At 60.8% G+C, this 49,889-nt stretch carries 29 protein-coding genes (1 of these 29 cut by a window edge); 14 read left to right on the top strand and 15 right to left on the bottom strand.

Features of this window, described 5'->3' with window-relative positions; all coding sequences use genetic code 11:
• Positions 1-84 precede the first annotated feature (84 nt).
• The 3 genes from BGE01nite_RS05675 to BGE01nite_RS05665 all read right to left on the bottom strand — a co-directional run bounded on the left by BGE01nite_RS05675 (position 85) and on the right by BGE01nite_RS05665 (position 3,133).
• Positions 85-1,656, bottom strand: coding sequence for a sialate O-acetylesterase family protein (locus tag BGE01nite_RS05675; RefSeq protein ID WP_146849323.1), 1,572 nt, complete (start codon positions 1,654-1,656; stop codon positions 85-87).
• A gap of 326 nt (positions 1,657-1,982) precedes the next feature.
• Positions 1,983-2,864, bottom strand: coding sequence for a 23S rRNA (adenine(1618)-N(6))-methyltransferase RlmF (rlmF, locus tag BGE01nite_RS05670; protein ID WP_146849322.1), 882 nt, complete (start codon positions 2,862-2,864; stop codon positions 1,983-1,985).
• Complete coding sequence (locus tag BGE01nite_RS05665) at positions 2,861-3,133, bottom strand: Precorrin-3B methylase (protein WP_146849332.1); 273 nt, start codon at positions 3,131-3,133, stop codon at positions 2,861-2,863. Before BGE01nite_RS05665 ends, rlmF begins: the two co-directional genes overlap by 4 nt.
• Positions 3,134-3,285: 152 nt before the next feature.
• Here BGE01nite_RS05665 and BGE01nite_RS05660 point away from each other — a divergent pair, with 152 nt between their 5' ends.
• Positions 3,286-5,844, top strand: a complete 2,559-nt coding sequence (locus BGE01nite_RS05660; RefSeq protein WP_146849320.1) for a tetratricopeptide repeat protein — start codon at positions 3,286-3,288, stop codon at positions 5,842-5,844.
• A gap of 26 nt (positions 5,845-5,870) precedes the next feature.
• Positions 5,871-7,730, top strand: a complete 1,860-nt coding sequence (locus BGE01nite_RS05655; protein ID WP_170266619.1) for a M48 family metallopeptidase — start codon at positions 5,871-5,873, stop codon at positions 7,728-7,730.
• A gap of 8 nt (positions 7,731-7,738) precedes the next feature.
• Here the strand turns inward: BGE01nite_RS05655 and BGE01nite_RS05650 are convergent, their stop codons facing one another.
• The 3 genes from BGE01nite_RS05650 to BGE01nite_RS05640 form a co-directional block, all read right to left on the bottom strand.
• Positions 7,739-10,342 carry an alkaline phosphatase D family protein gene (locus BGE01nite_RS05650; RefSeq protein WP_146849317.1) on the bottom strand — a complete coding sequence of 868 codons (2,604 nt, stop codon included), beginning with the start codon at positions 10,340-10,342 and terminating at the stop codon, positions 7,739-7,741.
• A gap of 53 nt (positions 10,343-10,395) precedes the next feature.
• Positions 10,396-11,712 carry a CCA tRNA nucleotidyltransferase gene (locus BGE01nite_RS05645; protein ID WP_146849316.1) on the bottom strand — a complete coding sequence of 439 codons (1,317 nt, stop codon included), beginning with the start codon at positions 11,710-11,712 and terminating at the stop codon, positions 10,396-10,398.
• 205 nt (positions 11,713-11,917) lie between these two features.
• A complete protein-coding gene (locus tag BGE01nite_RS05640; protein ID WP_146849314.1) occupies positions 11,918-12,460 on the bottom strand; it encodes a glutathione peroxidase in 543 nt (180 codons plus the stop codon).
• Positions 12,461-12,580: 120 nt separating this feature from the next.
• On the opposite strand from BGE01nite_RS05640, the gene BGE01nite_RS05635 reads away from it, so the two are divergent.
• Together BGE01nite_RS05635 and BGE01nite_RS05630 are read left to right on the top strand one after the other, a co-directional pair.
• Positions 12,581-13,339: a class I SAM-dependent methyltransferase gene (locus tag BGE01nite_RS05635; RefSeq protein WP_146849313.1), complete on the top strand. Its 759-nt coding sequence runs from the start codon at positions 12,581-12,583 to the stop codon at positions 13,337-13,339.
• Positions 13,340-13,405: 66 nt separating this feature from the next.
• Positions 13,406-16,510: a DUF2339 domain-containing protein gene (locus BGE01nite_RS05630; RefSeq protein WP_146849311.1), complete on the top strand. Its 3,105-nt coding sequence runs from the start codon at positions 13,406-13,408 to the stop codon at positions 16,508-16,510.
• A gap of 142 nt (positions 16,511-16,652) precedes the next feature.
• Here BGE01nite_RS05630 and BGE01nite_RS05625 read toward each other — a convergent pair whose 3' ends face one another.
• From BGE01nite_RS05625 to hpt, 4 genes are all read right to left on the bottom strand, one after another.
• Positions 16,653-18,467: an alpha-amylase family glycosyl hydrolase gene (locus tag BGE01nite_RS05625; RefSeq protein WP_218032910.1), complete on the bottom strand. Its 1,815-nt coding sequence runs from the start codon at positions 18,465-18,467 to the stop codon at positions 16,653-16,655.
• A 246-nt stretch (positions 18,468-18,713) separates the two neighbouring features.
• Positions 18,714-18,881, bottom strand: a complete 168-nt coding sequence (locus BGE01nite_RS28900; RefSeq protein WP_170266618.1) for a hypothetical protein — start codon at positions 18,879-18,881, stop codon at positions 18,714-18,716.
• A gap of 300 nt (positions 18,882-19,181) precedes the next feature.
• Positions 19,182-19,415, bottom strand: coding sequence for a MoaD/ThiS family protein (locus BGE01nite_RS05620; RefSeq protein WP_170266617.1), 234 nt, complete (start codon positions 19,413-19,415; stop codon positions 19,182-19,184).
• Between the two features lie 14 nt (positions 19,416-19,429).
• Positions 19,430-19,972, bottom strand: coding sequence for a hypoxanthine phosphoribosyltransferase (gene hpt / locus BGE01nite_RS05615; RefSeq protein WP_170266616.1), 543 nt, complete (start codon positions 19,970-19,972; stop codon positions 19,430-19,432).
• A 79-nt stretch (positions 19,973-20,051) separates the two neighbouring features.
• Between hpt and pdxH the strand changes: the two genes are divergently transcribed.
• Positions 20,052-20,702, top strand: coding sequence for a pyridoxamine 5'-phosphate oxidase (gene pdxH, locus BGE01nite_RS05610; protein WP_146849329.1), 651 nt, complete (start codon positions 20,052-20,054; stop codon positions 20,700-20,702).
• Between the two features lie 7 nt (positions 20,703-20,709).
• Here pdxH and BGE01nite_RS05605 read toward each other — a convergent pair whose 3' ends face one another.
• Positions 20,710-21,801 carry a Kelch repeat-containing protein gene (locus tag BGE01nite_RS05605; RefSeq protein ID WP_170266615.1) on the bottom strand — a complete coding sequence of 364 codons (1,092 nt, stop codon included), beginning with the start codon at positions 21,799-21,801 and terminating at the stop codon, positions 20,710-20,712.
• A 339-nt stretch (positions 21,802-22,140) separates the two neighbouring features.
• Between BGE01nite_RS05605 and BGE01nite_RS05600 the strand changes: the two genes are divergently transcribed.
• The 3 genes from BGE01nite_RS05600 to vccA are packed head-to-tail and all read left to right on the top strand — an operon-like array spanning position 22,141 to position 34,601.
• On the top strand, positions 22,141-27,015 hold the full coding sequence (locus BGE01nite_RS05600; protein ID WP_146849305.1) for a beta strand repeat-containing protein: 4,875 nt from the start codon (positions 22,141-22,143) through the stop codon (positions 27,013-27,015).
• 24 nt (positions 27,016-27,039) lie between these two features.
• Complete coding sequence (locus BGE01nite_RS05595; protein ID WP_146849304.1) at positions 27,040-30,654, top strand: Ig domain-containing protein; 3,615 nt, start codon at positions 27,040-27,042, stop codon at positions 30,652-30,654.
• Positions 30,651-34,601, top strand: a complete 3,951-nt coding sequence (gene vccA / locus BGE01nite_RS05590) for a Verru_Chthon cassette protein A (RefSeq protein ID WP_146849302.1) — start codon at positions 30,651-30,653, stop codon at positions 34,599-34,601. Before BGE01nite_RS05595 ends, vccA begins: the two co-directional genes overlap by 4 nt.
• 94 nt (positions 34,602-34,695) lie before the next feature.
• On the opposite strand, the gene BGE01nite_RS05585 is transcribed toward vccA, so the two are convergent.
• On the bottom strand, positions 34,696-35,919 hold the full coding sequence (locus BGE01nite_RS05585) for a serine hydrolase domain-containing protein (RefSeq protein ID WP_146849300.1): 1,224 nt from the start codon (positions 35,917-35,919) through the stop codon (positions 34,696-34,698).
• Positions 35,920-35,996: 77 nt separating this feature from the next.
• On the opposite strand from BGE01nite_RS05585, the gene BGE01nite_RS05580 reads away from it, so the two are divergent.
• Positions 35,997-36,650: a gluconate 2-dehydrogenase subunit 3 family protein gene (locus BGE01nite_RS05580; protein WP_146849299.1), complete on the top strand. Its 654-nt coding sequence runs from the start codon at positions 35,997-35,999 to the stop codon at positions 36,648-36,650.
• 156 nt (positions 36,651-36,806) lie between these two features.
• Here BGE01nite_RS05580 and BGE01nite_RS05575 read toward each other — a convergent pair whose 3' ends face one another.
• Both BGE01nite_RS05575 and BGE01nite_RS05570 read right to left on the bottom strand, forming a co-directional pair.
• Positions 36,807-37,346 (bottom strand): PH domain-containing protein, encoded by a 540-nt coding sequence (locus tag BGE01nite_RS05575; RefSeq protein ID WP_146849298.1) that lies wholly within the window; start codon positions 37,344-37,346, stop codon positions 36,807-36,809.
• A gap of 103 nt (positions 37,347-37,449) precedes the next feature.
• Positions 37,450-38,550, bottom strand: a complete 1,101-nt coding sequence (locus BGE01nite_RS05570) for an NHL repeat-containing protein (protein ID WP_218032908.1) — start codon at positions 38,548-38,550, stop codon at positions 37,450-37,452.
• A 133-nt stretch (positions 38,551-38,683) separates the two neighbouring features.
• Here BGE01nite_RS05570 and BGE01nite_RS05565 point away from each other — a divergent pair, with 133 nt between their 5' ends.
• The 4 genes from BGE01nite_RS05565 (at position 38,684) to BGE01nite_RS05550 (ending at position 43,723) form a co-directional block, all read left to right on the top strand.
• Positions 38,684-39,136, top strand: coding sequence for a DUF5069 domain-containing protein (locus BGE01nite_RS05565; RefSeq protein ID WP_146849296.1), 453 nt, complete (start codon positions 38,684-38,686; stop codon positions 39,134-39,136).
• 234 nt (positions 39,137-39,370) lie between these two features.
• Positions 39,371-39,799 carry a cupin domain-containing protein gene (locus tag BGE01nite_RS05560; RefSeq protein ID WP_170266614.1) on the top strand — a complete coding sequence of 143 codons (429 nt, stop codon included), beginning with the start codon at positions 39,371-39,373 and terminating at the stop codon, positions 39,797-39,799.
• Positions 39,796-40,233 carry a DoxX family membrane protein gene (locus BGE01nite_RS05555; protein ID WP_146849293.1) on the top strand — a complete coding sequence of 146 codons (438 nt, stop codon included), beginning with the start codon at positions 39,796-39,798 and terminating at the stop codon, positions 40,231-40,233. The genes BGE01nite_RS05560 and BGE01nite_RS05555 overlap by 4 nt, the downstream gene beginning before the upstream one ends.
• 64 nt (positions 40,234-40,297) lie before the next feature.
• Positions 40,298-43,723 (top strand): PVC-type heme-binding CxxCH protein, encoded by a 3,426-nt coding sequence (locus BGE01nite_RS05550; RefSeq protein ID WP_146849291.1) that lies wholly within the window; start codon positions 40,298-40,300, stop codon positions 43,721-43,723.
• Between the two features lie 133 nt (positions 43,724-43,856).
• On the opposite strand, the gene BGE01nite_RS05545 is transcribed toward BGE01nite_RS05550, so the two are convergent.
• Entirely contained in the window at positions 43,857-44,939 is a 1,083-nt protein-coding gene (locus tag BGE01nite_RS05545) for a substrate-binding domain-containing protein (RefSeq protein ID WP_146849290.1), read from the bottom strand.
• Positions 44,940-45,206: 267 nt separating this feature from the next.
• Here BGE01nite_RS05545 and BGE01nite_RS05540 point away from each other — a divergent pair, with 267 nt between their 5' ends.
• A protein-coding gene (locus tag BGE01nite_RS05540; RefSeq protein ID WP_170266613.1) for a PQQ-dependent sugar dehydrogenase crosses the window boundary here: on the top strand, positions 45,207-49,889 show its 5' portion. 2,706 nt of this gene lie beyond the right edge of the window; 4,683 of the gene's 7,389 nt are visible here — the first part of the coding sequence; its start codon is at positions 45,207-45,209; its stop codon lies off the right edge, out of view.

Here is a 49,889-nt window from a genome sequence, read left to right as displayed (position 1 = left end):
CGTGCGCACATGCCACAGCGTATTTCGAAGACATCCTCTGCGCACACGTTGCATCAAATGCGCGCCGATGTCAAAGCGCGCAACCTACCACACATCCGTCCGAAACGGCTGCGCCGGCAAACCATCCTGATTAAACAGGTTCGCCCACTGGAACGCATTGCTCCACGCATAACGCACAGCCGCAGCCTGCGGCACATCCTTGCTGGAAACAACCACTGTATCCCCCTCGATCACAGCGTCCGCCCAAACAAACTTTTGGTCAGCGCCTGCGATGGAGAAGCCCTGAAGCTTGTCACCATTCTTAAACGCCAGCCCCTTGCCAGTGTGCTTGAACTTCAGCGTGATCTTGCCACCAGAAACGGAGTGGGAAGCAAGCTGCGGACCGAGGTATTCATTCCCTTTCTCATAAGCCACGGCCAGCGCCACCTGCACGGCACGTGCACCATAACCCGACTTGTTCGGCGGATGGATGCCATTGCCCAGATCACTGCTGATGGCCATGTGCGTGTTCGGATACTTCATGATCTGCTCAAAGGCCACGTGTGAGTACTCGCGATCCGGATGATTCGGGATCGTCGCCGGCAGCGGCGCGAATTTCTCCGCGCGCGAATTCATCGGCTGGGTATAATCAAAAGCGCAACCACCACCGCTGGGCTTCTGCACATAGATCCAGGGGAACTCACCCTGGCCCCAGGCCTTGCGCCAGCCACCGATCAGCGCGCCCATGAGCGTCACCTGATCCACCCCCACAATGTTCGTGCGGCTCTCGCCCTGGTCCCAGAGCACCCCCTTGATGCCATAGCCCACATACGGACGAATGTAAGCCTCAAAGAGCTGCCCCACCTTGCCCGAATTCGTCTCGCCCGGTTTGCCCACACCCTGGGGAGGGCGCGGACCGCGCGGCACTTCCTTGCCCTCTTTCTTCGCGGCCTCAGCAGCCACCTTCCACTTCGCCAGCTCCACCTCATAGGCGGCCTTGGCCACGGCGAGCTTGGCCACAAGCTCATCATAATTATAGGTCGGCGCGAACTTCTTCACCGCCTCGGCGGAAGCTGCGTCACTGCGATACATCTCCTCGCTCAACCAAAACCCCGAAGGCGTGCCACCGACCGCACCGACCATGAGGCCGACCGGCACATCGATCTCCTTCTGCAACGCAAAGCCAAAGGAGAACAGCAGCGCGCTGAACTTCGGATTCGTCTCAGGGGTCGACTGCTCCCAGGTCGCGTTCCCCTCTTTGCGCATCAGCCTGAGTTTTGGATAGCTCTGCTTCGCCGCCTCTGCCAGCACGGGGTCATTCGCCACATAGCTGGAGACCACCATGTCCATGTTCGACTGCCCAGAGCCAATCCACACATCACCCACCAGCACGTCATCGATCTTCTGACTGCCGATGCTCAGCACACGAGGTTCCGCGCTGGCCTTCAGCGCATCCAGCTTCACACGCCACGCGCCTTTGTCATCCGCGGTCGCCGACTTCGTCTGCCCGGCAAAGGCAACCTCCACCTTCTCACCCGGAGCCGCCGTGCCCCAGACCGGCACCGGCATATCACGCTGCAGCACCATGTGCGGCGTAAAAACCTTGGAAAGCTTCACCTCAGCCGACAGCGAGGAAGCCAGGACGAGGAACGAAAAGAGCGCGAGCGATGGTTTCATGAATGAGTTGGCCTTATACGGACTCCCTCGCACGATCTTCCGTGATTCACACCTAGACCAGCTCTCGGACAGCAGCGGCTAGTGCCAACAGGGATGGAAGGCACTCAGGATGCGGCGCTGCCAATAGCTCCACGGAGCGCGGATCTCCGAATCCGCAGCCGGGTAACATGCACTCGCAGGGTGAACGTCGCCTGTCAGTGCGTTCAACTTGGAGGGTGCACTGGCGTCGAACAACACACATGCAGCGTCATCATGCCAGATGCGCGTTCCAGCTTGCTGCGGATTCGGAGATCCGCGCTCCCTATGACCTCATAGCCATCCCCCCCTCATGCCACAAACGTCCACGCCAGCACCCGGCTCTTCTTCTGTCCCTGCGTCATGTCGATGATCTTCACTTCCGAGGCACCCACCTGCCGCAAAGCCTGCTCAAACTTCGGCAGATGCGCGCTCTTCGAAACCAGCGTCGTGAACCAGCCGCACTGCTTTGCATAGACCTCGCTCTCCTGAATCATGCGCCGCACAAAAGCCAGCTCGCCACCTTCACACCAAAGTTCGTTAGCCCGTCCGCCAAAGTTCAGCGCCGGCTTTTTCACCCGCAAATTCCTCAGCTTCCTCTCCGTGCCTTCCGCAGCCTCCGCCGCAGAACCATGAAACGGAGGATTGCACATCGTCAGATCAAACCGCTCGCCAGGACGAATGACACCGCGAAAACATTGCCTCGCCGAAGCCTGCAATCGACACTCAATGAGACCCGCCACACTCGCATTCGACGTCACCATCTTCTGCGCCCAACGATGCGCCACAGGATCAATCTCCGCCCCCACAAAGCTCCAGCCATACTCGCTGGCACCGATCAGCGGATAAATGCAATTCGCGCCTGTACCGATGTCCAGCACACGCACCGATGGTCCGCGCTTCACGGAGATCAGATCCGCCAGATAATGCACATGGTCACTGCGACCCGGAATCGGCGGGCAGAGATACCCCGGCGGAATGTCCCACTCTTCCAAACCATACGCATCCTTCAGCAACGCCTGGTTTAAAGCCTTCACTGCCTTCGGATCTGCATAGTCGACGGACTCATTTCCATGCGCGTTCACCTTCACAAAAGCGCCCAGCGCCGGACTCGTCGCGATCAACCTCGCAAAATCATACCGTTCGCGAAAGCGATTCCTCGGATGCATTCCCTCCTTCGTGCTGGCGCTCATCGCTTCCCACCTCCTGGCGGCGTGCGGTCATCGCCAAAATACTTCTCACTGCGATAGCGCAGCCACACGCGCAGTTCCTGCGGCACCTTCTCGCGCTCGGCTTCACTCAAAGTCTCATAGAGCGCCATCGCCTTCTCCCGCTCACCTCGGCACGCGCGGTTGTTATGCGCATCCCAATAACTCCGCGCCACACGAATCCGCCGGCAGACCTCTTTGATGAGGTCCGCACCGGCAAGCGGCTTGGCATTCGGCTTCTTCTTCGCGGGCATGATGGATGGATGCCTGTTATAGCCAGTCGTGGCCTGCTCCGCCACGTCCATCTCATCGACCCGGGTGCGATCGGACATTTTACAAGATGGCTAGGTTTGTGACTTGCCAGCCTGCCGCTGTTTTCCCAGGATGCGCCGACACCCCGCCCATCATGCCCTCGACCGTCAACGGAATCGGAACTCATTACTACGGAAAAGCCAACCGGTCATCGCGTCAGGGGGCCTGCCAGTCCTGTGGAAGGACGGGCAATCTCGAAAGCTATGACACCCGCCTGTGGTTTGTGATTGTCTTCATCCCGATCATTCCACTGGGGCGGAAACGCATCATGGACATGTGTCCCTCCTGCCACCGGCACTATGTGTCGGCCTTGGGTAAATGGGAAGACCAGCGGCAGATGACCAACTCGGGCACGAAGGCCGAGTTTGTGGCCCAGCCCACCCCTGAGAATGCCGAGAGGCATCACCGCGGCCTGCTGGCGTTTCATCAGCATCAGGAGGCCGCTTCCTTCATGAAGGAAGCTCTGGAGCATTTCAGCACTGACGCGCCTCTGCATGCCTACTTTGCCGCAGTGCAGCATCACCTGGGCCATCCGGCAGACGCAGGCCGCCTCTATGAACGAGCCCTGGAACTGAACCGGGAGCTGCCAGCCGCACGCCATGGCATGGCGCTGCTGCACATGAATGCAGGCAATCTCGAAGCCGCCACCGAGCTTCTCGAGCATCTGCGCGCACCCGGTGCAGCGCAGTTGCATGACATCAGTCCGCTGGAAAATCTGGCCCTGGCTTACCAGAAGCGCAGTGACCACGCGGAGGCCCTGGAGCAGTTCAACATCCTGCTCAGAGAGTTGCCATCACTGGGAGACCACACCGGCTTCCGCAAAATGGTGGCCGTGTCTGAAAAAGCTCTCAAACAGACCAAGGCGCAGTCCTTCCTCCCCGAGAGAAAGTTCTCCTGGAAGAGGCTGTGGCTGGAGCACCGTCGGGCGAGCATCGTCTGCGTGCTGGTCGTGCTGGGCACGGCCGGCTCCATCTGGCACAATTTCTATCTCGCCAAGAGTGCTCCTCTGCATGTCGCAAATGGGTATCCCACTGCTCTCCGCCTGAAAATTGATGGAGGTCCCGAGCAAGTGATCCATCCTGGTTATACCAAGATCACCCTGCCGGAAGGGCCGCATGAGCTGACGATGGATGGAGCCGTGAAGGAGACGCTCCGTGTGGACATCCGGCGTGGCTTTTTTGACCGTTGGGCCAACGATAACGCATGGCTGCTGAATCCGGGCGGCCGGGCCATCATTATTGAGCAGCCCATCTACTATGTGAAGGATGGTCATGAAGTCCCGGACAGCATTCCAGAGGTCTTCACGGGCGCTCGCTTGCTGACACGCTATGGCATCAACTACTTCTTCACGGAGCCGCCCAAACAGATGACCCTCTCTGACGGCACAACCTACCTGATGCACAGGCAGCTCCGCCTGCATCCTGGCAGCATCCAGGAGGTCGTGGACTACTATGCGGGCATCAAGCTGGCACCGCAGGCCATGCAGCTCTGCGAGGAGGGCATCGTCAACGGCACAGCCACAGATGACATGATCATGGCCTATGGAAACCTGGCTGTGGACGAGACCAGCAAGGCACGCATCGCGCGTGTGCTGAAGGTGCAGGTCGCGAAGCGCCCTGTCCAGGTGGCCCTCCACCGTGTGTGGCAGGACCTCCAGACAGACATGGGGAAAAGCGAGAGCGATGTGGTGGCAGAGTACATCGCTCTTTCAGACGCGGCCCCCGCCGATGCCGCGCTGCTCTACCTGCGTGCACGCAAAGAGCCTGACACTGCCCTGCAATCATCCTTGCTGAAAAAGTGCACGGAGATGCAGGGTGCGCCCTCATGGTGCTGGTATGCGCGTGCCTATGATCACGCCGCAGCCGGTGAGTGGCAGACAGCGCTGCCGATGATCGAAAAAGCGGTGTCCATGGATGGCGAGAACAGCCGCTTCGCCGACATGCTGCAGGATGCCCGGCGAGTCCTCGGCGAATGGAAGCCGCTCATCGAGACGCTCCAGACCAAGGCACGCTTGAACCCGCAGAGCATGGTCGCGCATCTGTCCCTGGTGGAAGCTCATATGATGCAGGGAGATGCCAATGCCGCCCAGGCAGTCTCTTCCAATTACTTCAAGCGCATCCAGGTGCGGGAGGATGGACGTGAGACAGCTGCTGAGTTTGCCCTGCTGACCGCAGATCTGCTGGGCAATGACGAGTTCATCCTGCAGCAGACTCCGCGCGCAGGACTGGACTCGCTGGCCGGGAACCTCCGTGAGCCAGCCCTGGTCATGGCCAGGCGCTGGAGCGATCTGGAGGCCGGGCTCCAGCAATCTCCTCACCTCGAAGATCCTCTCTTCCATCTGGCTGCCGCGCTTGCTGCAAAGATGGATGGCAGCGCTGAAAAGGCCGGTGTCTGGCTCGACCGGGCTCTCAGCCACCTCAAGCCCATCGACGACTCAGGCAGCATCGCCGCAGCCTTGAAAAGCAGCACCCCGCCAGCACCAGCCACCATTGATCTGTCCAGCATCGCGCTCCATCAGCGGGCCGTGGTGTGGGCATGGCTGGCGGTGAGCCATCCGGCTCCCATGAAACAAACCTATGCCGGCCTGGCACGCAGCTTCAACATGCACCGCTACTTCCCCGCCAGGCTCGTCATCCAGGCGTCAACCAACTGAACCACCGAGAAGAACATCCCATCATCATGAGGCAGGAAAAGTTTGATGATCTTGTGGGCAGGCTGGATGCGGCGGCCGCTCGATCGCCCTTCCTCTTTCGTGTGCGCACCGCCCTGTGGCTGCTGGTCGGTTACTTCGGGATCGCGCTGGCCTTCATCATCGTGCTCTCCTGCGCGGCAGGCATGTTTCTGGCAGCGGTGCTTGGCCAGGAGCAGGGGGTGATCTTCATCTGGCTCGGGCTCGCAGTGCTGGTCTTTGGACTCTGGATGATCGGACGCGTCACGTGGAGCATCTCCATTCCGCCCAAAGAGGTGCAGGTGACTGCCGGGCAGGTCCCGCAACTTTTCGCTGTGCTCCGGGAACTCGCCGCCAAAGCCTCCGCCCCGATGTTTCACTGCGTGCATGTTTCGGAGGAGATGAATGCCTCCGTTTTCGAGATGCCCCGCTTCGGCCTGCCGTTCTGGCGGCGGCGTCATCTCGTCATCGGCCTGCCCTTGATGAGCGCTCTGACCGAGGATGAGTTTCGGGCGGTGCTCGCGCATGAGTTCGGTCATCTGTCCCCGCAGCACCGGCGGTTCTCCGGCATGATCTACCGGCTCAGACGCTCCTGGGAGCGGATCTTTGAGAAGATGGAGGAGATGACGGCAGGGTTCTTTCTCGGTTTCCTCAGACATTTTGTCCGCTGGTTCTGGCCGCGCTTCAACGCGCATGCCTTTGTCCTCTCACGCACCTGTGAATATGAGGCGGATGCAGCGGCAGCAAGGCACGTGGGACCTGCGGCCATGAGCCAGGCTCTGACACGTTTCCGCGCCGTGAGCCGGACGCTGGACGAGTCGTTCTGGGCACCCCTCTGGCGGGAGGCATCCACGCTGGGCGCGCCTCCCGCTGCCGCACTGCAGGGCATGATGCAGATTCTGGAGCGCAACCTCGACAGTCCGCCTGCCCTGCAGGCATTCGAAGAGTCCAAACGCGTCCACACCACGAACGCCGACACCCATCCCTGCCTGCGTGACCGCCTCACACGGCTCGGCACATGGAACACTTTTGAAAAGTTGGATAGGCCGTTGCCACTGCCTCAGGCCTCGGACAGCGCAGCCTCGCGGCTGCTGGGGCCAGCTCTGCCCGAGCTCTGGAACGCCGTGGGCAGCCAGTGGGCGGAGTGTGTGAAATCACACTGGGAGAAGCGCCATGCGCGTGCCCGGCTGCTGCGGCCGTTTGCCGAGGCAGGCCCTTCCCCAAGACGCGAGGAAGAATGGCAGCGTGTGAGTGCAGTGTGCGAGTTGCAAGGAGATGAAGCTGCTGAACCGCTCCTCACAGACCTTCTCCTCAAACATGCTGACCACGGCGCAGCCCGGCTTGTGCTAGGACGCCTGCTGCTCAGGCGCAATGACTCTGCAGGGCTGGATCATCTCAAGCGCGCCGTGAAGGCCGACCGCAGTCTTTATCAGACAGCTTCAGACATCGTCCATGACTACTACTGGCGTCTCGGAGACGCGCAGGAGACGCGGAAGGTTCTGCTGGCGCTCGATCAGCAGGATCACTCCGGCGCATCCGGCGGCACCAGCTCCATCCTCCCGCATTCACTCGGACAGGACGACCTTGTCGTGCTTTTGGATAGGCTCCGCGGTGAGGGCGGCATCGCTGCCGCGCATCTGGGCATGGTGCCGGCCGCAGACGGCCACTCGCTGCCCATGCTTTACCTCTGCCTCTCACCGAGACGTCCGTGGTGGCGCTTCTGGATCAGCTCCGACGAGGAATCCCAGATCCGCCGTCTGTCCATGCAGGTCAATCTGCCAGGACGCACCCTGGTCTTTGCCCCTGCAGGCAGGCATCGCAAAACCGCGCGGGAAATGATGCTGGTTCCTGGAACGCGACTCGATCTTTGAGCTGAAGCCTATCCCAGCTTCACCTCGATGACTTCCTTGTTATCCACAGATGCCTTGATGCCGGTGAGTTCCTTCACAGCACCAGCCTCGGGTTCGGTGATGCGGAGGTTGTAGTCACCTTCGGCGAAAACGTGCGGTTGCCATTCGGAGCGGTTCAGGCGGATGCTGTAGACGAGCTCGGTGGTGCGACCATCAATGACCTCCACGACGGCGCTTTCGCTGTCAGTGATCTTCAAAGTCGGCAGATGGGCTTTCGCCGCACGACCATACTGGTCGCGCTCCGTGGAGACGACAGGCCAGGTGTCAAACTGCGCGCCGCCAACGTTGTCAAAAGGCCAGCACTCACAGGTGATCGTGCGCTGCTTTTTGTTAAACCTCACCATGCCGAAGCCGGAGGCTTTGTCGGTCATGTTCTCCACGGTCGGGGTGCGCGGCTGATGTGAACCATTCTTCACGGCGAGCACATTCATCGGATGGCCGAAGTGGTCGATGAAGTCACCCGTGAGACCCTGGCCGGGCTTGAGCTTGTTCACCTTCTCGGTCGGTTCCCACCAGCGCGGGTAGCCCACATTCACCGCCGGTCCGGCGAAGGCCACGCCGGCATCACGCGGTTCATCGATGCCGTAGTGAACCACAGCAGGCAGATGCTGGTCTCCCGCGACGTGGAAGGCGTGAGCCTTGCGAATGATGCGCAGGGCGGCATTGCGCGCTTTCTGCGGCCAGCCGTTTTGATCGTAATCCATGCGCAGCACCTGGCGCTCGCCGCCATGCGTCGTGGCCATGCCGGTGAAGATGGTCTGGGAGATGACGGCCTTCATCTGCACGCCTCGCCAGTCACGCACCCACTTCTCCAGGAACTGCATTTGATTACCGCCGAGCAGCTCGAGACCTTCGATGTCCGAGAGCTTCGGATCCGCATCCGGATTGATCATGTGATCCGGGCGTTCATCGGTCGGCGGCACATTGCCCTCGGGCGCAGATTTGAACTGACGATCCGCCAGGATGGCAAAGCTGATGCCGCCATACGTCATCGCTCCATAATAGTTCGTGATGCCCTGTTTGCAGGGCTTCGAATCATAAGGGTCGGGATGATGCGAGGTCTGCGTACGATGCACCACATTCACCCATTCCGCCATCATCTGATAACCACCAGCCTCCTGGGTCGTCTTCTGTGCCTCACCGCCGACACCCCAGAGGTTTCCTTGATACACGTCATGATCATCCGGCAGGGAGACGCTTGGACGATCCTTGGTTAGGTCACGCCACGTCCAGCCGTGGAAGAACCACTTCCGCAGGTAGTCGAGGATGGCAGGCTCCAGCGGATCACGCTGCACGCCATACCCAGCGGTGCTTTCATAAAACTGATCCCCCACAAAGGCCATCAGGTCCGGATTCATCCTCGCCACGGCAGCGACATACGGCGCATTCGGAAACGCGGTATGAATATTGCACGAGACATCCGCCACGCTGAATCCATCGAGTGCCACAGGATCACGACGAATCTTGCCTTCCAGGTGATGCGTGGTCTTGCCTTCGCGGCTCTTGAGTACGTAGGTGAGCCTGTACTTGATGTCCTGGCTTGGGTCCCAGTCGCTGATACGGAAACTGGCGGTGCGTGCCTGCGCATGGATGAGCGCGGTGCTGATGACCTTCCAGGCATCTCCATCCTCCACTTCAAAGCGCACCTCACGTGTGTCCTCCGCACCCAGCGGTGGCATCTGCGCGGTCATCTTCATGACACCGTCACTCAGCGTGTAATGATTGAAAAGAAGCGGCCCGAAGCGATGCGATTCCTCTGCCACCACCTTGCTGCCGCTGATCTCCCAGTCGCTGAACCAGAAGAGGCCATTGCCCACGTTGGCGCCGGCATCGCCTTCCGCCGCGGCCTTTTTCTTCTTGTTGGCTCCGCCCTTCGCGCCTGCACGCGGCCCCTCGGGACCGAAGTTGCAGCCGACGGCGATATTGCCAATCAATTGATTAGGCCGCACATCGTCCTTCTCGAGCTCACCGAGCACCTTGTCATCCTTGGCATCATGCACAGTGAGCTTCAGCGCATACACAGCTCCTTTCGGCTCCACGCTGAGCTTCAGCTTCACACTCTCCGCCCCGCCCAGTTCAAGCTTGGACTGAGGCTGGCGCGCATCGCCAAAGAACAAGCCACCACCGGCGGTGAGGCCGACATCCCATCCGGAGCTGAAGGCGAGGTTGTTTCGATAGTCACGCAGTTCGGGATAGTCACGCAAGGTGCCGAGGATGCCGATCTTGAAACCCGCGCTGCCTTTGCCATCACCCGTGATCTTGCCACCACCGACCCGGCCGATGGTCACACTCATGCTCAGATCGCCTTTGCGATCCGCCAGCTCGCGTGTGAGCACGTGAATGTTGCGGTTCGGCTTCGCGGCGATGCACTCCGCACGGCCTTCGCGCACCTGCCAGTCTTGCAGCGGATTGGCCCAGAAGGATTCGCCGAGCCAGGTGCGGTCGAGATCATTCTGCCAGGTGCTTTTGAAGACAGGAGAGGCGGATTGAGCCTGCGCAGGCACAGTCAGCAGCGTGCTGGCGGCCAGGGCGGAGGATTCGGCAATGAACTGACGGCGGGTGGTGGGCATCATTTGCCATGGAACAGAGCACGCAGTCCCGCTCTTGCACCTGATCTCATGGCTTCTCAGGCTTCGGGCATGAGCTTGCTGGCCTTCAGCCACTCCACCGCTTCCTCGGAAGTGGTGATCACGCCATCGAGCTGCGCATCCTGCACCTTCGTCAGGACATCGCCCAGATGCTTTCCAGGCTGCCAGCCAAGCTCGATGAGATCACGGCCATTGAGCAGCGGCTTGGGAATCAAAGGCTGCTGGGAAAACTCCTCCGCCTTCGCCTTCATGAAGTCATAATTGTCCAGCAGACCGTTCGAGCCCAGGCAGTCGACACGATGCAGCGCGAGCTCGTCCGGCCATGTGGGACGCGCCATCATGCGCTTCAGCGTGCTCTTCTTCATCTTCTTCACGTCCTTGAAGGCCATGTGATGCTCCACCGCGACCTGCGTGGGCTCGATCACATCATTGGGAAACTTCAGGCGGCGCATGATGTCACCCGTCATGTCAGCGCCGAGCTTGTCGTGACCGTTGAAGCGGATGCGGCCTGTCTCATCCACCGTGAAGGTGGCAGGCTTGGCGATGTCATGCAGCAGCACGCTCATCACCAGCGGCAGCGAGACATGCTCCGGCAGCAGGCTGAGCATGAGACGTGTGTGGATGAAGACATCTCCCTCCGGATGCCACTGCGGCGGCTGCTCCACGCCTTTCAGCACCAGGATCTCCGGCAGCACCTGCTGCATCAAGCCGCTGTCCATGAGCAGATCAAAACCGCGCAGCCTGTTCGGATGCAGGAAGATCTTGATCAGCTCATCGCGGATGCGCTCTGCACTCACAGACTGGAGCAGCGGCGCGAACTCGCAGATGGCCTTCCAGGTTTCAGCTTCGATCTCAAAGCCGAGCACCGTGGCAAAGCGCACCGCGCGCAGCAGGCGCAGCTTGTCCTCATCAAAACGGCGCACCGGCTCGCCGATGGCACGCAGCACACGCTTCTCGAGGTCTGCAACACCACCGACATAATCAATGATGCGATCAGCAACCGGATCGCGGAACAGGCCGTTGATGGTGAAGTCGCGGCGCTGCGCATCTTCCTCCGCTGTGGAAAAAGTGACGCTCTCGGGACGACGTCCGTCTTTGTAACTGCCGTCCGTGCGGAAGGTGGCCACCTCCACATGCACGTCATGCAGCTTCACAATGACCACGCCAAAGTGCGCGCCCACCATCTGCGTGCAGGCAAAGAGCGCCTCCACCTGCTCCGGCGTGGCACTGGTAGCGACATCAAAGTCCTTGGGCTCGCGTCCCAGGAGATGATCCCGCACACAACCTCCCGCGAGCAGGGCCTCATGACCTGCGCGGCGGAGCTTCTGAATGATCTGGATGGCGGTTTCGAGCATGAGAAAAGAGATGGCGGCGTGGAGGCCAGAATTTTTAACCACTAATGGACACTAATTTACACGAATGACCAAACCATAGAAGGCTTCGTCATAAGTGCTTATCAGTGTCCATGAGTGGTAAAAAGGCTTTGTCTTCCGTCCAAGCATGAAAAGGCCGGGAAGGTGTGAACCCTCCCGGCCTTGTTGGATTCAAAAATGAGGACGCTTATTTGGCAGCGATGGCCTTCTCGATGGCGGCAGTGACAGCGGCATCGTCAGGAGTGGTCTTCGGCTCGAAGCGCTGGAGGGGCTTGCCGTCCTTGCCGATCAGGAACTTGCCGAAGTTCCACTTCACATCACCCGGGAAGGCACCTTCCTTGCCGGTCAGGGCGGTGTAGAGCTCATGGCGCTCCGGGCCTTTGACGTGCAACTTGTCAAACATGGGGAAGCTCACGTTGTACTTCTCGGTGCAGAAGATTTTGATCTCCTCGTTCGTGCCGGGCTCCTGCGCGCCGAAATCATTGCAGGGGAAACCAACGACGGTGAAACCCTGGTCCTTGTACTTCTCATGCAGCGCCTGGAGCTCCTTGTACTGCTTGGTCAGACCGCACTTGGAGGCCACGTTCACGACCAGCAGCACCTTGCCCTGATAAGCTTTGAGGGAGGTGTCTTTGCCGTCGATGTCCTTGAGAGGGATATCGAGCACGGACTTTTCAGCGGCGCTGGCGATGCCGGCGACCAGCAGGAGGGAAAGAAGGAACTTTTTCATGGATGTTTGAAGTGGGACGGAGGAGACGCTCCATGCGCCGCAAACTTTCAGTTCGTTGCCACGACAGAACTGGATTCACAGTTTCCAAGCAGTGTCGACTCTGGCAGGATGCTCACCACCATGACCAGCCTTGCTCCGACCCAGCGTTTCTCTGACCGTGTCGAAAACTACGTGCGGTTTCGACCTGGCTATCCCCAGGAGATTGTGACCTTGCTGAGGGAGAACTATGGCCTAACCGGCGATGCCGTGATCGCAGACCTGGGGTCAGGCACAGGCATTTCGACGGCCCTTTTCCTGGAGGCGGGCTGCACGGTGCATGCGGTGGAGCCGAACCGTGAGATGCGGGAGGCGGCGGAGAGGCTGCTCCATCATCATGCGAAGTTTCATAGTGTGGCAGGCAGTGCCGAGGCCACGACCTTGCCAGATCACTGCGCAGACTTCGTCGTCGCGGCGCAGGCGTTTCACTGGTTTGATGCCAAAGCCGTGCGCCAGGAGTGTGACCGCATCCTGAAGCCTGGCGGATGGGTGGTGCTGATCTGGAATGAGCGGCAGCTCGATGCCACGCCCTTTCTGCGCGCCTATGAGACGCTGCTGCTCCAGTTCAGCTCCGACTACGCCACGGTGCGGCATGAAAACATCGACACCACCAAGCTGGCGCAGTTTTTCAAAGGGCCGCATGTGACCCACACCTTTGCCAATGCCCAGCATTTCGATTTTGCGGGCCTGAAAGGGCGGCTGCTTTCCAGCTCCTATGCGCCTGCTGCAGGTGATCTCCGCCATGAGCCGATGCTCGCGGAGCTGCAGCAGATCTTTGATGATCACCATGAGGATGGTCGCGTAACCTTCAGTTATGACACGAAGGTGCATGTGGGGCATTGAGTAGCTCAATCTCTTCATTGAGAGATTCGATTTTCCATTTCCGCGCCACTCTGCCATGGTGAGATCATGGAAGTGCTCTTCATTCTCCTGGCGATCGGTTTCATCATCGCGCCGATCGCGGCGCTCGTCATCGCCCAGGACGCCAAGTCCAAGGTGCGCAGCCTGGAGACGCAGCTCAACCAACTGCGTGTGATGGTCACCAACCAGGCCGAGACGCTGCTGCGCCTTTCCAGCCCCAGCCGTACGAAGCCGGAGCGTGATGCATCGGTGTCCTCCGCACCGCAGACTTCATGGTCGCCACCCCAGGAGACAGCGGCCGCCAAGGCACCGGAGAAATCGATTGAGCCCGAGAAGCCTGCCGCGACCAACCTTGGTGAATTGATGGCTCAGGCCAGCGTGGACGCTGCCAAGCCTGCTGCTGCAGTGCCGCCGCCCCTGCCAGTTCCGGCGAAGTTCGAACTCGAGAAGTTTGCCCCACCTCCCACGCTGGCCCCCTCCAAGCCCGTGGCAACGCCACCACCTGCCCTGCCGAAGATCAATCTCGAGCAGTTCATGGGCGCCAAGATGTTCGCCTGGATCGGCGGACTGGCGATGTTCCTGGGCATCCTGTTCTTTGTGAAGCTCAGCTTCGAGCGTGGCTGGATCTCGCCCTCCATGCGCATCGTGATCGGTTACATCATTGGTTTGGCATTGATGGTCGTGGGCGTCTTCACCAGCCGGAGCAGGCTGCACGCCGTGCTCGGGCAGACACTCTGCGCCACGGGGATCGTGGTGGCCTATGGAGTCACCTTTGCCGCACATTCGCTGTATCATCTGGCACCGCTGAACAGCCCCACCGTGACCTTCTTGGTCATGTCCCTCATCACCGTCACCGTCACCGCCTTCATCCTGGCCGTGCGGATGAATGCCATGGTCGTGGCGGTGCTCGGCATGCTGGGTGGCTTCCTCACACCGCCGCTGTGCTCGACCGGGCAGGACCAGCCCTTTGCGCTCTTCAGCTACATCGCACTGCTGGACATCGGCGTGCTGGCGGTGGTCCGGCACAAGCGCTGGATGTATCTCACCCTCCTCGCCGCAGGCGGCACGCTGCTGATGCAGGCGGGATGGCTGATCAAGTTCTACAAAGCCTCTGGTTACGCTTATGGTTCGGCCACATGGGTGCCCATCGGCGTGTTCCTCTTCTTCGGCCTCATCTTCACCCTGGCTGTGGCCTGGATCCGGGAGCGCGATGATGAGCCCCATACCACGCCTGATGCCGCGCTGCTGGTCAGTGCGGGAGCGCTCATCACTGCGTTCTTCTTCCTCTCCTCCGAGAGCATCTCCATCCGCCCGCTGGTGCTGTACAGTTTTGTGCTGGGCATCAATGCGCTGGTGATGGGGATCTTCTGGCTAAAGCCGCGCGTGGCCTGGGCACATCCGATCGTTCTCGGTCTCACCTTCCTGCATCTCACGCTCTGGACGAGTGCGAACCTGACGCAGGAACTGCTCACCAAGACACTCGGTATCTACCTGGCCTTTGGAGTGCTGCATACAGCGTTTTCGGTGCTGTGGACACGTCGCGGTGAGAAGCTGGTGCTGCCTGCGGGCTGGTCGCCGCTCTTTGCGTTGGTGCTCATGATGCTGCCGGTGCTGACGCTGGAGACCGTGGGTCTCACGCTCTGGCCAGCGGTGCTGCTGGTGGATATTCTGGTCATCGTGCTCGCCGCCATCAGCCGCGCGGTGCTGCCGCTGCTGGCCTCGCTGGTGCTGACTTTGATCATGGCGGGCATCTGGCTTTTCCATCTGCCGGGAGGTCGTGATGCGGACATCGGTCCCTTCCTCATCATCGTGGGCGGCTTTGCCATGCTCTTCAGCGGTGTGGGCGCGTGGATGGAGCGGAAGATGCCGAAGACGGAGCATGTCTCGCTGGTGCCGGTGAGCTCGGCCGTGCTGCCCTTTGCCCTGCTGACGATGGCCACCCAGGTCATCCCGGTTCCAAATCCGTCCTCCATGTTCGGGCTGGCCTTGATCCTCGCGCTGTTCCTCCTCGGCATCGTGAAGGTCAGCGGGATCACGCAGCTCGCGCTGACGGCGCTGATGTGTGTAGGTGCCCTGGAGTGGGTCTGGCATGTGGGGCACTTCAGTGCGGAGAAGCCCACGCTGCCACTGCTGTGGTATCTGGGCTTCTATCTGCTGTTCGTTCTCTTCCCCTTTATCTTCCGCGCACAGTTTGCCGAGACCAAGCTGCCATGGATCACGTCAGCGGCCTCCGGCCTCGTCGCTTTTGGTTTGGTGTATCGCGTGGTGAAGCTGGCCTGGCCCAATGATTTCATGGGCCTGGTGCCCGCCGCCTTCATCCTCGCACCGGCGCTGGGGCTGGCCTACGTGATCAAGCAGCACAGCCGGGACAATCCGGCGCGCATGGACCAGCTCGCCTGGTTTGGCGGCGTGGCGCTGCTCTTCTTCACGCTGATTTTCCCGATCCAGTATGAGAAGCAGTGGATCACCCTCGGCTGGGCCCTGGAAGGCGCGGCGCTCTGCTGGCTCTTCCGTCGTGTGCCGCATCCGGGCCTGCGCGCCACCGGCACCGCGCTTCTCACCGCATCTTTCGTTAGGCTTTCTCTGAACCTGGAGACGCTGAGCTACCATGTGCGTGGTGAGACAATGATCCTGAACTGGCAGCTCTACACCTATAGCATCGCCGCGCTGGCGATGTTTGCCGCGGCCCGCTGGCTGCAGGCTCCGAATCATCGCTGGGGTGAGGTAAACCTGCGCGGCCTGTTTTGCACCTATGGCGGCATCCTCCTCTTCCTGCTGGTGAACATCGAGATCGCGGATGCCTTCACGGAACCCGGTAGCAGCGCACTGGTGTTCAAGTTCAGCGGCAACTTTGCCCGCGACATGAGCTACACCATCGCCTGGGCCTTGTTTGCGCTCATCCTCATCATCCTGGGTCTGTGGAAACGTGCCGCTCCGGCGCGCTATGCGGGCATCGGTCTGCTTGGCATCACCGTGCTGAAACTCTTCCTCCATGATCTGGCCCGCATCGACAGCGTGTATCGCATCGGCGCGTTGATCGTGGTCTCGCTGATCGCGCTGGCGGCGTCATTCTTGTATCAGCGGTTCCTCGGAGATGAGAAGGGTGAGTTGGCTGAAGAGAAGGCCCAGGGGCCGGAAGGCGAGGAAAAGTAGTCTTTCCTTTTCAGACCTCTGTGCCCCTTTATGCCTCCGTGGTAAACGCAATCGGCATCCCGCCCGCAAGTCTGATCACCTTTTCCTAACAAAAAGGTGAAACATAACGACTATTCCGGGATGCCTCAGCGTCGCAGCCCGGCTAGGCCGGGGCCAGCGTATAGATGTTCAGTGAATAGGGTCCTACAGCCACGGTGGCGGACGCTGGCTGGCCATCGCGGGGTTCAGAGACGGCCTCCACATCATGCACGGGGAAGTTACCCAGATCTTCACGGTAACCATTCCAGTCACTGTTAAACCGGGCGATCCACTTTCCAGCAGCAGGAGCGCCGATGTCATAACTCTCCAGACCCACCGCGGAGAAGTTCGCCACGATCAAAGTATGGTCATCCGGCCCGCCTTCCTTGTGGCGATGGAAAGCAATGACCTTTGCATCATTGTTCACGTGATGCACATACAAATGCTGGCCGGTGAGGCCCGCCGAAACTCCGTCCAGATTCCGGCGCAGTCTCACCAGGTCCCGGTAAAGCTTGCCCACGCCTGGAAACTTGCGCCGGTTGTCCCAGTCCAGCGCCTCAGTGTCCTGGAACCAGCCGTCCTCCAGGATCGTCTGACCCTGGAAAAGCATGGGAATACCTGGTGAGGTGAGAACGAGCCCGGCTCCCAGCGTGGAGCGCTTCAGCGCATACCATCCTTCAGGATCCGAAGGATCAATCTCAGAAGTCACACGCGCCTTGCCATTCGCCACCTCATCATGAGACTCGGTATACACCACACGCTTGAAGACATCCCCGCCAAAGCAGTGCAGCAAGGCATCGCGCACAGAGTTCATGTCCCGGTGCGCATCATCGGAGGCGATCACCGCCGCGCGGATCGGATGCACAAACCCGTCATCCCATTGCGAGCCGAAATTCGCTCCGCCCTGGTCTTCATGCAGGGTGATCGCCTCATTGCTGCGCAGATCTTCCGCGATGGTGATCTTGCCTGGAAAACGCTCCCCTACATCACGGTTGATCCACTGCGCCAGCGTCCAGCCTTCGTGGATGTCGTCGCCATTGCCTGAGATGCTGCGGATGTACAGCGTCATGTCATAGCGCAGACCATCACAGCGAAATTCGCCCAGCCACATCATGGCATTGTCATGAATGAAGGCACGCACCTCGCCCCGGCCATAGTCGGGACGCGTGTCACCCCAGGGCGTGGACGAGCGCTCGTCATTGTAAAAATAAATGCCACCCTTGTCGTTCTCGCTCCAGCCATCAAAACGCCAGAGGTCCAGGTCAGAGGGGCCGAAGTGATTGTAGACCACGTCCAGAATCACCGCGATCCCCAGGGCGTGGGCTGCCTTCACGAAACGCTTGAATCCGTCCGGGCCGCCGTAGGCCGTCTCCACCGAAAAAATGTGCGCCGGGTTGTAGCCCCAGGAGAGATCCCCGGCAAACTCAGCGATGGGCATCACCTCCACCGCGTTGATGCCTAGAGCCTTCAGGTATCGCAGGCGTTTGATGGCGTCGTCAAAGGAGCCCGGCTTGCCTTCCTCGCTCCGCGCAAATGTGCCGATGTGCAGCTCATAAATCACCAGCTCATTCCAGGGCGGCATCTGAAACTCATCTCCTGACCAGTCGAACTCATCACGGTAGATCACCCCGTTGCCCACCGAGTTCGTCACCTCACGGGCATAGGGATCGATCCGACTCAAAGTTTGTTCGCCGTTTTTGATCTCAAAGCGGTATTCATCCCCAGGTTTGGCCTCGCTGATCTCGCCATACCAGTTGCCATTGCCCTCGGACTTCAGCGCGTGCTTGGATCCATCAAAGCTGTTGAACGAACCGATCACACTCACCGCCTCCGCGTGTGGAGCCCATACTCGGAAGGCAGATCCTTTGGGGAGAGGCAGTGCGCCCATGCCACCAGCGGCGGGCTTGGGAGAGGCGGGGGGAGATTTCTTGGAGGGCATGAGGCAGCGGTAAGATAAGGTGGATGTGTGAGTTGCAGAGAAGATCTCTTCCCTGCGTCTCGTGAGTTTCGCGCTGAACTTCGTTTCCACGGCTGAAAGCGGATGCCCTCAAAGGGCCGATTCTTGAGGCAATTCCAGACGCATGATCTGAGGCTTCACGATATGTTCATGGCAATGAAAAGCCCGTTATCGCGGGCGAGCGATAACGGGCTTGGAGAAGGACGCGAGATGTCGTCCTAAAACGCATTATTTGTTCGTCACGTCTTCGACCGCGTCGCGGATGCCCTCACCAGGCCGTTGATCCAGAGCGTCGTCGATTTTGTTCCCAATTTTCTCGCCAGGACCCTTTTCCCGGCAACTTGGAAGGGACACGGCGGTGAACAGTGCAAATGAGAGAATGAGGAGAGATTTCATAGAGGTTGATGAGGTGGGTTAATCGGGGCTGAGCTTGGTTACGATTTTCCCTTCGCATCATGAACCCTTTCTGGATGTGTCGTACTATTGAGGCTGCCAGACATGACCAGCTGTGCGTGTATGCCTGCCGCTCCGGGGCTCGCCAGTTTGACCGCCTCGTCGCTTTGCTATCGTTGGAAGACGACCCGAACGATTAGCCTGCCTTCACCGCTCTAGCTCCAGACATAGATGGTGAATGTGACTTCATTTCAGTTAGACTTCCGTGTCCACAGCTCATCACATGGGATGTGATGGCTGCTATCAGCCGCCTTGAACGGGGGGCATGAGGGCGACTTCACAGCCTTCATGAAGCAGCCCATCACGCTTCACGTAGGCGCAGTCGATGGCGAGGAGCAGACTGGTGTCCCAGGCGCGGAGCTTGGGCCAGCGGGTGTAGAGTTCCTCGAGCAGGACGGAGACCGCGGCACCTGGAGGGCAGGTCCACTCGAGCTCGGCGGCGCCGGTGATGTCCCGCAGGACGGAAAAGAAAAGCACGCGCACCTTCATGATCAGGGTCTCAGAATGCCGATGCAGGGCAGGTTGCGGAAGCGGCCCTGGTAGTCCATGCCGTAGCCCACGACGAACTCGTCAGCGATCTCGAATCCGCAATAGTCGAGCTGGCAGTCCTGGGTGCGCTGGCGCTTTTTGTTCAAGAGCACGCCGGTGCGCAATGAGGCGGGCTTCTCGGCCTGCAGGCGCTGATGAAGGGCAGCAAGGGTGAGGCCGGTATCGAGGATGTCATCCAGCAGGAGGATGTCCTGGTCCGCCAAGGTCACGCCAGTGGGCCACTGCAGTTTCACCTGGCCGGTGGAGTGTGTGCCGCCGTGGTAGCTGCTGGCGCCGAGGGTGACGAGACGGATCGGCAGATCAATCTGCCGCAGGAGGTCTGCGACGAAGAACAAGGCGCCGTCCATGAGCGCCACGACGGTGATCAGCTTGCCTGCGTAATCGCGCTCGATCTGCGCCGCCATGGACGAGATGCGGGCGCGGATGTCCTCCGCGCTGAGCAGCACGCGGTCGAGGTCGCTTAAAACTCCAGTGAGGGCATTCATGGCTTGATTCAGGCACATGAAGGCGCAAACCCGGGATTGCCGCAATGCCCTGGCTCGCGTTTCTTCAGGCAGAACCATGATGGATTTTCCGCCCCACACGCTCCGCGACCTCCGGGTCAGCTACGATCTCGACAGCCTGACCGAGGAAAAGCTGCCTGCGGACCCCTTTGAGCTCTTCAATGCCTGGATGCAGGACGCGCTGGCCCATCAGCTGCCGGAGCCGAATGCCATGCAACTGGCCACGATCGGCCTGGATGGCTCCCCTAGCGCGCGCACCGTGCTGCTGAAGGGGCTGGATGCGCAGGGTTTCCACTTCTTCACGAACTATGACAGCCGGAAGGGGCATGAGATCAGCGCGGATCCACGTGGCTGTGCCGTGTTTCTCTGGGTGCAAAGGCATCATCAGGTCACGGTGCGTGGCCGGATCGAAAAACTGCCGCGCGCGGAGGCGGAGAGCTATTTTGCGTCTCGTCCGCGTGGGAACCAGCTCGGGGCCTGGGTGTCTGAACAGAGCCGGGTCATTCCGGGTCGTGAATGGCTGGAAGCCCGCCGCGCGGAACTCGAAGCACGCTTTGGTGAAGGTGAGATCCCCTGCCCTCCCGACTGGGGTGGCTACACACTGATGCCGCGTGAGATCGAGTTCTGGCAGGGACGCACCAGCCGTTTACACGATCGCCTTCGCTATGTCCGCGAAGGCGATGGGTGGAAGATCGAAAGATTGAGCCCGTGAGGCCCCGTCAGGACTTGGTCGCGGCAGCAGCCTCAGGCTTGGCGTGGGGATTGCCGCCTTTCGCGTGAGGGCTGCCACCTTTGGAGTGAGGATGACCACCAGCGGCGGCTTCCTTGGAGGCAGGCTCCTCGGGGAGAGGCTTCGAATCCACGGCCGGCAGATCAATCACTTCCGGCGTGGACTTCTTGCCTTCGCGGTTCTCACCGCCGAGGGCGATGAGCTTGCCCGCGCCACCGCTGACGAGGCGATGGAAGTAGCGAGGCTGCTGCAACTTCACGATGGGCACCCACACATCCTTGCGCAGCTCGACCAGCGTGCCTGCGGCCCCGCTGCCAAAGAGGCGGCCCTCGTGAGCGACAGCGGCGAAACCAAAACCGCCGAGCTTGGCCTTGGGCAGCTCAGGACCATCACTCCACTTGCCAGTGGTGGTATCCAGCACGGACACTACGTTCGTGATGCTCTCATCACTGTCCATGCCGCCGATGGCGTAAAGTTTGTTACCCAGGCCATACACGGCCAGCGCGCGGCGCTCGAAGGGCTGCTCGTGGGACTCCCAGTTGGCGTCAGTCTTGGAGAGATCCAGTGTGAGGTAGGTCTTGTGCCACTTGGTGTCAGAACCACCGAGAAGAGCCCAACCACCAATGACGTACAGTGTGTCACCAATGACGATGCTGTCATGGCTGGAGCGGCGCTCAGGGAGCTTTGGCAGAGGATGCCACGTCTTGTCGGCCGCATCATAGCGGGCGGCGGTCTCACTGGACCAGAGATCCTGTTTTTCACCCTTGGCATTCTTTGCGGCCATGCCGCCGACACGGATCACGCCTTTGTCCGTGGCCAGGAGAGAGGCTCCCTGCGCAGGCTCATCCTTGGCCAGGGCTTCCCATTCCTTCAGACCGCTCTGCCAGTGGTAGAAGTCACCATGCACTTCATCACGGTTGTACTTATGACGCACACCGCTGTGACCTCCGTAGATATAGACACTGCCGGATTCAGTGGCTGCGGCTCCGAAACTGGCGACAGGCAGCGGAAGGTCCGGAGGAGCATCGGCAAGCGCGATGACAGTCAGCGAGCCGAGGAGGAGGGCGATGAGACGTTTCATGGGGGACAGTAAAGGAGACGGCAATAATACGTCTGCTGGCGGCCGTTTGCGCTGAACTGTCGTCATCGTGACATCTGCTCGATTCGATTCAAGAAGTCAGCGCAACGGGCTTTGCTGCCATCGATGAGATGCAATGCTTTGGAAGACAATCATCGGTAATGACGAGCTGCCGATGTTGTTTCATCGACACCCGGCACCTCTGACAAAACCATTACACATCGTTGGTTTGCGAATTTTTGTCGGTCAAATGACCTTCTGATTCCGGGCCGCTATTTCACCGTCAATTCACATCAAACGGCCCGCAGCGACAGGGGGCGCGCTTGGCGAAGTAGCGTGCCCATGAAATATCGACGTTTCGCTCCCCTCGTCGCTCTACTACTCGCTGCGGCGGGTGGTTTAAGCGCCTCTGCAGCCACCTTCACTCTAGATCAACAAACCAACGTGGTGGCACCCAGCACACGCGGCGGAGCCAACACGACTTATTTCGGCTGGGATAACTTCAACGATGCAGGCAACCGCGCCGTGCCGATCGATGACAGCACTCCTGACATGGGAGACACCGCGATCCTTGGCGTGAACGTCAAGACGCTGAACAACGAGGACCACGTCCTCGACAGCGGCAACATCTATATCAGCGCCGCAGATCACACGCTTTATGAGCAGGTTACCGTGGCGACGAACATCCCAGTCGGAACACCTGTCTCCGGCAACGGCTCCGGCAACACGACGGTGATCGCCCAGTTTCTCACCGCATTCGGTCCCTTTCCTGGCAACATCTCCGTGAGCTCCATCAATGGCGTGCTGCCCACGGTCATCCGTGGCACGAACGCCGCCGGCGCCGAGCAGGTGTTTGCCAAATGGGTGGTCCCAGGCAATGCGCCCAGCTACGTCTTCACCATCAACGGTAATCCAAACGTGGCGAACTACAGCATCACCCGCATCGTGATCGACACGCATTGGGATGCCGCCCTGCCGCAGCCTGACATCGTGATCGCTGCGTCGCAACCCACCTTCAAGATCGACCAGGTTGCGGGCATCATCGCTCCGACGACACGTGGCGCTGCCAACACCACTTGGTTTGGCTGGGACACCTTCTGCGATCCAGGCTTCGACAATGTGCCGATCAATGACAGCACACCGGACATCGGCACCACGACCACGGGCGTGAGCTTTGTCACCACGAACGCGCAGGACCACATCAGCAGCACGCGCAATCTGTATGTGGCCGCCGGCACGCTGGCGGAAGAAGTCACCGTCGTCACCAGCGGTGTCCCTCATGCCACCGAAGGTTTCACCACCATCATCGCCCAGGCAGTCACCGCGTTTGGCGGCTTCCCGAGCAGCAGCCTGAGCTTCGGCAGCATCGAAGGAATCGCCCCGCAGGTCGTTGTGGCCAACAACATCAACGGCAGCGGCCAAGCCTGGGCCAAATGGAAGATCCCTGGCAACAAGGCCAGCTACACCTTCACGGTGACCGGCCCGGCCAACCAGAGTGGTTGGAGCTTTGACAAGTTCGTGGTCGACACACATTTCAGCCCGACTGCCTATCAGCCTGACACCATCACCACAGGCAACCCTGCGCTGAACGTTGTCCTGGAACAGGTGATTGACGTGCTGGCTCCCAGCTCCCGTGGTAATATCAACACCACTCATTTTGGCTGGGAAGTCTTCTCGAATCCTGCGGCCAACGCCGTGGATCCGATCAACGACACGACTCCTGACATTGGCAACACCGCCATCGCAGGTGTCAGCATCATCGGCCAGACGGCTGAAGACCATCTCGCCAGCTCAAACAACGTGTATGTCGGCACCGCAGGCCAGAAGCTGAACGAACGCGTGACCGTGGTGACGAACGCCCCTCCCGGCACTCCAGCCAGCGGCACCGGCAGCGGCTCCACCACCATCATCGCTCAGGCGGTGGCTCAGGCAGGTGCCATCCGCACCCCGATCTACTTCAGCTCCATCAACGGCATCGCCCCGACCTACATCACCGCCACGAATGCCGCTGGCAAAGGCCAGATCTGGGCGCTCTGGAACATCCCTGGCAATCCCTCCAGCAGCTACACCTTTGACATCACCTCGGACACCGTCACGGGTCCTGCGGTCAGCATCAGCATCGACCGTCTCGTGGTGGACACCGTCTGGCGTCCTGCCGGCGCGCAGCCTGACAAGGTTATCGTCACCACGCCTCCCCTCGCCTCGGCACTGGGCAGCGTCGCAGGTGTGATCAAGCCAAGCACTCGCGGCAATGTCAGGACGACCCACTTCGGTTGGGAAACCTTCAATGACATCGGCAACCGCACCTTCATGACGTCTGTCATCGACGACAGCACGCCTGACGTCGGCTACACCACCACCGCTGGTGCCCGCTTCCGCACCACGAATGGCCAGGGTCATACCAACGGTAACCTCTACTTCATCGGCGGCACCCTGGCCGAAGAAATCACCGTTCCTACCACTGGTACGGTTCATGCCACCAATGGTTTTACCTCGATCATTCTCCAGATTTCCTCCGCCGCTGCTCCTCCCATCGAAGGCGCCAACAGCGCCTTCGCCGACGTCATCACCGCGACCATTGACGGAGTTCCTCCGACCTCGGTTGTACAGGGCGTGAACAGCACCTCCACAGGCCAGTACTGGGCCAAGTGGAACATTCCTGGCAACAAAGCCACCTACACGATCGTCATCTCCGGCCCGAGTGGCCAGGCCCACTACAGCTTTGACCGCGTCACGGTGGACACCGCCTTCAGTGCCACCGCCTTCCAGGGTGACAGCATGGCTGAGCTTCCAGTCAGCATCTCCTCCACCTCGCCTCTGGCCGTGGGTGGTCTCAACGCTGCTTATTCCGTTCAGATCGCTGCGGCGGGCGGCACCGCTCCTCTCGCCTTCACGGTCTCCACGGGCACTCTGCCTGCCGGTCTGACCCTGAGCACCACCGGTCTCCTCAGCGGCACGCCGACTGCTCTCGGAACCTCGAACTTCACGGTTCTGGTCACGGATTCGAACGGCCTCACTGCCAGCAAGGCCTTTGCCACCACGATCACCACCACACCTTCCATCACCACGGATTCACCGCTGCTGACGAGCCTCGTGAAGGTTCCCTTCGCTGCCACTCAGTTCGCAGCCACGGCAGGCACCGCTCCTTACTCCTGGACCGTCAGTGCGGGCACCTTGCCAGCCGGCCTGACCCTGAGCGCCACAGGTGAACTCACCGGGACCCCGACCGCCACGGCCAGCAGCACCTTCACCGTGCAGGTCACCGATGCGAACAGCCTCACCGCTAACAAAGAGTTCAGCGTACTGATCACCGCCAGCCCGACGATCACCACTATCTCACCGCTGCCACTCGGCATCGTTGGTTCGGCCTACACCACCACCCTGGCGACTGAAAACGGCACCGCTCCCTTCACCTGGAGCCTTACCGCTGGCACTCTGCCTGCGGGTCTGAGCCTCAGCGCCGCTGGTGTCCTTGACGGCACTCCGACGACCGCTGGGAACAGCACCTTCACCGTTCTGGTCACGGATGCGAACAGCTTCACCGCCACGAAGGAATTCAGCCTCACTGTTCAGAATCTTGCCATCACCGGCAACGTGACGGTTCTCCCGGGCGCGGTCAGAGGTTTCCCCTACTCGTATAGCTTCACCGGCAGCGGTGGTATTGGCGACAGCACCTGGAGCCTTGTGGGCGCTCTGCCCGCCGGCCTGAGCTTTACCGCAGGCACGGCCACCATCAGCGGCACACCTTCAGCCACGGCTGCTGAAGGCAGCACCAGCCTCACCATTGAGCTCACGGACTCGACCAACTTCAAGATCACCAAGGCGGTCCAGCTTCCCGTGTTCGCCAAGCTTCAGAAGCCTGTCGTCAACCCTGTCAGCCCGCTCGTCACCACCATCGGCACCGAGATCACTCCGGTTGTCCTCACGGCCACCAACTATCCGAGCGCCTTCACGGTCACGGGTCTGCCCAAGGGTCTGACCGTCAAGGTCAACACAGACAAGGTGACCAAGATCACCACAGCCACCATCAGCGGACGGACTGCCGCCACCGGCATCTTCAATGCCCAGGTGGTCGCGAAAAACAGCGGCGGCACCAGCAGCACCGTCATCGCCCGGATCACGGTGAAGGCGGTCTCCGGTGATCTGATCGGCACCTATGCCGGCATCATCTCCCGTGACACCACGGCCAACACCAAGCTGGGCAGCAAGCTCTCTCTCACCACCACGACTCTGGGCACCTTCTCCCTGAAGCTCACCACGGGTGCGAAGACCACCACGACCACGGGCTTCCTGGCTGCCACAGCTCCTCATGTCAGCATCCCGAACTTCGCGGGTGGTGCCCTGAACCTCACCCTGGGCAGCGAACTGCTCACCGGCACTCACGGTGCTGCGGAAGCCAATGGCTGGCGCTCCACCTGGAATGCCCTGAGCAATCCCGCCAGCACGCGTGAAGGCTACTACAGCATCGCCATCGACCCGACGGGCGAGCCCAATGACGCCATCCCTCAGGGCAGCGGCTTTGCCACCTTCACGGTGAGCAGCGCGGGTGTGGTCACCCTCGCCGGACTGACGGCGGATGGTCAGAAGATCACCAGCAGTGATGTGCTGGGACCCGACGGCCAGTTCGGCATCTATACCTCTCTGTATGCCGCCAAGGGTTCCATCTTCGGCGAACTGCTGCTCAATGAAGATGAGTATGGTGAGTTCTTCGGCAACACAGTCGAGGGCACGCTGAACTGGGACAAGGCTGCCACCACGGGCAAGGTCTATGCAGCTGCATTCGCCGCGCCTCTGATCCTGACCGCGGAAGGCAACTACCTCGCCGCCTCGGCGAAGGAAGCGGCCATCCTCGGCCTGCCAAGCACGCAGGTGACGAACCAGCTGGTCTTCCTCAATGGTGGCATCTCCAGCTTTGCCGCCACCCAGCCTAACTTCTCCTTCACGTTCTCGGACGACAACAAGGTGATCGCTGGCGCAAACAACCCCGGCAAGGTCACGCTGAGCATCAATGCAGTCACCGGCGCGGTGAGCGGCAAGTTCACTCTCACGGAAGCCACCGCGGCAAACACCCGCAAGGATGTGCCCTTCGTGGGCCAGATCGTCCGCCTCACGGACGGCAGCACCAAGGCCGTGGGTTACTTCCTCCTGCCACAGCTCGCACCTAGCACCGCGACGCTGTCCGGCGGCATCGAGATCCGCCACTCCATCGCGCACTAACCAACTCTTCGACTGACCGATCTGATGACGACCTCACTCAAGCTCCTCGGAGTCACTCTGGCGCGCTGCCGGTGCTGGCTGTTCATCCTCGGTTACACTGCCGCTCTGGGCGTTTCACACGCCCAGAGCGGCAGCTTTATTATTCCCGGTCTTCGTGGCGAAGCGGCCTCCGACTTTGCCTACTGGGACCTGTTCAAGAACGAACCTGGCAAAACCACCAACCACAACTACGACAACCCGGTCGCGCTGCTCGACGGCCTGGGTGAGGATGATCTTGGCAATCTGAGCAGCGTCACAGCCAAAACCCGCATCTTCCTCAAGGAGACAGCCACAACTAGCAGCTTTGTCACCTCCTCCGGTGCCATTTACAGCTTCGCGGCACCGACCGCCTTCGAGGTGAAGTACACGCCACCCGCCACCAGCGTGGGAGCGGTGACCAATGTCATCTTTCAGACACAAACCGGCGGCACACGCATGGACGTGAACAACATCCGCCTGCTCTACATCGGCACCACGCCCACCGGCCCCATGACATTTGAGCTGGCGCCGAATTTCAAAGGCCTGGACGATCCGCAAACAGGCGGCTTCAGCGAGCGCCTCGTCTCCGCCTTCCAATGGGACCTCACCGGCCGGAATGTGCGTGACTTCAAGATCGTCTTCACCTCTCCCGCCGCCTCCATGCCGCTCTGGCAGGCGCAGATTGATGCCGTTATTGGCGCCCCCTTCGTGCAGGAGCTCGGCTTCCTGCTCAGCACCCGCAGCCGCCCCGTCACACGCTTTGGCCGCGTGGGCAGCATTGACAAAAATTTGCCTCCGACAGCGGACGGACGCTTCTTCTATCAAGGGGAAGAGCTGAACCTCCTCGCCGATGCTGAAAGCGGCTGGATACCCACCGGCTGGTACTACAATGGCGCTTCCTCCACCGGCGCCTCTCTGCCTCTCACCTTTCCAGGGCAGGACATCCTCGTCATCGCGCTCTTCGCACCGCAGAACTACACGGCCTGGCGCGAGGCGATGTTCAATCACGTGAACTCACTCCTCGGCACTCAAGACGACTACAACAACGATGCCATCTCCGCGAAGACCGTGGACTCTGACAATGATGGCCTCAACAATGCCGGCGAGTATGCCTTCAGCGGTGATGTCTACTCCAACGATCCAGTGCGCTGGAGCCCGCAGGTGCTGCGCGTGGATGTGAGCGGCGTGCCTCACCTGGCCATCCGCTACCGCACCAATGGTGCTCCAGCCAACCATGCCGACACCGTTTTCAAAGCCCAGCTCTCCATCAATGGAGGCGGCACCTGGACTGACAACAGCACGGTCTCAACGACCATCGAACACAGCCGTGTGCTGCAGAGTGACGGCTCTGCCCTCGTGACCGCGCGCACAGTTCTGCCGCTTGCCGAACTGCCCGCCGATGCCGCGATGCGGATCGACTGGACAGCCTCGGGCGTGCATGGTGATCCGCTCGCTCCACTTCCGCTCGGCATAACAACGAATGCTCTCGCCAATGCACGTGTCGGCGTGAGCTACTCGGCCAGCATCATCGCTGCCGGTGGCGTCGCTCCTTATGTCTGGGAGTTGACCTCCGGCAGCCTGCCAGCGGGCCTGACCTTCAACACTAGCACCGGTCAGATCAGCGGCCTGCCTTCCGCTGCCGTCAATGCCGCATTCACCGTGCAGATCACCGATGCCAACAACCTGACGTCCACGAAGGCCTTGCAGTTGAACGTGAATCCGTTCATCATCACCACGGCCTCACCGCTGCCGGGCAGCCTTGTGAATGTGCCGTATGAAGTGGACTTCGCCGCCACGGGCGGCACGGGACCTTTCACCTGGACCGTCATCAATGGCACCCTGCCTGCGGGGTTGACCTTCAGCAATGTAGGCGTGCTCAGCGGGTTAGTATCCCCGGCGGCCGCAGGTACCCGGACCTTCACCGTGCAGATCACGGATGCGAACCAGTTCACCGCCACGAAGGAGATGACTGTCTCCTTCTTCAACCTGGTTGTCACCACCCCCACCAGCCTGCCGGGTGCCGTCACAAACATTCCTTACTCGTTCGCCCTCACCGGCAGCGGAGGAACGCCTGCTTATGCGTGGGCGAGACTATCTGGCAGCCTTCCAGCGGGTTTGAGCATCGATGCCGCAGGCCTGATCTCCGGAGTGCCGACGGCAGCCGTGAACTCCGCCTTCACCGTGCGCATCACGGATGCCAATAACTTCAGCGTGACCAAGGCGTTCACCCTCGTTTCGACGACGAATCTTGTTCGGCCTGTGGTGAATCCCATCACCTTCCCCAACGCCACCATCGGTGCGGGTTACAATGCCACGCTGACGGGGTACAACTATCCCAAAACCTTCACGCTCGTTGGGCTGCCCAAAGGTCTAACCTACAAGTCGGTCACGGACACCGTCACCTTCATCACCACCTGTGAAATCAGCGGCAATGCCTCTGTCAGCGGTGTCTTCAATGTGCAGGTGCGGGCCACGAATGACGGCGGCACGAGCAGCATCGTCACAGCTCCTCTGGTGGTCAAAGCGCTGCCTTCGAATCTTGTCGGCACCTTCAGTGGCATCATCGACCGGAACACGGCAGCCAATACCGGACTTGGCAGCAAGTTCTCCCTCGTTACCACGACGAATGGAACCTTCTCATTCAAGCTCACCACCGGAGCGAAGACCACCACTACCGCCGGGTTCCTGGCCGCTGCGGCTCCTCATGTCAAGATCACCAACTTCCCTGGTGGTGCCCTGGAATTGGACCTGAGCAATGACCTGGTCGACGGCACTCATGGAGCCGCCGAGGTGAATGGCTGGCGCTCCACCTGGCACGCGGTGAACAAGCCTGCCAGCACGCGTGACGGTTACTACAGCCTCTCCATGAAGCTGGCGAGCGAAGTCGATGATGGCGTGGCTGGCATTCCTCAGGGCCATGGCTATGCGACCTTCACCGTCAGCCTTGCCGGTGCGGTGACCGTGGCAGGGATGACGGCGGACGGGCAGAAGATCACCAGCTCCGATGTGATGGGACCGCAAGGCCAGGTAGGCGTGCATGCGCTGCTTTATGCGGGCAAAGGCACGCTGCTCGGTGACTTCGCCATCAGTGAAGACGCCGACGGAGGGTTCCTGGGCAATCTCGTGGAAGGTGCTGTGACCTGGTCCAAGCCAGCAACGACCGGCAAGGTCTACGCGGCTACTTTTACCGCGCCAGTCGCGCTAGATCTGGAAGGTGGCTACCTCGCCGCAGCGGCGAAGGGTGGCATTGTGCTCGGCCTGCCTGAGGAAGGTGCCGCGCAGCTTCTTTTCACGGATGGTGGTCTGGCGGACTCCGACACCGAGCCGAATGTGGGCTTCACCTACACTCATGACAACAAGGTGGCCTTCTCCAGCAATCCGAACAGGGTCAGCCTAACTATCAATGCCGTCACCGGCGCAGTGAGCGGCAAGTTCACCCTCACGGAGAACACCACACCTCCGCTGGTGCGCAAAGATGTTCCATTCCTGGGCCAGATCGTTCGCGGTGCGGACGGCAGCCTCAAGGCCGCAGGTTACTTCCTGCTGCCGCAGATCCCACCCTCTGGCCAGAAGGTCAGCGCTCTCACCCTCTCGGGCGGGATCTCCATCCAGCAACAGTGACACGACATCTCTCCAGACTCTCTTCACGTCCTCGCCAGCGCGCTTTCGCACTGGTGCTGGTGCTCGCGTTCCTGGCGCTGATGATGATCACTCTGGTGGCGCTGCTGAACACGACCACCTCGGAGAGCCGGACGACGAACTCCGCCGCTGAAGTCGCGCGCGCACGCCGCATGGCCAGCAGCACGGTGGCGATGGCGGTGGCCCAGCTCCGCCAGGCGATCGAGCCTGCGGCCAATGCCACGACTTCCAAAGTCTGGACCAGCCAGCCCGGCGCCATCCGCGTGCATCGCGCCACGGGTGATCTGCAGACCATCTACAAGCTCTACTCCGCCTCCAGCCTGACGGCAGACACGGAGGCTGAGCTCGCCGCGGATGCACCGCCTGTGGACTGGAGCACACGCGGCAGTGAGTTTGTGGATCTCAACGCACCGGAGCCACGGATTGACGGGCTGCACTTTCCCATCATCGACCCGCGCGCGATGAGTGAGACCGGAGGAAAACCTGTCGAAGGTTTTAGTTATACCACCGCCGCCGCGCCCGCAGGCACGGTGGACAGCCTTGAGAAACCCGATGAGATGCGCCTGCCCATGCCCGTGCGCTGGATCTATATGCTGCAGGATGGCACGCTCGGCACCCTGAATGCGGAACGGCGCTTCATCGCCACACGTCCGTCAAGCACACCTGGAGGTGATCCTGAACCGGTGAAACCCACGGCGAAAAACCCGATCGTGGCGAGGTTTGCCTACTGGGTGGATGACGAGAGCTGCAAGATCAACGTGAACACAGCCTCCGAAGGCGTCTTCTGGGACACGCCACGTGTGGACACACCGCAGGACCGACAGCTCGCGCTGAACCAGCCGACCCGGCTGGAGTACCATCGCCAGCCTGGACATCCGGCAGGCGTATGCTTGAGCAGCTTTTTGTTAGCCGGAGAGCGCTTTCATCCGAAGGGGTTTGACTCGCTGATGAGATCCATGAGCCAGGAGAACGTGGAGAACCTCTGGCACCTCGGCAGGCTCTGGATCTCCGAGCAGGACGCAGGCACCTCTGAAGGTGGCATGGTGGCTCCCACCCTGCTGACGAACAACAGCGCCGTGCTGCAACCACGCACGCGCCGTCAGCGCTATTCAGAAGTGAATGAGATGATCTTTGACAGTGCGCCGCCATCGAATGACGCGCCCGCGAAGCGCTGGCAGCAGCCTCTCTTCGCCAGCCAGCCTGCGAGGGTCACACGCCTGCGGCAGGCCGGTGGCTTCCTCACAGCCCACAGTGCCGCGCCCGAGACCACGCTCTACGGCACGCCGCGCATCACGCTCTGGCCGGTGCATCAAAACACGCCCTCTCCCGGAGCCACTCCTGAAGGCGAGAACGAGTTCAAGAAATACACCGCCTATGACAGCGTGGCCGTGCTGGCCAGCACGCTGAAGAACCAGCGCTACATCGTCCAGCGCGCGGAGCCAGGAAACGGGGCCATGGACATGGACATCCACTCGGGCGGGCAGAACAAAAAGCTGCTCAACTATCTGCGCTACCTCACAGACAAGCCGGTGCCCGGATTTGTGGGCGGTGGCAACAACACCTTTGCTGCCAAGTATGGCGCGGATCCCATCACAGGAGACCGCGACTCCATCCTGATCTCGATGATGGACTACGTGCGCAGCACGAACTTCGCCGATGGCCAGCTCCAGCCTAACACACAGTTCTCCATCCTCTGTCCCGGCCCGGGCCAGGAGTATCACGGCTTCGGTCAGGTCTCGCCTTTGCAGAATCGAGTCACGGGTCAAAACATGGCACTGAGTGATCACGCTCGCGGTCCTGGACGAGTGATGACGGTGAGCGAGGTGGCGCTGGTGATCATCTGTCGCGCCGAAGCCTATCTCGATAGCGAAGGCAGGCTGGCCATCCGTGGCGATCCCACGCCCGATGGTCTGGCAACCATGCAACAGCCCGGAGATCGTGAGTATGAGGCAGGCTTCATCGTCGAAGGGTTCCTGCCCACGCAGGGATGGACAGACTATCGTCCCTTCACCAGCATCGCGCTTGTGGGCGGTGCTCCCGATACGAAGCCGGATGCGAAGGCTGCCTTCCCTGCGATGCGAGTGAATGGCAAACCGCTGGTCCGCGCCAAACAAACACCAACGGTGATGGAAGCAATCGATGATGTCCCCGCCAAATGGCGCGGCTGGGGTGGCACGCTGGGTGCCCGCGCGCTGAGCAAGGGCGCGCTCTCACTCGGCACCGTGGTTTTGCCAGCGGCATCTCCAGCGCCGGAACTGGAGCCGCCGAATCTGAGCTTTGAAGGAGCCGGCACGGATCAGAGCCTGGAACTGAAGCTCTGTGTGTATGACAGCCCGAGCAGTGCCGCGGCCGTTTCCAGCAGCGCCGCAGATTTGCTGCACATCATCCCGATCCGCCTGCCGGACATCGTGGTGGCACCGGATGCAGATCAGGCGGAGCTCAGGCTTTCCCGCCTGCCGAGTGTCACTGCGGATGCGTATTCACTCTCCGCACGTCAGTATAAGGCGAGCCTCGGCACGCAGTCCCTGCTCATGCCGGAGGACATCGTGCAGTCGCTCATTCCCGTGCATGCCGACTATCGCCTGCTGAGCGCTCGACGCTGGTTGCAGAGCCGGGATGGCAGCGCTGTGCGGCCGCTCTTTGTGGCGCATCCGAAATGGGGCCTGCGCCGCCATGCGCATTCGCTGCGTGATCCGCTGCTGTTCCCGCAGGGAGTGATGCCAAACCCGCCGCTGACGGGGCATTTCATCTCCAATCTCCTGGTGCCCGCCGAGCTGCAGCCTGACTTCACTCACAGCGCCGGGCAGTTGGTGAATACCTTCACGGGCCTTGGCTGGAGCCTGCTCTCTCCCCGCGATGCCAGCAATCTGCTGCGTCTCGACAACATGTCTCGCGGACCTGCCTGGCCCGACGTCACGGGCGACTTCGACAATGGTGTGGGCAACTGCCCCGATGGTGCCTACACCGCGCGTCCGGATGACGGCAACTGGGCGGCCACGCTGAATCCCGGCAACTCCAACAGCGTGCCTTACTTCGATCCAGATGCCTTCAGCCAGACAGGTCACACGGTGCCGCCGGTGACAGGTGCCGGATTCTCCGCGCAGCGTATGATTCCATCTCCCGTGGCCTTTGGCAGCCTGCCGACCGGTGTGCGCGCGCATGTGCCCTGGCAGACGCTGCTCTTCCGTCCGCAGCCAGGTCACTATGGAGCCACGAATCCCCCGGATCATCTAATGCTGGACCTCTTCTGGAGCCCGGTGATCGAGCCTGAGCCGGTGAGCCATCCTTTTGAAACCTCCGGCAAGATCAATCTCAACCATCACATCCTGCCCTTCACCCACATCCATCGCGCCACGGCGCTGCATGCGATGATGAAGGCCGAGACACTGATGGCCATTCCAGACAGTGCCGCGGGCACCTACAAGACACCCGATGCCGATGGCGGTGTGAGCGGCTTCCGCCACTACCTGGATGCCGCAGGCACGCTGAGGCTATGGCAAAAGGAGGTCTTTGATAAGGAGAAGTCCTTCCTCACGCCAGGACAGATCTGTGAGTATCCGCTGGTGCCCGAAGGTGTGAGTGCCAACCTCACCGCGCTGCAGACTTTCTGGTCCCATCATCGCCTCACCGGTGACAACACCAAGGAGCGCCCGTATGCGCATCTCTACTCACGACTCACCACGCGCTCGAACGTGTATCGCGTGCATTTCGTGGTCGAGACCTTGAAGAAGGTCCGCCATACGAATCCTGAAGTGTTTGATCCCGCAGAGGATCAGGTCACCGCACGCACGCAGGGCACACGTCTGATCCGCCGCTATCTGGATCCGAAGAATCCAGACCTGCCTGAGTATCTGCCCGCAGACCTCACCAGCGCTCCGGCTCCGGCGAAGCCGCTCGATCTGTTCTACGAGTGGATCGTGGAGCCGTGAGACTTGTGCCCAGGTGTACGTTGTTCACGCTTCAGCGTGTCAATGAAGGCACGCTGAAGCACACGACCTAACGAAAAGGATAATATTATATCGACTACTCGATGCGCACAGAAGCGCAGACGATCTCGAGCACGCGCCAGAGTCCGTTGTTTCCCTGCATGCTGCCCTCGCTGAAGGAGGCGCCGGGGATGGGCTGCCAGTTTGCGCGGTCGCTGGTGGGTGCTGGCTGCGGGATGCGGGTGAGCTTCTCATCATACTGGCCGTCCTTGCCGCCGAGCTTGTAAATCACGAGATCGAGTGATGGCACGACATAGAGGCAGAAGCCGCCTGCGCCGCTTTTCCAAAAGGCATCCTTCGGTGCGCCAGCCACGTGGCCATCCGCATTATGCTCCCACTGCAGGCTGAACGGGCAGTGCGGATTGTAGGGCAGCCAGGACTGGCATTTTTTGAGGTACTCCGCCGGCACAAGCTGCTGGTCCTTCCAGCGACCGTTTTGTGCGAGGCAATAACCGAAGCGCATGACGTCCGTGGCATGCAGCGCGGTGCTGCCAGCGCCGTTCGCGTGCTTCATGACCACATCACCGCGATAGAGGCAGTAGTTCCACGCACCCCAGCCCTGCGGCTTCGCGAGGCGCTCATCAATGTAGTCCTTCAACTCCATGCCGCTGACATTGCGCAGCACGATGCTGGCGATGTGCGGTGAGGGCGATGAATACGAATAACCCGCACCTGGATCACACCACAGCGGCACGCGCAGGGAGGATTCATCAATCTCGCGCACGTCCTGGCCTTTCACGGGTTGGAGAATCTTCGTCTGGCCCTTCACAATGCCGCTCGGGGTCTGCCCCTCACCCCAATAGCCACCCGTCATGCTGAGAAGCTGGCCGAGCGTGATGTTCGCCTTGCGCGGATCATCCAGCGGCAGGGCCTGCGGCAGATATTTTTCCGTGAAGACCTTGGTGTCGAGGCCTTCGGGGATCTTGTCCTTGAACTCATTCAGCATGATGCCGCAGGCGATGCTGCAAAAGCCTTTGCCGGTGGAAGCCATGTCCGGGTTCGCGTCGCGGCTGGCTTTGCCAAAGTACTTCTCATACACCAGCCAGCCCTTTCTCACGACAACGAGCCCGCCATTCGCCGTCGACTTTTCTGTGACGCCGTAGGCAGGCTCCAGTTTGGAGAGATCCATGCCCGCGTTCTGGCGCATGTCCTTCTCGTTCTTCGCCTCACGCCAGCCGCCGTCAGCGTCTGGAGGCGGGAAGTAGGTGGAATCAGCGGCGGCGAGCGACAGCGGAAGGCAGAGCAGGAGGTGGCGGAGCATGGTGGTCAGGTCAAAACGTTAGCTTATCACTCCTTTTTGTCCTTTCCGTCCTTTCTGTCTTTCGTTAAACACGCCTCATGCCCGAAGACTCCTCCGCTCTCTCACGCCGTCATGCCCTCAAATGGCTGACGGGCACGGTGGCCGCGCCGCTGGCTCTGGGAGCCGCGCCGAATGAGACGGAGCCTGCGCCGCCCGCCTACGTGAACCGGTTCACCATGCATGATCCGGACTACACGAAGCCGCTCTCAGGCCCGTGGGACAAGGTGATGACGCCGGAGGAACTGAAAACGACCACGGCGCTGGCGGATCTCATTTTGCCGAAGGATGCGAATGGTCCCGCTGCGAGTGAAGTGGGTGTGCCGGAATTCATCAATGAATGGATCAGCGCTCCCTACGAGGAGCAGCGCGAGGACGGGCAGATCGTGCGAGGTGGCCTGGCCTGGCTGAACACGGAAAGCTTCCGCCGCCACGAGAAGCGTTTTGATGAGCTGAGCGCGGAGCAGCAGGGTGGCATCGCCGACGACATCTGTGATGCCGCGAAGGCCAAGCCGGAGCATCGTGTGGGAGCAGCCTTCTTTGCGCTCTTCCGCCAGCTCTCTCTCGGTGGTTACTACACGCACAGCAGCACGTGGAAACACCTGGGCTATGTGGGCAATGTGTCCATGGGAGGACCGTATCCGGGTGTGCCGAAGGAGGTCATCGAGAAATACGGCCTTCAAGACGTGGCTTGAAGGCCCACATGGACTGCGGCAGCCCTGCTGCCGCTTTCTCCAGGCCAGCCTGCTGGCCGTCGCAACACAGAAATGTCAGGCGTTTAATCGAGGCTCTCCTCCAGGCAGCAAGGCTGCCCATACCCTAAAGCGGCAGCAGGGCTGCCGCAGTCCATATCAACCAATAGCAGGCGCTGCGCCTGGATCGAGATTGTCGACATCCATCTCACGGACACGCTTGCGGTCACGCTCAGCCTGCACGGCGGTGCGGAGCTTCTCACGCACGTCCTCGACATTGGCGATGGCACGCATGGCCACGGTGGGTGTGCTGGCATCGCTGGTCACGAGGGTTAGGTTGCCGAGACCGACGAGGCGCAGGGCCAGAGGCTGGTCCATGGCGTAGTCCTTCACGCGGAAGAGCTCCAGTTCATCGAGCTGGCGGTTCAGCACGCCGGTGGAGATCTTCAGACGCTGCGTGGTCAGTTCATAGTGGGTGCACTTGGTGACCCACCAGCGGATCAGCCACATGAGCAAGGGAATAACCAGCGCCACGTAAGCGAGCCCCGCCGTCGCAGGGGCCATGATCGTGGCGCCCACGCCGATCCCAACGGCGATAATGATGCAAAAGAGGTAGTACCAAAAATGCACCCACTGAGAGGTATTGCCTTTCCAGAGAGAGGTTTCGACTGCGGCGGGGGTGATGGATTCAGAGTTCATGGGGCGCGGACGGAGTCTTGGATGATCTGGCTAACGAACTGAACGCGAATTTAGACAGTATTTTGTAACCGGCGAACCAGAAAGTCACGTGACTTCAGGCCCCTCACACCTTCTCCAGCTTGATCGGGTAAGTCTGAAAAGCGTTCCACTGGCAGACGACGAGGTCGCCGTTTTCCAGGACGCAGACGTCGTGGCCGTGATCAAAGATGCGCTCGGCCTGGGTGAGGGGTTTGAGCTTTCCATCCTCATACACGGGCTCGCTGCCGCCGGGGGCGCTGATAACTTTTCCGGCGGCATCGAGCACGACGGTGAAGCCGGAGGGATTCTGCGGCAGCTTGTTGATCTCAGGTGTCTTGGACCAGCACACGCCGGCATACATTTCGTTACCGGCGATGACGGGCCGGCAGACCATGGCACCCGGCACGGCGATGGTTTCGAGATACTTCCCGTCCAGCGTGAAGCGGCGGAAGCAGTTGTCGGCACGTGAGGTGACGATGACCGTGGCCTTGTCGGCGCCCTGACGGGTGTCGATGGCAATACCGTGCGCGTTGTTCAGGCGCTGTTCCTCGGGCACGCCTTCCTTGCCGCCGAAACGGTTGATGAACTTGCCGTTATGATCGTAGTGCAGCACGAACTGCGAGCCATATCCATCCACGACATAAATGTCGCCATTCGGAGCGATGGCGACCTCGGTGGGATTGTAAACCATGTCAGGCTCATAGGCGCCGACCATCATCGGATGACTGAGGCTGAAGATTTCCTTGCCGGTGAGATCCATCTTCGTCACGCGACCTGTCTGGCGATAGCCGCCACCGCCGCTTTTCCACAGGCCGCTGTCCGTGAGGAAAAGGAACTCCGCTCCATTCTCCTGGCTCAAAGTCAGGCCATGTCCGCCCGGCCAGGCACTGCCCCAGGATTCGAGGATGGTGCCGTCGGACTTGAAGACCAGCATTTGGTTATCCCAATGGTCGCCGACCATGAACAGGCGGCCGTCTTTGACCTGCACCATCTCATGGCAGTTCAGGATGGGGTGAAAGCGCCCCTGCCCCGCGGGCACCCAGTCTTTGTTCACCTTGTAGCGATGCGTGCCATGGCCGATGACGACATCCTTCTTTGGATCCGGCGCGGCGCGCAGGGTTTCTGTCCAGGTGGCGGCCAGCGCAGTGCTGAGTCCGGCGATGAAGTGACGACGTGTGGGTGCCATGGCGGAAGTGTGATGAGCGGAGAGAACGCCGACAAGATCAAACTCCTGCGGGCATCTCCCCGGGAACGGGATATTCAGAGTCCCACGATGGAATCATCCGTGTGGAAAGGTGATGCGTATGTAGGGTCTCTCTATGGCTCTCCCCTACCCTACTCTCATTCCCGGGCTGCGCAGTCCCTCTGATCAAATCAACGGCCTCGTCTACTTTGGCCGCATGCTGGACAAGATCCGCCTCAACGCCGCAGGCAAACTGCCCGCCGACTGGCAGCCCATGCGTGGCGCGGTGAAAGGCGGCTTTGACAACCGCTGCTGCTCGTTTTTGCAGATCGACTATGCCGCGCTGGAAGCTGAAGCGCTGAAAGGCGGGCGCAGTGATGAGGAACTGCTCGAATGGGCCTACGCCAATGGCACCAAGCCGACAGAGGAGCAGATCGAAATCTGGAACGGCTTCATGCTCAAGCGCGGCTGGCGCGATGCCGGCACGCAGAGACTGAACGAGCGCCTTGCCGAGATCGGTCTGCCTGCAGGCACCGTGCAGACGATGTTTGAGTTCATCGACATCGATGAAGGTCGCGTGACGGTGTGACCTTTGATGGGTGACTCTAGACTCGGTGATATTGCTAACTCCACCCCATTGGAATGGGGTGGTACCAACGAGCCAGACGTTGAACCCCATTCCAATGGGGTTTCATCTGCGATCCACAGGTGAGTCTGAAATGATGTGTGACATGGTACATGAGAACTTTTCATGAATTGTCCAAGACCTGTCACAAATCGAGCAGGCCAATCGTCTGACTTGGTGATGAACCTCCATCCAACCATGAAAAAGCCTACCCAACTCATCCTCGCCCTTTTGTCGTTTGCCTTCCTCGGCGCTGCTGCTGCCGCGGATGAAGCTCCTGTGACCATCACGGAGATTTTTAAACGTGATCATCCTGAGCTCGCAGACAAGGAGGTGGTGGTGAAGAAGATCGTCGTCAAGCCGGGTGCCGAGGCACCTCCACACATGCATCCCGGCATGGTCACCGGGTATGTGGAAGCGGGCACGCTGGAGTTTCAGATCAAGGGTGAGGAACTCAAGGTCCTGAAGGCTGGAGACATCTTCTTTGAGCCTCCGGGCAGTCATCACCTGGTGGCGAAGAACCCGGACAAATCAGTCACCACCATCATCATCGCCTTTGTGGTGAATCCAAAGGGTGCACCGCTTTCCGTGCCGCTTGAAGGTCATGACGCTCATCCGAAGAAATGAACTCACCTGCCCTCACAAGCGCCGTGAGCTGGGCTCTGCGGCTCAGTCTTTCCTCGGCCTTTCTCTTTGCCGTGGCGGACCGCTTTGGACTTTGCGGTCCGCCCGGCGCGGCAAATGTGGCGTGGGGTGCGTGGCCGCCGTTTGTGGAGTACACCGGCACGCTGCTGTTCTACCTTCCCCAAACGGCGGTGCAGGCCGCAGCCTGGGTGGCCACGATGGCGGAGATCGTGCTTGGTGTCTGGCTGCTGACAGGCTGGCAGACTCGGCTCGCGGCCTATGGCAGCATGCTGCTTTTGTTAGGCTTCGGCGTGTCCATGGTGGTGGCACTGGGGGTGAAGGCACCGCTGAACTACTCCGTTTTCACGGCGGCAGCCGCGGCTTTTGCCCTCGCCGCGATGCCGTCACCTGATGAAAAGGCCATGAGGACCTCCTGATCCGCGAAACAGCAAACAGCGCTTTATTTCGGCGGAAGCTGAAACCAGATTGCGGACCCCTCACATGAGATCCGCTGCTTCACTTTCCGCCTTCTGCCTCCTGGCTTCAACCCATGCGCTGCATGCCGTGACCGCGCAGGAGATGGCCCAGCGTCACAAGCCGCTGCCCACCGTGGCGGAAAAGGATCTGCCGGCGATGAACAACAAGCCGGAGAACTTCTCCGGCGCGGTGAAGCACGATGGGCTGCAAGGTCACACGTGGGTGCGTTTCCCGTTTGTGGAGAATCCCGGCAGCTTCGGCATTGATCGTCAGGGACGCATCTTTGTGGCTGAGGTGAACCGGTTCTGGCAGGGTGTGCCTGATCTGCGCGGGGTGAATGAGTTCATCCGTGGCGACTTCCAATCCCAAACCCTGGAAGACCGCTCGAAGCTGTATGCTTCCATCCCTGGCCGCTTTCCGGAAGGCTTCTTCACAGACACGGCGGACCGTCTGATTCGTCTGGAGGATCGCGATGGCAATGGCGCGGCGGATCATCGCGCGCTTTTCAGCGATCAGTTTCATCAGCCGCTGGACGGCATCGGCTTCTCCGTGCTGCCGGAGGATGATGGCGTGTACTTCACCTGCATCCCGAGCCTGTGGAAGCTGACGGACAAGAATGATGATGGAGTGGCGGACAGCAGCGAGGCGCTTGTCAGTGGTTTCGGTGTGCGCGTGTCCTTCATCGGTCATGATCTGCATGGCATCATCCGTGGACCGGATGGACGTCTGTATTTTTCAGTCGGTGATCGTGGCTATCATGTGACGACGAAGGATGGCCGTGTGCTTTCCGGACCCGGCACGGGTGCCATCTTCCGATGCGAATCCGATGGCAGTAACTTTGAGGTTTTCTGCAAAGGTCTGCGCAACCCCACCGAGCTGGCCTTTGATGAGCTGGGCAATCTTTTCACCTTCGACAACACGGGCGACATCGGTGACAAGGCGCGCATGGTCTATGCGCTGGAAGGCACGGACTCTGGCTGGGACATGCGGCATCAATCCGCGCACCAGTATGTGGGCTCGCTGGACTGGGAGGAGTTTCATCCCGCGAAGTCCATGTGGGTGGCGGAGAAGATGTTCGCACCCTTCAATGAAGAGCAGCCGCAGTGGGTGTATCCGCCGGCCGCCAATGTGGCACGCGGCCCCTCCGGTGTGACCTATGTGACGGGCGATGCTGCGCCTAACGATCTGCGTGGTCACTTCCTGCTCGCTGACTACGGCGGCGCGGTGACGAGCTGCAACTTGGTCGACATCGCCGTGAAGCCTTCGGGCGCAGGTTACGCACTTGAGTCTGATCGCTCCATCGCCACGGGCGTGGGCATGAGTGATGTGGAGCTGGGCTTTGATGGCAAAATCTACATCTGCGACTTCGGCGGCGGCTGGAGCATCAACACCAACGGCGCCATTCATGCGCTGACTCCAACCGACAAGAAGCTTCAGGAAGCCGGAGCCAAGAGCGCGGAGAGATTCAAAGTTGGTTTGGCCAAAGACAGCACCGACAAACTGGTGCTGGCCCTCAGCGATCCCGACAAGCGCATGCGTCAGATGGCGCAGTTTGAACTGGTCAAACTGGGTGCCAAAGGTCAGGCGTCGCTCGCCAGCGTCGCCAAGGAGAAGTCAGTGGCTTTGACGACACGTCTGCATGGTGTGTGGGGTCTGGGCCAGCTCATGCGCCAGGATGACGCTAAGGCGCAGGAAGCACTGATCAGCCTCACGCGTGATGCAGAACCCGAAGTGCGTGCGAATGCGGCCCGTGTGCTGGGTGAAGCCAACGGCGATGAGACCCGCGCCCGTCTGCTGGAGATGCTGAAGGACGAATCCGCACGTGTGCGCTCGCTCGCCGCCATCTCGGTGAGCCGTGTGGCGAAGACTGGAGATCAGGAAGTGATCAAGGCGCTCTATCAACTCGTCGCCGCGAATGCCCAGGGCTCGGTGGATCCGGTGCTGCGTCATGCCTGCCTCGCCGCGCTGGACCGCGTCAGCACGGTGGAAAGCGCACTGGCTCATGCTGCGGACGCACAGCGTGAAGTGCGTCTGATGACGCTGCTTTACCTTCGCCGGCATGAGAGCGCCGAGCTGGTGCGCTTCCTCACAGATGCGGATGCGCAGATTCGCACCGAAGCCGTGCGCGCCATCTATGACACAAAGGCGGTGGATGGTGCCGCGGGTGATGCCATCGCATCTCTGGATCTCCAGGCCACGCAACTGCCACCGACCGTGCAGCGTCGGGTCATCGCGGCGAACTATCGTCGTGGCACGGCGGCTCATGCTCAGCGCCTGATGCAGATCGCGAGCAACGGAGCGCTGGAGCTGAATGTGCGTGAAGCGGCGCTGCAGGCCCTGCGCCTGTGGGAAAAGCGTATCACGGCGGATCCAGTGCTCGGTGGCTATCGCCCGATCAACGGTGATGCACGTTCCATGAAAACACTGGGCAGTACCATCGGTGCCGAGCTGAAGCTGTTCCTCGACTCCAAGCCTCCGCAGCAGCTTGCGGCACTGGCTTTGAAGCTGGCCGATGCCACCGACCTGGTGCTGGGAGAGGCCACGCTGAAAGAGCAGATCGCCAATGCGAAGCTGGATGCCAGCGTGCGTGTGGCAGCGCTCGACAGCCTGGTGAAGAGCGCGCCGGATCAGGCTCGTGCCGTGGTGGCGGCACGTCTGGCGGATGCTGATGGTGAAGTCGCCGCCTCGGCGCTTCGTCATGGCCTAACCATGAAGGTGGATGGCATCGCGGATGCAGCACGTCGTGCGGCGGACAAGGCTCCGCTGGCGGCTGCTCGTGCAGGCTTGGAGATCATTGCCACACTGCATCCGGTGGAAGCTCTGGAGCGCTGGAACAAGCGTGAGAGCTCAGGGCTGCGCCGGGAGCTTTGGCTGGACCTTTTCCTAGCGCTGCAAACGTCCTCTGACAATGCCGCGAAAGAGCAAGCAGGAGCCTTTGCCGCCACGGCGCTGGATGCAGTGCCACGCCTGAGCATGACGGGTGGTGACGTGAAGAAGGGGGAGGTGGTTTTCCGCAATCAAGGTGCCTGCCTGCAGTGTCACAAGATCGGCGAAGAAGGCGGTGTGCAGGGTCCGCCGCTCACGGTGGTGGCGGAGCGCTTGAAGCCCGAGAAGCTCGTCGAGTCTCTCGTGAATCCGAACGCCGAGATCGCGCAGGGTTACGGCCTTTCCAGCATCACGCTGGAGGATGGCAGCCTCATCGCGGGCCGTATTCCCAAGGAGGACAAGGACAACGTCACCGTGGTTGGTCTGGACAACAAAGAGGTCACCCTCCCGCGAGCGAAGATCAAGGCCATCACGCCACCGATGTCCGCCATGCCGCCGATGGCCCTTTCCCTGCCACCGCGTGATCTGCGTGACCTTGTGTCCTTCCTCAGTGACCGCACCCAGGCAAATGTGGGCAAGCTGAAGGACTCCTCCAGCCATGGTGATGAGAAGGTCGCGAAATGATGGATGGAATCAGAATCCATCGGACTCCTCAGCGCCACCCCATTGGAATGGGGTGGTACGGCCGGGCCGGCGTTGAACCCCATTCCAATGGGGTTTCGTCCGCGATGAAGGGGTGAGTTTGAATAGACCGAGCCTAACGAACATTGCCTCTCGTCGGACCGATGGTGCCGCCGGGATGGAAGGTGGCATAGGCGACGTAGTCTTCGAGATCCGGCTCGCCGGAGAGGAGTGACCCGAGCCAGCGCTGGATGCGGTGGATGTGCACGCTTTCCGGCCAGTTGAAGCCTGTGTAGACGGGAAGGTGCATCTGGAAGACGGGATCCGGCAGCAGATTCACCAGGGACACATCACGCGGCACATGCAGGCCGTGCTCGCCCAGCCAGGCGCGCACGGCGGAGCAGTAGATGGGCTCGGCCAGCAGCAGAGCTGTGGGCGGTGTGGCAAAGAAGAGGGCTTTGAGAAGTGTCTCGAGGCCTTCAGGTGTTTCGTTCCAGGCAGGCAGATTGTACTCGGAAGAAGGAATGCCGTGCAGGGCCAGACGTGAGAGCAGCGCCTCAGCCGTGTGATTCGGCGTGGGCTGGCGCCAGAGCTGCGGAGCGATCAACACCATGCGCCGATGACCCAGGCCGATGAGAGCATCCACGCACTGGTTCATGGCTTCCACAAGGATGGTGCGTGAACGTGCGATAGGAAGGTCCAACGGACGGCCGCCGAGCGCGAGCGCCGGGAGGCGCTTGGTGGTGAACCACTTCAACAATTCATGATGGCCCGCATAAATCACCCAGGCGTCTGCCTCCGTCTGCATAATCAATTGGGTGACACGACGCAGGCTGCCATCTGGCGGCTGAGTGACGATGGTGCAGGCATGACCATCCGACTCAATCGCATTCTGAACACCGAGGATAAGGCGGTGAGAGTGGGCGTTGTCATCCTTCAGCGGCACCGGCAGCAGGATGGCCATGCGGAGGCTGCGCTGGGATTGGTGAGCAGGCCGTTGGGCTGGGATGACGCGGCAGCGACCGGCTCCCTGCGGCTTCAGGGTGCCGTCCTTTTCCAGCAGCTTCAGCGCGGCACGGACGGTGTCTTTCGAAACATCCAGCTCGGTGGCCAGACGCTGGACGCCGGGAAGACGGCCCTGCCACTGGCCGGACTCAAAGCCACAACGGAGGTGACCGGCGACCTGGTCGATCAGGGACTGGCGCTTGAGAAGCTGCATGAAGCTGAAACTAGTCGGTTTTTCCGACTAGTCGAGCCTGTCGAAAGGGTTGTCCTGGATTCCACAATATTGGAAAAACCTCCGCCCAATGACCTCACCCGAGGTTGTTGGCTCGATTTCCCGTCTCGCTTTCTTGCGGCTGCTGTAGGGCAGCAAGGGTTTCTCTGATTCCCTTGCTCCCGGTCGCAAGTCCGGATGCCTGGTCTACCCCGAACAGGCATCCGGTTTCCCCTTTCATCACCCCGTCAGCTTTCCCGACCGAACGTCATGCGCACTCTCCGCAGCCTGCTCGCCCTTGCCCTCCTTCCCGTGCTCTCCCCTGCCCAGGACTACGGCATCGCCACGCGGCCTAACTTCACGGCGTACAATGGCGGCACCCTGCCGACGAATCTGCCGGCCTTCTCCGGCTCGTGGTCTGCGGTGCCTGCGTTTCCGAACCTGACTTTCCAAAACATCATGGGGGTGCAGGAGCTGCCCGGGCAGCCTGCCAATGCGCGCAAGCTGGTGGTGTGGGAGCGTGAGGGGCGCATCCACGTGGTGCCACGGCCATCGCTCTCGAATGCGGCGGCGCCTTTCACGGCTACGGAACTGAACAACACGCACAAGACACAGATTCTCGACATCTCGAACCAGTGCCAGGGCTGGGATGATGCGGGGCTGATGAACATCGCCTTTCATCCGGACTTCGCCACAAACGGATACATCTACATTTACTACATGTGGGTCACACCGGGGACGGTGGTCGGAAGTCCCACCACACGGCCGACGAATGGCACGACGCACAAGGACCGTCTGGCGCGCTTCACTTATAATCATGGCACGGGGCAGATCGATCCGGGGTCCGAGCAGGTGATGATCGACCTGATTTCCAACAATTTCTGGCATGCAGGCGGCGGCATGTATTTCCACCCGGCCACGGGGTTCCTGCACATGACGTTTGGGGATGATGTGAACGGCGGAAACACGCAGCAGATCACCAACAACTTCCGCAGCAGCATCATCCGCATCGACGTGAACATGACGGGTGGCAGCGTGAGTCATCCGATCCCGAAACAACCGGTGACGCCTGCGGGCAGCAGCACGGCGAACTATTATATTCCCAACGACAACCCCTTTGTCGGCACGGCGGGGGCGATGGAGGAGATCTTCTGCCTGGGCCTGCGCAGTCCGCACTCAATGACCTATGACGTGCCCAGCGGCCGTGCCTTCATCGGTGATGTGGGCGAGGGCACAAGGGAGGAAGTCAGTGTGGTGGATCCGGGAGAAAGCGCCCTGAACTTCCAGTGGAACCGGATCGAAGGTCTGAACGGCGATCTCACGCAGCCCTACATCGGCGTGAACAAGCGGCCGATCATTGATTACGGCCGCAGTGATGGCACGGCGGTCATCGGCGGGCGCATCTACCGCGCGGGTGAGTTTGGCAGTGATCTGGGCGGCAAGTACATCTTTGGCGACAACGTGAGCGGCAACATGTGGTATCTCGACGAGTCGACCACGCCGAAGAGCAAGGTCTTCCTCTGCACGGTGCCGGAGGGCAATGGCGTGAACAGCGGCAGCGACTACCGCGGCATCTCCTACTTCGGCACGGACAATGACAATGAGTTCTACATCTGCCAGCTCGGCACCACCTCCGCGCAGATCTACAAGCTGCAGCGCGGCGGCGCGCCCGCGCCCACCATGCCCGCCACACTCTCCGCCACGGGTTTGTTCAGCGATGTGCCGAACATCACCCCTTCCAGCAGCTTCATCCCCTATGATGTGAACACGCCGCTCTGGAGTGACAACGCGCACAAGAGCCGCTGGTTTGCCATTCCTACTGGACAAACAATTAGTTACGCCGCCACGGGCAACTACAGCTTCCCGCAGGGCAGCGTGTGGCTGAAGCACTTCGAGCTGCCGGTCGATGACAACAACCCGGCCACTCGCAAGCGACTGGAAACCCGCGTGCTGGTGCGTGACGACCAGGGCGGCGTGTATGGCGTGACTTACAAATGGCGCGCGGATGGCACGGATGCCGACATCGTGAACGGCAGCGAGACGCAGGACATCACCATCAACGGCACTTCTGAGATGGGCTTGAGCCTCACCTCGACGGATATTGGTGCGCAGGTCTTTGACACAGCGACGACGAACATCGGTACGGGATATGAAGTGACCGTGCGCAGCGGTGACATCTGGAACAACAGCGACAACTTCCGCTTCCTGCATGGGCAGAAGACGGGTGACTTCGATGCCAAGGTGCGCATCGAATCTCTCAGCGCCGCGGCGGGCTACACGAAGGCGGGCATCATGGCGCGCAGCACGCTGGATGCGGACTCTCCCCATGTGTATGCCATGGTCTTCCCCAACAATGCGGCGCGCAACAACAACAACGGCGGGCATGAGCTGCAGTATCGTGCCACCGTGGGCGGAGCCAGCGCGGCGACGTATCCGCAGCTTCCGCATCCGCGGGTCAGCTTTCCGAACACTTGGTTACGCCTGAAACGTGAGGGAAACACCTTCATTCACTACTGGTCGGACAATGGCACGACCTGGAAGGAATACGGCCGCCGCACACAGACGATGCCCTCCACGATTTACCTGGGTATGGCCACGACCTCCAACACGACGGGCACAGCCACCACCACGCGCTTTCATTTGAACCTGCAGCGCACCCAGACGTGGTTTTATCCAGGCAAGGCGGACTGCTTGCAGTGCCATCGCCCAGGGTCAGGATTGGTGCTGGGTCAAAACACCGCGCAGAGCAATCGTAACTATGCTTTCGCTGCCGCGCTGAATGGCACAGGATCCACCGTGACGGACAACCAACTGCGTGCCTGGGCTCATGCTGGCTATTTCAACACGCCACCTGCCGAGGGGGACATTCCGAACCTTTCGAAGATGCGGGCGCTGTCTGACACCACAGCTTCTGCCGAGGTAAGGATGAGGTCGTATCTGGATTCCAACTGCTCGCATTGTCATCAGACGACCGGCGGCGGTGTGCATGCGTATTGGGACGGGCGCTATGAGCTCACGCTGGCGCAGACGGGCATCGTCAATGGCTTCGTGGGCAGCACGCTGGGCCTGACAAACACACCGAAGGTGCTGGTGCCGCAGAGCATCGACCGCAGCATCATGCATCACCGCATGGGCACGGCCACGGCCAACCACAAGATGCCGCCGGTGGCAAAGTCCCTGGTGGATCAGGATGCGATGACGGTGCTCGAGCAATGGATCAACGAGGTGGTGCAGCCACCGGGTGATCCGCTGCCATCACCATGGCAGAAGGGTGACATCGGCACGGTCACGGTCGCGGGTGATTCCAGCTACTTCAACGGCACCTACATCGTCAGCGGCAATGGCGCGGACATCGGTGGCACGGCCGACAGCATGCATGCGGCGACGTATCAGCTCATGACCGGTGATGGCGAGCTGGTGGCGCAGGTAAGCTCCATCTCCAACAGCAACGCCAATGCGAAGGCGGGTGTGATGGTGCGCGAGACGCTGGATGCGGGCTCGAAGCATGGCAGCACGCTCATCACGTATGGCAACCAGGCGCTCTTCAACCGGCGCATGACCACCGGCGGCACGACGGTGAGCAACAGCGGAGGCACCCGGACCCTGCCTACCTGGGTGAAGATCCGCCGACGCGGACCCTACATCGAGAGCTTCACCTCCACGGATGGCACCAATTGGTCGCTGATCGGCAGTGATGTCATCTCCATGGCGCCGAGTGTTTACTTCTGCCTCGTGCATAGCAGCGGTGATGGCGCGGTGACAGGGAATGCGACCTTTGACAATGTCAGTGTGTCTCCAGGCATCTTTGGCACGGGCACCACGCTCGCCGTGAACAACAGTGCTGCCAATGCCATCACTTGGGACAGCACGGTCGGCATCACCGGCACCAGCGTGATGAACGGCCCGATCTACTGGTACCAGAATGACACGCTGAACTTCACCAACACCGGCGGAGCGGTGACGCTCACGGGTGCGATGAACATGAACACGGGTGTGCTGAACATCGATGCGACCACGGGCAATTTCAGCCTCACCGGTGGCAGTTTGGCCAGCGGCAGCATCCGTGCGGGCAATGGCGACAGCATCACGATCAGCAGCACGCTGACGGGTGGGGCGCTGGGCTTTGGCGCTCTGGGTGTGGATGCTACGACGGGCAATCTCTACACCGGCATGCTGACGCTGAACACGTCACCAACTCACACGGGCACGACCACGATCAACAGCGGTGTGGTGAATCTCAACGGCAGCAACCTCAGCAGCAGCACGGCCGGCGTGACGGTCAATGGCTCGGGTGTGCGTCTTCCAGCCACGACGGCCTATCCCTACGACAGCGGTTTGTTCCGCGGCGGCATGTTGCAGCTCACCTCAGGCACGGCCACACCACTAGGATCCCAGGCTGTCACGCTCAATGGTGGCGGCATCATGTATCGCAGCAATGCCAATGGCGACCAGACGGCGACAGTGACGAACCTGACGCTCGGCTTGGGTGGTAACAGCCTCGCGGCGGCACCGCAAGGTGGTGCCGCGGGAGACACGCTGGCCATCACGAATCTCACGCGTGCCACGGGTGCCACACTGGAGGCGCGCAGTGCTTTTGGCACGCTGGGCGGCACGGGTGACCTCGGTCGCGTGACGATCACGAATATCAATAGTCTCGCGGCGGCGAACACGAATGGCATCCTCGGTGGCTGGGCCGTCGCGGGTTCGGGCAACGGGGCCAGCCTCAGCAATTCGTTTGCCACGCTGACGGCGAACGGCCTCGCGGCGTCCACGCCAGGCAAGGCCAGCGCTGCCGCGGGCGGCACCTTGAATAACCAGGCCTTCAACACGGCGACGAGCACGGACAACTTCCTGGTGAACAGCAACCAGACCGTGGATGGCAGCACGGTGCCGCTGCTGACAGTGAACTCGATCATCGAGCAGAACGACATCCTTCTGAACAATGGCGCGAAG

The sequence above is a fragment of the Prosthecobacter gellanilyticus genome, assembly GCF_007992435.1.
Lineage (GTDB): Bacteria > Verrucomicrobiota > Verrucomicrobiia > Verrucomicrobiales > Verrucomicrobiaceae > Prosthecobacter > Prosthecobacter gellanilyticus.
The sequence above is the reverse complement of the archived record's forward strand: the minus strand, read 5'-3'. Positions and strand labels throughout refer to the sequence as shown.

Bases quoted from the DNA above. Each gene is read 5' to 3' on its own strand.
- BGE01nite_RS05650 (WP_146849317.1), bottom strand. From the start codon at position 10,342: ATGATGCCCACCACCCGCCGTCAGTTCATTGCCGAATCCTCCGCCCTG.
- BGE01nite_RS05565 (WP_146849296.1), top strand. From the start codon at position 38,684: ATGGCTCTCCCCTACCCTACTCTCATTCCCGGGCTGCGCAGTCCCTCT.
- BGE01nite_RS05580 (WP_146849299.1), top strand. From the start codon at position 35,997: ATGCCCGAAGACTCCTCCGCTCTCTCACGCCGTCATGCCCTCAAATGG.
- rlmF (WP_146849322.1), bottom strand. From the start codon at position 2,864: ATGAGCGCCAGCACGAAGGAGGGAATGCATCCGAGGAATCGCTTTCGC.
- hpt (WP_170266616.1), bottom strand. From the start codon at position 19,972: ATGAATGCCCTCACTGGAGTTTTAAGCGACCTCGACCGCGTGCTGCTC.
- BGE01nite_RS05600 (WP_146849305.1), top strand. From the start codon at position 22,141: ATGAAATATCGACGTTTCGCTCCCCTCGTCGCTCTACTACTCGCTGCG.
- BGE01nite_RS05630 (WP_146849311.1), top strand. From the start codon at position 13,406: ATGGAAGTGCTCTTCATTCTCCTGGCGATCGGTTTCATCATCGCGCCG.
- BGE01nite_RS05575 (WP_146849298.1), bottom strand. From the start codon at position 37,346: ATGAACTCTGAATCCATCACCCCCGCCGCAGTCGAAACCTCTCTCTGG.
- BGE01nite_RS05645 (WP_146849316.1), bottom strand. From the start codon at position 11,712: ATGCTCGAAACCGCCATCCAGATCATTCAGAAGCTCCGCCGCGCAGGT.
- BGE01nite_RS05595 (WP_146849304.1), top strand. From the start codon at position 27,040: ATGACGACCTCACTCAAGCTCCTCGGAGTCACTCTGGCGCGCTGCCGG.
- BGE01nite_RS05605 (WP_170266615.1), bottom strand. From the start codon at position 21,801: ATGAAACGTCTCATCGCCCTCCTCCTCGGCTCGCTGACTGTCATCGCG.
- BGE01nite_RS05545 (WP_146849290.1), bottom strand. From the start codon at position 44,939: ATGCAGCTTCTCAAGCGCCAGTCCCTGATCGACCAGGTCGCCGGTCAC.
- pdxH (WP_146849329.1), top strand. From the start codon at position 20,052: ATGGATTTTCCGCCCCACACGCTCCGCGACCTCCGGGTCAGCTACGAT.
- BGE01nite_RS05635 (WP_146849313.1), top strand. From the start codon at position 12,581: ATGACCAGCCTTGCTCCGACCCAGCGTTTCTCTGACCGTGTCGAAAAC.
- BGE01nite_RS05665 (WP_146849332.1), bottom strand. From the start codon at position 3,133: ATGCCCGCGAAGAAGAAGCCGAATGCCAAGCCGCTTGCCGGTGCGGAC.
- BGE01nite_RS28900 (WP_170266618.1), bottom strand. From the start codon at position 18,881: ATGAAATCTCTCCTCATTCTCTCATTTGCACTGTTCACCGCCGTGTCC.
- BGE01nite_RS05625 (WP_218032910.1), bottom strand. From the start codon at position 18,467: ATGCCCTCCAAGAAATCTCCCCCCGCCTCTCCCAAGCCCGCCGCTGGT.
- BGE01nite_RS05640 (WP_146849314.1), bottom strand. From the start codon at position 12,460: ATGAAAAAGTTCCTTCTTTCCCTCCTGCTGGTCGCCGGCATCGCCAGC.
- BGE01nite_RS05560 (WP_170266614.1), top strand. From the start codon at position 39,371: ATGAAAAAGCCTACCCAACTCATCCTCGCCCTTTTGTCGTTTGCCTTC.
- BGE01nite_RS05585 (WP_146849300.1), bottom strand. From the start codon at position 35,919: ATGCTCCGCCACCTCCTGCTCTGCCTTCCGCTGTCGCTCGCCGCCGCT.
- BGE01nite_RS05675 (WP_146849323.1), bottom strand. From the start codon at position 1,656: ATGAAACCATCGCTCGCGCTCTTTTCGTTCCTCGTCCTGGCTTCCTCG.
- BGE01nite_RS05550 (WP_146849291.1), top strand. From the start codon at position 40,298: ATGAGATCCGCTGCTTCACTTTCCGCCTTCTGCCTCCTGGCTTCAACC.
- BGE01nite_RS05570 (WP_218032908.1), bottom strand. From the start codon at position 38,550: ATGGCACCCACACGTCGTCACTTCATCGCCGGACTCAGCACTGCGCTG.
- BGE01nite_RS05555 (WP_146849293.1), top strand. From the start codon at position 39,796: ATGAACTCACCTGCCCTCACAAGCGCCGTGAGCTGGGCTCTGCGGCTC.
- BGE01nite_RS05655 (WP_170266619.1), top strand. From the start codon at position 5,871: ATGAGGCAGGAAAAGTTTGATGATCTTGTGGGCAGGCTGGATGCGGCG.
- BGE01nite_RS05660 (WP_146849320.1), top strand. From the start codon at position 3,286: ATGCCCTCGACCGTCAACGGAATCGGAACTCATTACTACGGAAAAGCC.